We start from the raw sequence: 45105 nt of genomic DNA, 5'->3' as shown, positions 1-45105 counted from the left end.
ACCGGCCGGGATGCGCATCCCGGCCGGTGCATCCAGTAAACCACACTTCTTCCACACAAGCCCGAGGATGACGGAGGGGAGGCAGAGGTTTTCCCGCCCCTTGAACGGTGCGGCATGCTGGGAAGGCGTTGTCTTGCACGCCCTTCTCTTCTTTCGTCATCCTCGGGCTTGACCCGAGGATCCACACGCCACGCCGAAATAAACCCTCCAAACACAAGAGGCCCGGTCTTGCAACCGGGCCTTTGAAATTCAGCCTTCCGCCGAACCTCAGCCGTTCAGCCCCGAGCCCCACGGCCCATGATGGCTGTCGGCGCCGTCCACGCGGTCGAAGCCGTGGGCGCCGAAGAAGTCGCGCTGGGCCTGGATGACGTTCGCCGTGCCGCGGGCGCGGCGGTAGCTGTCGAAATAGCCGAGCGCCGAGGCGAGCGCGGGAGCCGGCAGGCCGTGGAGCGCGGCGGCCGAGACGACGCGGCGCAGAGCGCCATCGGTTTCCTTCACCATGGCGGCGAAGGCCGGGGTGACGATGAGGTTCGCCGCGTCCGGCGCCTTGGTGAAGGCGCTGGTGATCTCGTCGAGGAACTGCGAGCGGATGATGCAGCCGGCGCGCCAGATCTTGGCGATCGTCGGCATCGGCAGGTTCCAGTTATATTCCTTCGAGGCGGCCGCCATCACGGCGAAGCCCTGCGCATAGGCGCCGATCTTGCCGGCGAGCAGCGCGCTTTCGAGGTCCTTGATGAAGGCGGCCCTGTCGGAAACCTGGAGCGGCGGGACGTCCGGCAGGCCGAGGATCTTCTCCGCCGCCTCGCGCTCGGCCTTGAAGGAGGAGATGGAGCGGGCCGCGACGGCGGCCTCGATGCCGGTCGCCGGCACGCCCATGTTCTGCGCCTCGATGGCCGACCATTTTCCCGTGCCCTTCTGGCCGGCCTTGTCGAGGATCACGTCGACGACCGGGCCGCCGCCGATCGGGTCCCTGGCGGCGAGAACCTTCGCGGTGATCTCGATGAGGTAGGATTCAAGGCGCCCCTTGTTCCATTCGGCGAAGACGTCGCCGATCTCGGACGCGCTCATCTTCAGGCCGTCGCGCAGGATGCCGTAGATCTCGGCGATCATCTGCATGTCGGCATATTCGATGCCGTTGTGGATGGTCTTGACGAAGTGACCCGCGCCGTTCTCGCCGAGCCAGGCGACGCAGGGCTCGTCCCTGTACTTGGCGGCGATCGAGGTCAGCACCTTCTCGACGCGCTTCCAGGAGTCTTCCGTGCCGCCGACCATGATGGACGGGCCGTGGCGCGCGCCCTCCTCGCCGCCGGAAACGCCCATGCCGATGAAGGTGAGGCCGCTGTCCTTCAGCGCATCGAAGCGGCGCATCGTGTCGCGGAAGTTCGCGTTGCCGGCGTCGATCATGATGTCGTTCTTTTCGAGATGGGGACGCAGCAGCTCCATCTGCTGGTCGACCGCGGCACCCGCCTGGATCATGATGATGATCGGCCGCGGCGGGCGGATGGCGGCGACGAATTCCTCGATCGTGTCGCAGGGCACGATCCGGTCCTTCAGGTCGCCGGCCTCCTCGTAGAATTCCTTCGTGCGCGCCACCGTGCGGTTGAAGACCGCGATCTTGTTGCCCTTCTCGGCAATGTTGAGCGCGAGGTTCGATCCCATCACGCCGAGACCGATAAGCCCGATTTCCGCCTGTGCCACGTTCATACCTCCGTAGGATGGCGCGGCGGGGGATTCTTGCCGGACCCGTGCCGGAAACGCCGCGCAAAAAGAGAGTGAGGAGTTCAACTCCAGCGGAGGTGTTTTGGCATTCAAATCGATTTACGACAAGCAATTGTTTGTTCGGACAGTGTTTTTAGAACCGCTCGAAATCAGCGCCCCGGCTTGTCGTCGCCGTCGTCGAGCACACGCCAGGCCGCGCCTTCCACGTCGTCGTACTGGCCGCTCTTCAGCGACCAGAGGAAGGCGGCAAGGCCGAGCCCGCCGAGGAAGAGCGCGATGGGGATGAGGAAGATCAGCGTGTTCATGCGGCTTGCACCATGAGCTTGACCGGGCGGGCCTCGTCCGCCGCGCGCACCGCGAAGGCCGGCAGTCTTCCGCGCAGGCGAAGCGAGTTCACCACCACGATGATCGAGGATGTGGACATGGCGATGGCGGCGATCAGCGGCGTCGCGTGGCCGAGGATGGCGATCGGCACGGCGATGACGTTGTAGCCGATGGCGAGCGCGAAATTCTCCCGGATGAGGCGGCCGGCGCGGCGCGCGGTCTCGTAGGCGAAGGGCACGGCTTCGAGGCTTTCGTGCAGGAAGACGAAATCCGCCGCCTGCCGCCCGACATCGGCCGCCGTCGCGGGCGCGATGGAGACATGGGCGGCGGCGAGCGCCGGCGCGTCGTTGATGCCGTCGCCGACCATGAGGACGCGGTGTCCGCCGGCGGCGCGCTCGGCGACGGCCTCCGTCTTTTCCCGCGGCGAAAGCGCGGCGCGCCAGCGGCCGATGCCGAGCAGGCCGGCGATGCGGGAGACGGCGGGGGCGCGGTCGCCGGAGAGGATCGCCATCGCGATACCGTCGCGCCTCAGCGCGGCGACGGCCTCGGCGGCGCCGGTGCGCAGCGCATCCTCGAAGCGGAAGGTTTCCAGCACCACACCGTCGCGCGACAGCACGACCTCCGACAGCCCGTGCTCCTCCTCACCCGCCGGCGCCTTGCCGCAGGCGAAGGCGCGGTTGCCGAGGCGGAGCACGCCCTGCGGCGTGACGGCTTCGAGGCCGCCGCCGGCGACCTCCGTCACCGTTTCGATGACAGGCACCGGGCCCGCATTGGCGCCGGCCAGCGCCACCGAAAGCGGGTGGCGCGAATGGACGGCGAGCGCGGCGGCAAGCGCCAGATGCGCGCGATCGGCCTTCTCCCCGCCGACGAGGCGCGGCTTTCCGAGCGTCAGCGTGCCGGTCTTGTCGAAGACGGCGGTGTCGATCTCGGCAAGGCGCTCCATCGCCGAGCCGTCCTTCACCATGACGCCGCCGGCAAAGAGCCGGCCCGCCGCGACGACCTGCACGACGGGCACGGCAAGGCCGAGCGCGCAGGGGCAGGTGATGATCAGCACGGCGATGGCGACGAGCATGGCATGCTTCCAGTCGCCGTCGTAAAGGCCCCAGCCGAGGAAGGAGACGAGCGCCAGGAGGTGCACGGCCGGCGAATAGACCTGCGCCGCCCGGTCGGCGATACGGCGGTAGCGCGCCCTTCCTCCCTCGGCCGCCTCCATGAGCCCGATGACCTCCGACAGGAACGAGTCGCGCGCGGTCGCAACGGCCTCGACCGTGAGCGAGCCGGTGAGGTTCATCGCGCCGGCTTCGAGCCGCGTGCCGGGGCCTGCGGCGATCGGGTCGCTCTCGCCGTTGACGATGGAGCGGTCGACGTCGCTCGCGCCGGAGAGCACGCGGCAGTCGACGGGGATGCGCTCGCCGGCGGCGATGGAAAGATGCTCGCCGACGGCGATCTCCTCGACGGGCCGGTAGTCGCGCGTGCCGTCCGGCCGCACCACCATGGCGCCGCGCGGCGAAAGGCGCGCGAGCCCGGTGATGGCTGAGCGGGCGCGGTCGCGCATGACGTGGTCGAGCGTGCGGCCGATCAAAAGGAAGAAGAGGAGGCTCACCGTCGCGTCGAACCAGGCGTGCTCGGCGCTGTGCAGCGTCTCCCAGAGCGACACGGCATAGGACAGCGTGATGGCGAGGGCGATCGGCACGTCCATGTTGGTGCGGCCGTGGCGGATCGCGTTCCAGGCCGACCGGTAGAAGAAGCGGCCGGCATAGACCAGCGTCGGGCCGGCGATGAAGGCGGAGATCCAGTGGAAGAGGTCGCGCGTCGCCGCCTCAGCCCCCGACCAGACCGAAACCGACAGCAGCATGATGTTCGTGGCGGCGAAGCCCGAGACGGCGACGGCGCGGATGAGCTGGTTGCGCAGCACGTCGTCACCCTCGGCCGCGAGCGAGAAGAGGTGCGCGTCGTAGCCGGTGGCGCGGATCGCGGCGGCTATCGCCTGCGGATCGGTTCGACGGCCCTCGACCTCTTCCTTCCAGACCACCGAGACGCGGCGGGTGGAGAGGTTGACGCGCGAACGCACCACCTCCGGCAGCGCGTTCAGCGCGCCCTCGACGGTGGTGATGCAGGTGCCGCAATGGACGCCGGGCACGCTGAGGTCGCTCTGGCGCAGCCCCTCGCCGACCGGACGGCTGGCGAGCATCAGTTCCTCCGAGGACGGCAGCGGGTGCTGCATCTCGGCGGCGCCTTCCGTGCCGGGTGCGCAGCAGCTCATTTCGCCCCTCCCGCGACCACCGTGCGGACGGTCTGGTGGAAGACCCGCTCGCCGTCCCGCCTGGTGCTGATGTCGACCACCCACTGGCCGGCCGGCACGGCGCGCTCGGCGACGAAGAGCCCCTGCCCCGCCGGTTCCAGCACGAGCGTGAAATCCTTGCGCTCGTCCACCGGGCGCTTGAAGACTGCCGAGACGTCATCTGCGGCGAGCGGCGCGCCCTTGGCATCGGCGATGCGATAGGCGATGCGGCCGTCCTCGATGGCAAGGCTGCCCTCGATGCCGCTCGCGGCGAGCGCCTTCGCCTCCGCCACCTTGCCGTTGAACTGCTGGCTGGCGACATAGGTGTTCTGCACCACGAGGCCGCTCCAGCTGTGCGAGGCGTTCCAGGCCATGATGAGATTGACGGTGATGATCGTTCCGAAGAACAGCACCATGACGCCCGCCATGTGCCAGCCGGTGAAGACGAAACCCTGCTGCTTGCGCTCCATGCCCATCACTTTGCTCCCGGTGTGTTGAAGTTGGCGGAATAGACGTCGCGCTCGTGGCCCTGCCGGTCCTCGGCGATGATCCGGAAGCCTTCGGCCGCCTCGGCAAGGCGATCCTTCGGCAGCGTGACGAAGACGCGCAGCGCCGTCACCTTGTCCGGATCGACCGGCACGTCGACGCTGCGCCCGTCCGTGCCGTCATGGCCTGCGACCTTCATCGTGGCGCCCGGCATGCCCTCGATGGAGACGGTGATGACGCGCGGCTCGGGGATCATGTTGAGCAGCTTCACGGCATAGCCGTTGCGGATCGAGCCGTCCGATTCGACGACGAACTGCGGGTTGCGGTCGTGGATGACGTTGAGGTCCAGCCGGTCGCGGGAAAGCAGCGCGAAGACGAGCGCCAGCCCCGCCAGCGACCAGACGCCGAAATAGAGCAGCGTGCGCGGGCGGAAGATGATGCGCCAGTCGAAATGCCGGATCTTCCCGTCGAAGCGGCCATCGGCATCGCGCACGCGCTTCGGGTCGATCGCCGTGGTGCCGCCGGCCGTCGCGAGCGCCATGTTGGCCGAATAGTCGGAGAGCGTGGCATAGGCGATCAGCCCCCGTTCCTTGCCGAGCTTGTCCATCACGTTGTCGCAGGCATCGATGCAGAGCGCGCAGGTGATGCATTCCATCTGCTGGCCGTCGCGGATGTCGATGCCCATGGGACAGACGACGACGCAGGCGTTGCAGTCGACGCAGTCCCCGACGCTCTCGCCGGCGGCGATCGCCTTCTTGGCGTGGCGCGTGCGCGGCTCGCCGCGCCAGTCGTTGTAGGTGACGACCAGCGAGCTTTCGTCGAGCATCGCCGCCTGGATGCGCGGCCAGGGACACATGTAGGTGCAGACCTGCTCGCGCATCAGCCCGCCCAGCACATAGGTCGTGGCCGTCAGGATCGCGACGGTCATGTAGGCGACCGGCGGGGCCTGCAGCGTCACGAAATTGACGAGTAGCGTCGGCGCATCGGCGAAGTAGAAGATCCATGCGCCGCCGGTGGCGACCGCGATCATGAGCCAGACCGCGTGCTTGCTGACGCGCTTCCACACCTTGTCGAGCGTCCAGGGACCGGCGTCGAGCTTGATGCGCGCATTGCGGTCGCCCTCGATCGCCCGCTCCACGACGAGGAAGAGGTCGACCCAGACGGTCTGCGGGCAGGCATAGCCGCACCAGGCGCGCCCGACCGCCGAGGTGACGAGGAAGAGCCCGAAGCCCGCCATGACGAGCAGGCCCGCGACGAAGAAGAATTCCTGCGGCCAGATCTCGATGAAGAAGAAATAGAACCGCCGGCCGGCAAGATCGACGAGCACGGCCTGGTCCGGCGCATGCGGGCCGCGATCCCATCTGATCCACGGCGTCAGGTAGTAGATTCCGAGCGTGATGAGCATCACCAGCCACTTGAACTGCCGGAACCGGCCTTCCGCGCGCTTCGGGAAGATCTTCTTGCGCTTCTCGTAGAGCGGCTTGCGCACCTTCGCCGAATTGACGGGCTCCGCCTCGTGGCGCTCGACGGAATTGTAGATCGTGGTGGTATTCTGCTGCATGTGGATCGGCCGCACCTGTCGTTGTGCCGGCACAATGACGCCAACAAGGGCCGCTATCGTTGATCTACGTCAAGTTTTGCGCATCGAATGGCGTGGCGGGTTGCCGCACGGAGAGGACACGATGACAGGCACGATCCTGGCGAAACACTATGGCGACTACCGCGAATTCGCCGTTTCCGAGGCGCTTTGCCCCGCGGTCCGCTGCGCCTGGATGCATCGCGCGCCGGAAAGCGAGCCGGCCGCGCGCATCGCGGTCGTGCCGGACGGCTGCGTCGACCTGCTGTGGACCGAGCACGGCTTCCTCGTCGCCGGGCCGGACCGGACGGCGGCGTTCCCCGCGCTGCGCCCCGGCGAGACGATCCTCGGCCTGCGCTTCCGGCCGGGCGCCGCCCGCCACCTGCTGCGCTGCGACCTCGACGCCCTCACCGGCCGGATCATCGCCCTTGAAGACATTCGGCCGGGCGGCATGAACGCCGGCCACGAACGCCTCCGTGCGGCAAACGGCCCGCTGGAGCGCCTGCGGCTTCTTCAGGAGCTTTTTGCTGCGAAGGCGCGGGACCTGCCGGCGATCCGCCCCGCTGCCACGGCGCTGCACGCGCTGAGCGCGCGCCTGCCTGCGGAAACGATCGCCGCCGAGATCGGCGTGACGGAACGTACCTTGAGGCGAATCAGCGTCGCGGAATTCGGCTACGGCCCGAAGACGCTCGGCCGCGTCCTCAGGCTGCAAAAGCTGCTCGGCCGGATCGCCGGCGGCACGGCTCCCCTCGCCGTGCTTGCGGCCGAGGCGGGTTTTGCCGACCAGGCGCACATGAACCGGGACGTGCTGGCGCTGACCAGCCTGACGCCCGGAGAGATCCTGCGGCAGATCCGCGGCTGATTGTCCGTTTCGTTCAAGACATCGCCGCCGGATCGCGTATGGTCGCCCGAAGAAAGGGAACGACCGATGACGACCATGCCCGCCCGCATCATCCACCGGACCATCCAGCGCGACTGGCGCACGGTCTATGCTTTTGCCGCAAAGCCGGAAAACATGGCGCTCTGGGCCTGCGGCCTCGCATCCGGCTTCACGCGGGACGGCGACGAATGGATCGCCGACGGCGGCCCGGTCGGCAGCGTGCGCGTGCGCTTTGCTCCTCTCAACGAATTCGGCGTCATCGACCATTCCGTGACGATGGAAACCGGCCTCGTCGTGGAAAACGCGCTGCGCATCGTGCCGAACGGCGACGGGGCGGAGGTGATGTTCACGCTGCTGCGGCAGCCCGGCACGGACGACGCGGCCTTCGAGAAGGATGCCGCCCACATCGCGCGCGACCTCGACGCGCTGGCAAGGCTGATGGAAGAACGGGAGACGGCACGATGAGCAGCAAGGGCGCGGACCGCAAGATCGACTATATCGAGTTCAACGTCGCGGACATCGAAAGAAGCAAGGCCTTCTATGGCGGCGCGTTCGGCTGGACCTTCAAGGATTACGGCCCGCAATATTGCGAGTTCCAAGACGGCCGGCTCACCGGCGGCTTCACCACCCTCGCGCCGGTCAACGCCGATGGCGGGCCGCTCGTCATCCTCTTCGCGGACGACCTGGAGGATGCCCTCGCCCGCGTGGAGAAGGCGGGAGGAACGATCGCCAAGCCGATCTTCGACTTCCCCGGCGGCCGGCGCTTCCAGTTCACGGACCCCGACGGCTATGCGCTCGCCGTCTGGTCCGACCGGTAAAATGCCTTCCGTAACGTCAATTTGATCGCCCGGACGATTTTTACCAAAGGAATTCAGGCTTTTTCAATCAGACGCTCATAGTCAGGGCCTGCGATCAAAAGGACGCAGGCTCGTTCCATGTACAAAATCCTAGGCAAGGCATTGGCGGTCGGGGCGCTTTCCACGCTGGCGTCGCTCCTGATCAGCTTCGCCTTCGTTCCCCTGATGGGCGGCAAGGTGGCGGGCGCCGGCCTCGTCATGACGATCGTCTGCCCCATCGCCATCTCGATCCCCGCCTCGTTCGCGCATTTCTACCAGTCGGGGAAGCTGCGCGCGGCGAATGCGGCGCTGGCGGAGACGAAGGACAAGCTCGCCGCCGCCTACGACCGCCTGCAGCAGCAGGCCCGGCGGGACGCGCTTACCGGCGTCCTCAACCGCACCGCCTTCCTGGCCGAGCTCGACGCACGGAGCGATGCCGGCGTTCGTGGCGGCCTGCTCTTCCTCGATCTCGACCACTTCAAGTCGGTGAACGACCGCTTCGGCCACGCGGCGGGCGACGAAGCCCTGAGCCTCGTCGGCGCCCTGCTTTGCGAACTGGCCTCGCAAGACGACCTCGTCGGACGACTGGGCGGCGAGGAATTCGCCGTCTTCCTGCACGAAGCCACGCCGGAACGCATGCTCGACCACTCCCAGACGATCCGGGAGGCGGTCAAGGCCGTCGACCTGCGCACGCCGGCGGGCGTGCGCATCGCGCTCGGCGTCAGCATCGGCGCCTTTCATTGCCCGCCTCGCTTCGATCCGCTGGAAGCGCTCGCGGCTTCCGACCGCAACCTCTACCGCGCGAAGGCGATGGGGCGGAACATGGTGGTCGCCTAAGGAATAGGCCGCGGTTTCCCGCGGCCTTCCTGTCCGGAGCTGCCGCCCCTATTCGCCGCCGCCGAGCGAGTGCACGAAGATCGCGAGCTGCTTGACGGCCGGGTCGCCGAGGCGGGGCAGCCAGGCGGGCATGACGCCGTGCTTGGGCGAGCGGACCTGGGCGGCGATGGCCGCCTCGCCCTCGCCCTTCAGCCAGATGGCGTCGGCAAGGTTCGGGGCGCCCATCTCGCGGTTGCCCTTGGCGTCCTCGCCGTGGCAGGCGGCGCAGTTGTCCGCGAAGATCTGCCTGCCGGGCTCGACCAGGGCGCCATCCGACGGCGTGCCGGTCAGGCTGACGACATAGGCTGCGACCTGCTTGATCTCCTCGGGCTGCAGGATGTCGCCATAGGCGGGCATCTCCCCGATGCGGGTCTCGTCATCGCCCGGATGGCGGATGCCGTGGGCGATGGTCTGGTAGATGTCGTCCACCGTGCCGCCCCAGACCCAGTCGTCGTCGTTGAGGTTCGGAAAGCCGGGGAAGCCGGCCGCGCCCGAGCCGTGGCACTGTGCACAGTTGACCTTGAAGGCCGAGGCGCCGCCCGCAATGGCGAACTGCGAGAGCTGCGGATCGGCCATGATCTCCTGGAGGGACGACCTGGCGATCTGGTCGACGAAGCCGGCCTGCGCTTCCTTGGCGCTGGCCAGCTCGGTCGCGACATTGGCACGGCTCGACCAGCCGAGCATGCCCTTCGTCGCATCCGAGATCATCGGCCAGGCCGGGAAAGCGATCGTGTAGCCGATCGCCCAGAGGATCGTGGCGTAGAACGTCCAGACCCACCAGCGCGGCATCGGGTTGTTCAGCTCCTTGATGCCGTCCCACTCGTGGCCGGTGGTTTCGACGCCCGAGATCTCGTCAATATGCTTCTCGGCCATGATCAGTCCTCCTTGAGAGGGATTTCGGCGGCCCGTTCGGCGGCCTTGCGGGCGCCGGGGCGAAGGGTGAAGAGGACGACGGCCAGGAAGAACAGCGTCATGGCAAGCAGCCCCCAGCTGTCGGCGAAGTGGCGCATGGCGGTATAGGTTTCCATGAGATCCTCCTCAGCGGTAGCCGGCTGCGTCGTCGTAGGTGGAGAAGTCCACCAGCGTGCCGAGCATCTGCAGGTAGGCGACGAGCGCGTCCATTTCGGTGAGCTTGGCCGGATCGCCGTCGAAGTCGCCGAGCTTGGCCTTCGGATAGCGGGCCTCGACGCCGGACGTGTCGGCGTTCGGGTCGGCCTGCGCCTTCAGGTCGGCTTCGGCATTGGCGATCATCTCGTCGCTGTAGGGCACGCCGACGCCGCGGTTGGCGGTCAAGTGCATGGAAACGTTCTTCACCTCCAGCGGCGTCTCCTTAAGGAAGGCGTAGCTCGGCATCACCGATTCCGGCACGACCGAGCGCGGCTCGATCAGGTGCTGGACGTGCCACTCGTTCGAGTAGCGGTCGCCGACGCGGGCAAGGTCTGGCCCCGTGCGCTTCGAGCCCCACTGGAACGGATGGTCGTACATCGATTCCGCGGCGAGCGAATAATGCCCGTAGCGCTCCACCTCGTCGCGGAACGGCCGGATCATCTGGCTGTGACAGACGTAGCAGCCCTCGCGGACGTAGATGTCGCGGCCGGCGAGCTCCAGCGGCGAATAAGGCCGCATGCCCTCCACCTTCTCGATGGTGTTTTCCAGGTAGAAGAGCGGGGCGATCTCGACGATGCCGCCGATGGTGACCACGAAGAGCGAGCCGACGAGCAGAAGCGTCGCGTTGCGCTCGAGGATGGCGTGTTTATCAAGAATGGACATCGTGTCCCCTCCTATTCGGCCGGCTGGAGCGCGGGCGCGGCGCCCGGGATCGGGGCCTCGTCACGCTGGTAGCCGAGGATTGTCATGGTCACGTTGTAGGCCATGATGAGAGCCCCCAGGAGGAACAGCCCGCCGCCGACGGCACGCAGCACGTAGTAGGGGAACATGGCCGCGACGGTTTCGGCGAACGAGTAGACCAGGAAGCCCTGCTCGTCGTATTCGCGCCACATCAGGCCCTGCTGGATGCCGGCGACCCACATGACGGCGGCGTAGACGACGATGCCGAGCGTGGCGAGCCAGAAGTGCCAGTTGACCATGCGGATCGAGTAGAGCCGCTCGCGGTTCCACAGCTTGGGAACGAGGAAGTAGACCGCGCCGAAGGTGATGAGGCCGTTCCAGCCGAGCGCGCCCGAATGCACGTGGCCGATCGTCCAGTCCGTGTAGTGGCTGAGCGAGTTGACCGACTTGATCGACATCATCGGGCCCTCGAAGGTCGCCATGCCGTAGAAGGCGACGGCCATGACCATCATGCGCACGATCGGGTCGGTGCGGATCTTGTCCCAGGCGCCCGAGAGCGTCATCAGGCCGTTGATCATGCCGCCCCACGAGGGCATCCAGAGCATGACCGAGAAGACCATGCCGAGCGTCTGCGCCCAGTCCGGCAGCGCCGTGTAGTGCAGGTGGTGGGGGCCTGCCCAGATGTACATGAAGATCAGCGCCCAGAAGTGGATGATCGACAGGCGGTAGGAATAGACCGGGCGGTTCACCTGCTTTGGGATGAAGTAGTACATCATGCCGAGGAAGCCGGCCGTCAGGAAGAAGCCCACGGCGTTGTGGCCGTACCACCATTGCGTCAGCGCGTCCTGCACGCCGGCGAAGGCCGAATAGCTTTTGACGCCGAGGAAGGAGACCGGGATCGCCAGGTTGTTGACGACGTGCAGCATGGCGATCGTGACGATGAACGACAGGAAGAACCAGTTCGCCACGTAGATGTGCGGTTCCTTGCGCGTCATGATCGTGCCGAGGAAGGCGACGAGGTAGGCCACCCAGACGATCGTCAGCCAGAGGTCGACATACCATTCGGGCTCGGCGTACTCCCTGCCCTGCGTGATGCCGAGCAGGTAGCCGGTGGCGGCCATGACGATGAAGAGCTGGTAGCCCCAGAACACGAACCAGCCGAGATTGCCGCCGAAGAGGCGCGCGCGCGAGGTGCGCTGCACGACGTAGAAGGAGGTCGCGATCAGCGCGTTGCCGCCGAAGGCGAAGATCACCGCCGAGGTGTGCAGCGGGCGCGTGCGGCCGAAGTTCAGCCAGGGCTCGATGTTGAGGTCGGGGAAGGCCAGCTGGAGCGCCACGACGACGCCCACGAGGAAGCCGACGACGCCCCAGAACACCGTCGCGATGACGCCGTACTTGATGACCTCGTCGAAATAGCCGCCGTCGTCCTTCGAGGACGCGGCCGCCGCGGCCGGCGCGAAGGAGATGCGCCGCACCATGAAGAGCGTGCTGCCCAGCAGCACGAAGAAGAGGACCCACATGTGGGCCTCGAAGAGCCTGTCCTGGGCAAAGGCCGCGCCGAGTAGCGCGATGAACGCTCCCACGGCCAGGACAATCGTTTCCGTTGCATATTTCATCGTTGGCATCCCCCAACTCGTCAATTTCCCGCAACGACCGGCTCCCGTACGGAATCGGCCATTACGCTCGACTGAGCCTTCGCAGATGCGTGAGGAAGCATCCTTGACATGGATCAAGGCGGGGACCGGAAGCCGGCGGCATCAAAGGACAGGTTGACGCAGCCGCGCGTCGAAACGCCCGCGGCTCTTCCCAAACGAGGAAGCACGACATGACGGACTACACTGGCATCGCCCGGCTGCTTTCGGATCGCCCGACGGACGCCGTCTCACTCGACTGGCTGAGGAAAGCCCATGACGCCCAGCTGACACTCTGCCAGGCGCTGGAGGAGATCGCCGACAGCCTGCCGGCGAACATCAACCGGCAGAAATGCATCTACGCCGCCAAATCCCTGATCCCGCTCATCAACGGCATCCACCGCTACGAGGAGGAGGCCCTGTTCCCGATGCTGCAAGGCAACGGCTCGGGCGCCGGGGAGCTCGCCGAGGCCATTGCCCGGCTGAAATTCGAGCACGTCGAGGACGAATGCTTCGCGGAGGAGCTGACCGATACGCTGACGCGGCTCGGCAGCGGCGACGGCACCGTGAACGCGGAAGCCGCGGGCTACATGCTCCGCGGCTTCTTCGAATCGATCCGCCGCCACATCGCCTTCGAGCAGCAGTTCATGCTGCGCGGCGCCGGGCTCGCCCCATAGGCTGTCAGGCCGCCATGGGATCGCGCGACTCCAGCATCTCCTGGAGCACGAGGATGGCGCCGAGCACGTTTCCGGCCGCGGACATGCACGGCGTCATGCGGCAGCGGGTCATGGCATTGCCCCGGCGCGAGGAAATGTAGTCGTATTCGACCACCTCCCCGGCAAAGCAGCGATCCAGGTGCCGCTTCACGCGGCTTTCGAAACGCTGCACGCCGATGAACTCGACGACATGGCGCCCCACGAGGTCGATGGGCTTCTCGCTGAAGCGTTCCGCATTCAGCGGGTTAGAATAGAGGTAGCGGTAATCCGTGGTGATGACCGCGACGCGGTCCGGCAGGCTGTCGAGGATCGCCTCGTTGAGCAGCCCGTCCTCGACGATGCGCGGCGCGGCCGCGGGACGCGCGCCGTCCGGCTGGTTGAGCCCGAACGGCCGGGCGGCCTCGTCGGTGCCGAAATAGCGATCCAGCAGGAGCTTGAGATTGTGCGCCTGGCGGAGCACGCAGGCCCTGTCTTCCGATTCTTCCCGGAGAAGATCCACCACGAACTGGAACTGGGAGCGGAGTTCGGAGACGTCGCTCGCCTCCTTCTGCAACACGGCCGTCAGGGCCGGTTCGATTTCCCTGTCCAGCATGGAAATGAGCTTTTCATTTCCGATCTTCACGGCATGCTGGAGCTGCGAATACTTAAACCAGAACAACTCTACAAGAGCTTTCAATTCTTGCTCCCTGAATTGCTGAAACCTACAGCAATCATACAACAACATTACTTAGTCTGTTCAGAAACGGGATATGGCTTTGATTGTCGCCCTCTCAGATCCGCTGCCCAAAGCGCTTACATTAGCAAAATGGTAACAGCGAATGGGAGGATGTCAAACCCATAATTGGCCAGAATATGCACAATTCGGCAAAATGAACGTATTCAGAATTGAAAGGGGAAGAAAGAAACAATAAGCGCTCAAGTAATAAGGCTGCGCTTGATGTTCCAGCGGTCGTGATACCACAGCCACTGGCCGGGATATTCCCGCACCCACTGCTCCACCTTGTCGTTGAGCATCTGCGCCGTCGCCTCGACGTCGACGGAGCCGTTCGCCCTGCGGGGAATCTCCATCGCCGGCTCCAGTTCCAGCCGGTAGCGGTTGCCCGGCAGGCGGATGCAGCGGGCCGGATAGACCTCGCAGTTGAACTGGCGCACGAGCTTTGCAAGGAGTGGGTTGGTCTGCACGTCGCGGCCGAAGAACTTCGTGTGCAGGCCCTTGGTGAACTTCTGGTCGACCAGCACGCCGACCGGGCCGCCCGCCTCCAGCTTCCGCGCGAGCGTGAAGGAGGAGCCGGCATGGGACGGCACGAGCTGGCCCATGCGCGCCCGGCGGAACTCGAACACCTTGTCGGCGACGTAGGGATTGTTCGGCGGGCGGAAGAGCACCGTCACGTCCAGCCCGAAGGCGGCGCCGGCGACCGGCAGAAGCTCGAAATTGCCGGTATGGGCGGTGAAGACGATGAAGGGCCGCGGGTTGTCGCGCAGGTCCACGAAGAGCGGGATGCCGGAGACCTCGATGCGGCCGGGCGTCGTTCTCTCCAGGTCAAAATCGAACAGCTTGTCGAGGAAGACGTATTCGGCGGCAAGCCGGCCCATATTGCCCCAGGCATCGAGCGCGATGGCCTCGATCTCCGCATCGGATTTTTCGGGAAAGGCATTGCGCAGGTTCGTCAGCGTCAGCTTGTGGCGCTTCGTCCTCGGGCCGATCCAGCGGGCCACGCGGTCGGCGAAATTGATCGCACCGTCCGCCGGAAGGAGCTTCAGGATATTGAGCAGGCCGAAGGCGAACTGCGCCTCGAGCCATTGCTTGACGTTCCTGAGCGCCAGGACGAGGCGTGTGACGACCATCCTCACCGGATCAGTCCAGCTTCAGGACGATCTTGCCGAAGATCTGGCGCGATTCCATGCGTTCCAGCGCCGTCGCGATGCCGTCGAAGGTGACTTCCGTGTCGATGACCGGATGCACGAGGCCGCGCGCCATCTTCTGCATGGCGTCCGCCATGTTCTCCATCCGGCACCCGAAGGAGCCGAGGAGCTTCAATTGCTGCTGGAAGAGCATCATCAGGTTCATGTCGGTCGACACGCCCGAGGTGGAACCGCAGGTGACGAGGCGCCCGCCCCGCTTGAGGCAGAGCATGGAGCCCGCCCAGGTGTCCTTGCCGACATGCTCGAAGACGACATCGACGCCCTTCTTCTTCGTGAGCTTGCGCACGACGCCCTCGAAGCGGTCCTCGCGGTAGTTGATGACATGGTCGGCGCCGAGGGCCTTCGCCTTCTCGATCTTGTCGTTCGAGCCGACCGTAGTGATGACGGTGCAGCCGATCTTCTTGGCGAGCTGGATCGCCGCCGTGCCGATGCCGGAGCCGCCGGCATGGACGAGGATCGTCTCGCCGGGTTCGAGCTTCGCGTTGTCGAACAGCATGTGCTCGACCGTCCCGAAGGTGACGGGCGCGAGCGCCGCGCCGACCGCGTCGACGCCGGGCGGTGCGGGCACCAGCAGGCGGGCGGGAAGGTTCACCTTCTCCTGCGCGAAGCCGTCGAGATGGAAACCGTGCACGCCGCCGACATGTTCGCACAGGTTGTCGCGGCCCTCGCGGCAGGGCTTGCAGAGGCCGCAGGTACGCGCGCCGTAGATGGAGACGAGCTGGCCGGGCAGCACGCTGGAGACGCCGGGCCCGAGCGTTTCGACGACGCCGGCCGCCTCCGCGCCGATGACGAGCGGCATCTTGCGCTTGGCAAACGCCATGCCGCGCCAGCCCCAGACGTCGATATGGTTGAGGGCGACGGCCTTGACGCGCAGCGTCACCTCGCCGGGGCCGGGCGCCTCCGGTTCCGGGATGTCGGTGAGTTCGAGCTTGCGGTCGTCGAGAAGCTGCAGGGCACGCATGGGCAAATTCCTATCAGGCGGGTTCCGCCGTCATGACGAGGCTGGCGTTCTGGCCGCCGAAGCCGAAGGAGTTGGAGAGAACCGCGGTGACGCGCGCGTCGCGCTTCACGTTCGGCACGACGTCGAGAAGGATCGTCGGGTCGGGGTTCTGGTAGTTGATGGTCGGCGGCAGGGTCCCGGTCAGCATGGTCTGGATGGAGAACACCGCCTCGACGGCACCCGCCGCCGTCAGCGTGTGCCCGATCATCGACTTGTTCGAGGAGACCGGAATGCCCGCCAGCCTGTCGCCGAAGACGGCCGACATGGAGAGGTACTCCATCTTGTCGTTCTCCGGCGTCGAGGTGCCGTGGGCGTTGATATAGCCGATGCCGCCCTCGTCGATGCCGGCGTCTTCCAGCGCCGCGCGGATCGTCGCGATGGCAGGCCCGCCGTCCGGCGAGGAGCGCGTGCGGTGGAAATGGTCCGCCTTCTCGCCGCAGCCCTTGAGGATGCCGAGCACCTTGGCGCCGCGGGCGACCGCCGATTCCAGCGATTCCAGGACGAGCGTCGCCGCGCCTTCGGCGATCACGAAGCCGTCGCGGTCCTTGCTGAAGGGCTTCGAGGCCCTGGTCGGCGGGTCGTTCTGCGTCGAGAGCGCCGAGAGCAGCGCGAAACGGATCAGCGCCTCGGCCGTCACCGAGCCGTCGGTGCCGACGGTCAGCGCCCGGTCGGTGCGGCCCTGGCGGATCGCCTCGACGCCGAGCTGGATGGCCGTCGCGCCGGAAGCGCAGGCGGTGGACAGCGTCACCGGCAGGCCGCGCGTGCCGTAGCGGTCGGAAAGCCGCTCGGAGATCGAACCGAAGGCCCAGGCCTCGTGCAGCGCCGGACTGGGATTTTCACGCAGCACGGCGAGGAAGCGGTCATAGGCATCGCCCGGGCGCTGCGAGGGCGGGGCGCGGTCGGCGAGCGCGAAACGGTCGCGCCAGTCCGGCTCGATCGGCGGGGCGGCGAGGAAGAGCGGACCGCCGAATTCGCCGGAAAGGCCGGCCTGCGCCAGGGCCTCGTCCGTCGTCTCGCGGGCATAGGCGTAGGAGCGCTCGACCGGGTTTTCGACGGGCACCTCGATGAAATCCACGGTGCCGGAAATGCGGGTGTTGAGCCCGTCGACCGGGAAGCGGGTGATGGCGTGGATGCCGGACACGCCGCCGGTGAGCGCCGTCCAGTTGTCCTTGAGCCCCTGCCCCAGCGAGGTGACGACGCCCATGCCGGTGACGGCGACGATGGGGCGACCGAGATGATCCCTGTATGCGGCTTTCGTCATGACCGGAACCTCACTTCTCTGCGACAAGGATGGCGACGCCCTCGCCGCGCGAATGACCGACCGTGGTGACGACGGCGGCCGCGGCAGGCGCGGTCATCGGCGTCTCGGCGGCCGTATCGAACGGGGCGACCTCGACGCCGGAGCCGAGCGTCAGCGCGGCGAGCGCCAGGCCGAGCGGGAACTGCGCTTCGAGAGACTGGCCGATGACGCCGCTGTAGCCGCGCACCGGGCTGCCGGAAAAGCGCCTGTCGAGCCAGGCCTTCTCGCGGGCGGTCGCATCATGCGCGCCGGACGCCCCGGAAAAGACCACGGTCCCGGCACCGGGCTCGGCGCCCTCGGCAAGACGTTCGAGACGCGCCTCCAGCCGGCCCTCGTCGCGCGCGCCGCGGTCGCCGCCGACCGCGTCGATCGTCGCGTAGATGCGCGCGCCGCGGGCTTCGGCATGCGCGCGGGATTCGAGGATGAGGAAGGCGGCGGCCGAGCCGGTGATGATGCCGCCGCCGGCCTTCTCGTCGCGCGACCAGAGCGGCGTCCAGCCGCCCGTCGCATGGGCGCCAATCGCTTCATAAAGCAGGATGACGTCCTGACGCTCGGCGACGAGCGCGCTGCCGACGAGCGTGTGCGTCGATTGTCCCGCGCGGATGCGGTGGAACGCCGTCTCGACGGCGCTGATGCCGGCGGCCTCCTCGCCCATGAAGGTGCGCGAGGAGCCGGTGACCTTGTGCACGATGGAGATGTTGCCGGCGAGCAGGTTGGAAAGCTGGGCGAGGAAGAGCGTGGGGCGCAGCTCCGTCGTCAGCTTCTCGTTGAGCAGGCGTTCGCGGTCGTTGCGCTTCAGGCCCTCGTCGACGATCAGCGAGTCGACATTGATGTCGCGCTCGCCGCCGCCCGCCGCCACGATCATGTCCATCGTGCCGCAGGCCTCCGCATCGTCCTTGAAGCCGGCATCGTCGAGCGCGAGGCCTGCGGCGAAGACGCCGAGGCGCTGCCAGTTCTCCATCTGGCGCTGGTCGCCGCGCTTGGGGATCTGCTGGTTCCAGTCGATCTCCGGCATCGGATGGACCGGATAGGGCGCGAAGCGCTCCGTCTCGATCTTCAGCTCGGGAGCCTTCGCCGCGCCGAGGATTTCCACATGGGCTTCGGCCCCGACACCGTGACAGGTGACGATGCCGACGCCGGTGATCACCACATCGTTGTTCGCCTTCGCCATCATCACTTCCCTTCAGCCGACGCCGCAAGCGCCTCGAACAAACCCACCTCGCCTGCGCGCCTGCGCACGATTTCCGCAAGCGGCACCTCGGCAAACGGCATGGTGCGCAGCTTCAGCTGCGCGTCGCACACCTTCTTGCCGGCCGACGAAATCCTCGCCTTCGTCACGGCGTAGCCCGATCCGTCATGCTCCAGCACGGCCTCGATGTCGAGCACCGCGTCGGGCTCGACGAAGGTGCGCATCTTGGCCCCGTCGACGCTCATCAGGAAGGGCATGGCGGCAAAATCGGTGGCCGCCAGCACGAGGAAGCCCGAGGCCTGCGCCATGGTCTCGATGAGAAGCACGCCCGGAACGAGCGGCATGCCGGGGAAATGCCCCTCGAAGACGGGGCTTTTCGAGGGCACGACGGAGCGGGCCGAAAGCACGCGGCGCGCGCCGTCGACGGCTTCCACCCGGTCGATCATCTGGAAATATTCTAGCAGCATCGGAATATGCCTCCGGCGGGTTCCGGAAATCGAAAGGCCTGCCGAAGACGGCAGGCCGAAAGCCCCTTGCACCGGGATGGTCCGGGACAAGGCCGCCGGGCGGCGGCCGGGCGCCGTGCGTCAGGCCTTGGCGGCCCGCAGTTCGTCGATCTTCGCGCAGAGGTTCTTCAGGACGAAATACTCCTCCGTCGCGACCTTGCCTTCGTTGACTTCCTGCGTCCACTGTTCCAGCGGGATCTTGATGCCGAATTCCTTGTCGATCGCGAAGACGATGTCGAGGAAGTCCAGGCTGTCGATGCCGAGATCGTCGATGGTGTGGCTGTCCGGCGTGATCGTCTCGCGATCGATCTCGCTGGTTTCAGCAATGATGTCGGCAACCTTGTCGAATGTAGCAGTCACGCCCATACCTCATGAATCTATAGTCGGGCGATCCTATATGGAAATCCGATGCGATTGCCAATGGGGTTGATGAGGGACCAGCATGATCCGCGAGGCTGTGTTGCACGCGCAACAGGGCCGCAACCGCCGGTCAGACCGCAATCGAGTGCCGCCCGCGGCCGCTTGCAAGATGTGCGTCGAAGACCGCGGCGACGGTGCGCGCGAACGGCCGGCCCGTCGCCGTCAGCAGGAACCTTTCCCCCTCGATGCGGCAGAGGCCGTCCCTGTCCAGCGCGGCGAAGCCGCCCGCTTCCGCCCTGACGGCGCCGGCGAAGGCGGGGTGCCGCGCGGCGAGTTCCGCAAAGGAGAAGCCGAAATCGCACATCACCTTCTCGATGACCCAGGCGCGGGCGCGGTCCTCCCCGGTCAGCGCGTAGCCGCGCACCACGGCAAGGCCCCCCTCCTCCACGCGGCGGAGGTATTCGCCGGTCGCCGGCATGTTCTGGAAATAGCCCTGCGGCAGCTGGCCGATGGCGGACGCGCCGAGGCCGATCAGCGCATCGGCCTGGTCGTCCGTATAGCCCTGGAAGTTGCGGCGCAGCGAGCCGTTCCGGGCCGCCATGGCGAGCCTGTCCCCCGGCAGGGCGAAATGGTCGATGCCTATCCCCTCGTAGCCGGCGGCCACCAGCATCTCCGCCGCCATGTTCATCTGGGCGAAACGCGCCACGACGCCGGGCAGCGCCGCCTCGTCGATCATCGTCTGGTGCTTCTTCATCCACGGCACGTGGGCATAGCCGAAGAGCGCGATGCGGTCGGGGCTGAGCGAAACGACCGCGCGGACGGTCTCCGCCAGCGTCTCCATCGTCTGGTACGGCAGGCCGTAGAGGATGTCGCAGTTCACCGAGCGCACGCCCCTCGCCCGCGCCGCCTCCACCACGCCGCGCGTCTGCTCGAAGGTCTGGATGCGGTTGATCGCCTTCTGCACCCTGGGATCGAAATCCTGGATGCCGAGGCTGGCGCGCGTCATGCCGATTGCGGCGAGCGCGTCGTGGCGCGCCTCGTCGAGATCGTTCGGATCCATCTCCACGGAGATTTCCGCATCGGGCGCGAAGTTGAAATTCCGATCGAGACAGGCTCTCAGCGCCGCCATGTCGTTTGGCCGCAGCATGGTCGGCGAGCCGCCGCCGAAATGCAGCGCCGTCACCGGCGCCTCCCGCGCCACCCGGCCGCCGACGGCCGCGATTTCGGCATGCAGGCCCTTCAGATAGGCTTCGACGGGCTCGTAGCGCAGCGTCTGCTTGGTATGACAGGCACAGAACCAGCAGAGCCGGTCGCAATAGGGAACATGCACATAGAGCGACAGGCGATTCTTCCGCCCCAGCGCCGCAAGGCACTCCGCATAGGCCTCCGACCCGATACTTTCGTCGAAATGCGGGGCGGTCGGATAACTTGTATACCGCGGAACCGGCGACGAAAGGCGTTCTACGAGTGCGTCCTGCATGGTCATCTCCCTGGTCGCAGAGGAAATACCTCCGAAACGGGACCTGCCATTTGATTTTGATCAAGTGAAAGCCCGAATGCCTGCGTTACGATTTGACAATAGTCAGGAAGCGCTATTTTGCCGCGAGGCGGCACGCTTTATGTTCATGCCTGCGTGCGATACACGGCATCACCCGCGTCGTTGGCCGCCAGGCGAAAGGAAAGCCGATATGGAAATTCGCCGCCAAGATATCCATAGTTCCGACATTCCGCTCGTCTGCCGGGCCTGCGAAGCCCGCCATGGCGGTGTTTGCGGCGTGCTGACGCCCGAGCAGCTGACCGAACTCAACAAGCACTCCTCCCGCCACCGCCTGCAAAGCGGCGCCGAGGTCATCGGCCAGGGCGAGACGGTGGTGAACTATTCCAACATCATGCGCGGCGTGGTGAAGCTGACCAAGGTGATGGCGGACGGCCGCCAGCAGATCGTCGGCCTGCAATTCGCCCCCGACTTCCTCGGCCGTCCCTTCATCGAGGAAAGCGCGATCACCGCGGAGGCGGCCACCGAAAGCGAAGTCTGCAATTTTCCGCGCAACGTGCTCGACCGGCTGGTCAAGAGGACGCCGGAACTCGAGCACAAGCTGCACCGGCAGGCGCTGAAGGAGCTGGACGAGGCACGCGACTGGATGCTGACGCTCGGCCGCAAGACGGCGCAGGAGAAGGTTGCAAGCTTCCTTTACCTCATCGCCACCCATATCGACCCCGAAAGCGTCGACATGTCGGCCTTCGAGCTGCCGCTGTCGCGCGCCGACATCGCCGACTTCCTCGGGCTGACGATCGAGACCGTCAGCCGGCAGTTCACCAAGCTGCGCAAGGAAAACGTCATCCGCATCGAGAACAACCGGCACGTCACCGTTCCCGACATGGACCGTCTGATGCGCTACGCCGGCAACGACTGAGGCCTGCGAGCGCATTCCCGCGCTTTTGCCGGACCGTCTAGCGGGTGATGACGATGCGCGTGTTGGAGAGCCCGTGGCGGTTCGCCAGCTGATAGAAGGTCGCCGCATCGTTCGGCGAAAGCCGCACGCAGCCATGGGACGCCGGGCGGCCGAGGCGCCTGGTCTCATAGGTCGCGTGCACCGCATAACCTCCCTTGAAGAAGATCGCATAAGGCATCGGCGCGTTGTTGTACTTGCGCGAGCGGTGATTGCGCGAGGCCCATTTCGCCGACCAGCTGCCCGTCGGCGTGCCGTAGCCCTTGCGGCCCGTCGATACCCGCCAGCGGTGCTTCACCACGCCATTGTGAGTAACGACCATGGTTTGCGAAGAAATGTTGATCCGGGCGATCAGATTGGCGGAAAGTGCGGTCTGGGCTTGGAACAATACAAGAAGGAGTGCGATCGCGGTCGCAAACAAGATACGCATGACTTCCCCTCTATTGATTTATGGACAGCTTCAACGTCCTGTCTCACGGCGAGACAGGATATAGACGTTCCAGCCCGCCGCAATATTGCCCGCAGATGAGAAGGAAAACGAAGTTAAGCCGTAAACTTTTATTGAACGCCGGACGAGGCGGGATACTCACGCCCCATGAAAATCCGTCGCCTCGCAAATAGATCGAGAACCAGAAGGATGCCGGCGGCAGCCTTGTCCACGACAGAGGCAGAAAACTGTAGCCCGCCGCTGCGGTTATAGTACGGCCGCGCAAAGCCCCAGGAGCAGCACCGCGGCGGCGAGGGCGGCGCAGGCGGCGGAGAAGATGCGCAGCGACAGGTCGATGTCGGCGACGGTCGCGACGGTGCGGCCGGCCGCGTTCATCATCGGCTCGTCGACGCGCGCGCCGCCATAGATGCGCGGGCCGGCAAGGCCGATGCCGAGCGCACCGGCCATCGCCGCCTCCGGCCAGCCGGAATTGGGCGAGCGGTGCAGGCCCGCATCGCGCAGCGCCGTTCCGATCGCCGCCCGCGCCGCCGCCCTGCCCTTCGCCGCCCGGGCGCCGGCGGCGATGAGAAGGATCGAGAGGCGCGCGGCCGGCCAGTTGGCAAGGTCGTCGAGACGCGCGGAGGCCCAGCCGAAATCGAGGTATTTGGCGTTCTTGTGGCCGATCATCGAATCGGCCGTGTTCAGCATCTTGTAGGTAAAGAGACCCGGCAGGCCGAAGAGCACATACCAGAAGGCCGGGGCGACGACGCCGTCGGAAAAGTTCTCCGCGAGGCTTTCGATGCCGGCGCGGCACACGGCCGGCTCGTCCAGCGTCGCCGGATCGCGGCCGACGATCATCGAGACGGCCCGCCGCCCGCCGTCGAGCCCCTCCTCCTTCAGGCCGGTCGAGACGGCACGCACGTGATCGTGAAGGCTCTTCTGCGCAAGGAAAACGGCGACGATGACGGCCTCCAGGAATGCACCGAAAAGCCCGAAGGGTGCGAGGATCCGGTGCAGCAGGAAGCCGAGGAAGACGCTGGCGGCAAGGAGCACGGCGATACCGGCCGCGCCGTTGAAGCGCTTGGTGTCGGCAGAAAGCCGCCTTTCGTTGAAAAGCCCGTCCATCATGCCGATCGCCCGGCCGAACAGCACGACCGGATGCGGCACATGCCGCCAGATCCTGTCCGGATCGCCGACGAGGCGGTCCAGCACGAGCGCGAGGAAGAGGATGAAGAACGTCTCGGCCATCGCTCAGTTCACCACATCCGCCAGCGCCGCGGCAAGCCGTGCATCGGCGGCGGCGTCCGGCGCAAGCCCGAAGCGCAGCCAGCGGGGATCGTAGTCGAAGGATCGCACGAGGACATGGCGACGGCAAAGCCCCTCGTGAACGGCCGCCGCCCCGGCATGCTCGACGAGCGAGAAGAGGCCGGTGCCGCCGGCGACCGCAAGCCCCGCTCCGCAAAGCACGGCATCGAGCGCCGCCTTGCGTGCCTCGATGGACCGGCGCACAGCGGACGTATCGGACGCCATCAGCCTTGCCGCGATCGTCAGCGCCGGCCCCGACACCGCCCAGGGACCGAGCCAGTCCTCGATGCGATCGAGGACCGCCGTCTCGCCGACCGCGAAACCGAGGCGCAGGCCCGCGAGGCCGAAGAACTTGCCGAAGGAACGGAATACGAGCAGGCCGGGCATTCCCTCGCCCGCAAGCGGGGCGATGCAGTCTTCCGGACGCATGTCGCCGAAGGCCTCGTCGACGACGAGGAGGCCGCCGCGCGCCGAAACGCGGGCGTGGAGATCGCGCAGCCGATCGCGCGGGAAAAGCCGGCCGTCGGGATTGTTCGGATTGACGACGACCACGAGGCCGTGCGCATCGGTCACGCCGTCGAGGCTGGCGATGCCGTCCACCGCGACGCCGGCATTGCCGAGCACGCGGACATATTCGCCATAGGTCGGGGAGAGCACGGCCGCACGGCGCCCCGCGGCAACGAAGCGCGGCAGGAGCTGGATGACCGACTGGGTGCCCGGAACGGGGAGCGGCAGGGCGTTCGGCGTGCCGTAATAGCGGGCGGCAGCGGCGCGGGCCGCATCCTGCCGGTGTCGGTCCGGCAGGCGGTGCCAGGCGGCGGCGTCGACCTCGGGAACGGCGACGGGATTGGGGTTGATGCCGGTGGAAAGGTCCAGCCAGTCCTCCGGCCGGCCGCCGAAACGGGCGGCGGCAGCGGCGATGCCGCCGCCATGGGCGATGCGCGGCGCCGTCATGCCGCCTCCGGCGCAAGGTCGATCAGGTGCATGTAGGAACCGCTGACATTGCCGCGGCAAAGGCCGGCCTCGCCCAGATCCTCCCCCATGGCATCCGTGACGGCGAAGAGGCGGTCGGCCTCCCCCTCCTCGACGACGGTCGAATAGTGGAATTCGTGCGCCGTCATCGGCGCGGCGAAGCCGGAGCCCGCAAGCGGCACGACGCGGCGATAACCGAGGTGACGGCGCCGCTCGGCAAAGCTGGTGACGAGCGGCAGGAGGCCGAGCATGCCGTAACGGGACCCGTCCGCCGCAACCAGAGCCTCCCCCAGAGTCATGTAGCCCCCGCATTCGCCGTAGATGCGCGCGCCGCGCCGCGCGGCCGCCTCCATTCCCATACGGAAACGGCCGGCATTGGCAAGTCTCGCCGCGTGCAGCTCGGGATAGCCGCCGGGCATGTAGACCGCGTCGGCATCTTCGGCAGGCGCCTCGTCGGCAAGGGGCGAGAAGAAGGAAAGGCCTGCCCCCGCCGCACGCCAGCCCAGCAGCAGATGTTCGTAGGTGAAGGCGAAGGCCTGATCGCGGGCGATCGCGATGCGCTGGCCGAGCGGCGGCAGGCGCAGGACGGGAGGCGCAGGCTGCCCGGCGGGGCGGCCCGCAGCCACCGCGACGAGCCGTTCGAGGTCGCAGCGGCCCGCGACGACCTCCGCCGCGTGGGCGATGAACGCCTGGAGCGCGCCGTGCTCGCCGGCCTGCACGAGGCCGAGATGGCGTTCGGGCAGGCTCAGGGCCGGGTCGCTTCGCAGCACGCCGAAAATCTCGATGCCGCCCGCCTCCAGCGCACCGCGCAGCATCGCCTCGTGCCGGGCGCTGCCGACCTTGTTGAGGATGGCGCCCGCGACGCGGATGTCGCTGCGGAAATCCCGGTAGCCTCTCATGAGCGCGGCGACGGACTGCGACATGCGGCTGCAATCGACGACGAGCACGACCGGCAGGCCGAGCATCGCCGCCAGATCGGCCGGCGCGCCGGTGCCGTCGGCGGCCCCGTCGAAGAGTCCCATCATCGCCTCGATGAGCAGGAAATCCCCCTCGCCGGCCTCGATGGCGGCGTTCGCCCGGATGAGCTGCGGGCGCATGGCCCAGGGATCGTAGTTGAGGCAGGCCTTGCGGCTGGCGGCGGCGTGGAACGCCGGATCGATGTAGTCGGGGCCCGCCTTGCCCGGAACGAGGCGCACGCCGGCATCGGCCAGCGCCCGCGCGAGGCCCAGCGTCACCGTCGTCTTGCCGGAGCCGGAGGCGGGCGCGGCGATGAGCAGTCCGCTCATGCCGGATCCTTCAGCGCACGCGCGCCGAACGGGTCGGGCGACAGCTTGCGTCCCGCCGTCAACGCGCCGAGCCAGTCGAGCGAGGAACGCAGGCGCACGACCTCCCCGACGACCACGATGGCGGGAGGCTCGATGCCGGCGGCCTCGGCATCCGCCTGCGCATGCGCGAGCGTCGTTTCCAGCACCTGCTGCCCGTCGGTCGCGGCATTGCAGACGAAGGCGACGGGCTCGTCCGGCGAACGGCCGCCGGCGATGAGATTGGCGGCGATCTGGCCGATATGCTTCATCGCCATGTACATGACGATGACGGGCGAGCCCCTGGCGATGCCTTCCCAATCGATGCGGTCCGGCACGAGGCCGGATGAATCGTGGCCGGTGAGGAAGGTGACCGCGTGGTTGACCTCGCGGTGGGTGACCGGAATGCCGGCATAGGCAAGGCCGCCGATGCCCGCCGTGATACCCGGCACGATGCGGAAGGGAATGCCGTGCTCGATCAGCGTCAGCGCCTCCTCGCCGCCGCGCCCGAAGACGAAGGGATCGCCGCCTTTCAGCCGGAGAACGCGGTGGCCGGCACGGGCCAGCTCGACGAGCCGGAGCGAGATGTCCCGCTGCTTGTGCGACGGCTTTCCGCCGCGTTTTCCGGCAAATTCCAGGACGGCACCCGGCCGCGCCAGCGACAGGCAGTCGGCGTTGACCAGAGCGTCGTGCACGATGACATCGGCCTGCTGCAGCGCATTGGCGGCGTGCAGCGTCAGGAGGCCCGGATCGCCCGGCCCCGCCCCTACGAGCCAGACGCTGCCTCTTTCCATCGGCGGCAGGACGGAGAAGAGGGCTTGCATCAGGCGTGCTCCCGGCTTGAATCGGAATGCGAAGGAGCAAAACCTTGCGCGGAGGAAACGTCTGCAAGCGATTGGAACGACTCTGCGACCGCCACCGTCGCATGGGCGGACTTCGTCTTCTCCACGACCAGCCGCCCGCCCGCCCCCGCCTGCGCCAGAGCGGCCGCTTCGGCAACGCCGTGGCAACCCGCATGGGCAAAGACGAGGTCGGAGGGATTGGCAAGACGGGGCGTCTCGGCTTCGAGCCTTGCGGCCGGGAAGGTCACGAGCGGGACGGAAAAGTGCCGCGCCACCGCATGCATCGCCGGCTCGCCGGCGCGTACATCCAGCGTCGCGACGAAGGCGACGTCCCCGGGACGGGCGACGACCGAAGCGGCGAGACCGACGAGCTCGGCGGGCGGCGTGCCGCGTTCGCAGCCGAGGCCGACGACCAGCGATCGTTGTCCGGTATCCGGTGATGGAGCCTCAGCATGCATGGCAGTCTCTCGCAGATTTCCGCGCGAAAGGGCCCGGCCTTGCCGTTTCCGACGGTTCCGGATGAAGCCCCTTCCTGGTCGGCCGCACCGGACACCGCTCGGCCCGCCTCGCGGGCACCGTCGCTCCGTCTTTAGTACCGGAGGGCGGCAGGCCGGTCAAACCGGATTGCGGCACCGGACGCGCCGGATGCGGCACGCCTCTTCTGGCGGGCCGGCCGGGTTGCCCGATCCCTGTCGCGCGGCGCAGGAACCGCCCGATGTCGACGGCGGGCTTTGCTTTTGCCGCACAGTCTGACAGAAGAGCAACCGACTTCCTCCCGCTGCCTGCTTCCCGAGTCCCGCCTTGGCCGATATCGCCCTTCACGTCCTGATCCTCCTGTTCCTTGCCGCCTTCCTCGCCGGCTTCATCGATTCCATTGCGGGCGGCGGCGGCATGATCACCATTCCGGCCATGCTGCTCGCCGGCATTCCGCCCTTGGAAACGCTCGGCACCAACAAGCTGCAATCGCTCTTCGGCTCGGGCTCGGCGACGCTCGCCTATGCCCGCGCCGGCCATGTCCGGCTCGGCGAGCAATTGCCGATGGCGGCGCTCTCGGCGCTCGGATCGGTGTTCGGCGCGCTGCTGGCGACGGTGGTCCCGGGCGACGTGCTGAAGATCGTGCTGCCCTTCCTGCTGGTGGCGATCGCGGTCTATTTCGGGCTGAAGCCGAATATCGGCGATGTCGACAAGCACCGCCGCATGAGCGTCCTCCTCTTCACCGTCACCATCGTTCCGCTGATCGGCTTCTACGACGGCGTGTTCGGCCCCGGCACCGGATCGTTCTTCATGCTGGCCTTCGTGACGCTCGCGGGCTTCGGCGTCCTCAAGGCGACCGCGCACACGAAGCTCCTGAACTTCGGCTCCAATCTCGGCGCCTTCGTCGTCTTCATCCTCTACGGCGTCGTCCTGTGGAAGGTCGGCCTCGCCATGGGCGCCGGCCAGTTCCTCGGCGCGCAGGCCGGCTCGCGCGTGGCGATGAGGAACGGCGCGAAGGTCATCAAGCCGCTCCTCGTTGTCACCTCCATCGCGCTCGCCATCCGCCTGATGGCCGATCCGGGCCATCCGATCCGGGTGTGGATGGGGTGGTGACGCCGCCCCTCATCCCCCTGCCGGGACCTTCTCCCCGCAAGCGGGGAGAAGGAGGAAAACGGCGAGCCCAGCGTGCCTCTCCCCGGTTGCGGGAAGAGGATGCCGGCAGGCAGGTGAGGGGCAAACGCCCTCCCCTCAGTATTCCACGCCCTGCTGCGCCTTGATGCCCGAGCGGAACGGGTGCTTCAGGAGCTCCATCTCGGTCGCGAGGTCCGCGATCTCGATCAGTTCCTCCTTGGCGTTGCGGCCCGTCAGCACGACATGGGTCATGTAGGGCTTCTCGGTCTTCAGGAAGTCGATCACCTCGCCCACGTCGATATAGTCGTAGCGCAGCGCGATGTTGATCTCGTCGAGCAGCACCATGGAGTTGCGCTCGTCGCGGATCAGTTCCTTCGCCTTTTCCCACGCCTTCTTAGCCATCGCCACGTCGCGGGCGCGGTCCTGCGTCTCCCAGGTGAAGCCTTCGCCGAGCGTGTGGAACTGGCAGAGGTCGGAGAAATGCGCCTCGATGAGGTCGCGCTCGCCCGTCGCCATGGCGCCCTTGATGAACTGCACCACCGCACAGGGCTTCCTGTGCGCGATGTGCCGGAAGATCATGCCGAAGCCGGCGGTCGACTTGCCCTTGCCCTTGCCGGTGTGGACGATGATCAGGCCCTTCTCGTCCGTCTTCGTCGCCATGATCTTCTCGCGCGCCTGCTTCTTCTTCGCCATCTTCTCCGCGTGGCGGGCGAGCTCGGCCTCGTTCATGCCGGCGGTTTCGTCGTGATCGTCTGTCATGTCAGCCTTCCCGTTTCGGCAGGTCGTCCTCGCAGTGCAGCCAGGAGACCCGCTCATTCCAATATCCGTGCTGGGTGATTTCGATGCCCGCCGCGTCGTCGAGCGTGGCGACATAGAGGTCGATGATGCCGGGCCGCTTGTCGGTCTCGTAGCTCATCGGCGAGCCGCAATTGCCGCAGAAGCCGCGCCGCACGCCCGGCGAGGACGCATAGTGCCGCAGTGTGTCTCCCCTGAACGCGACATCCTTGCCGGCAACACAGAAGAAGGTCGTGACCGGCGAGGACGTGGCGCGCCGGCAGCTCTCGCAGTGGCAGTGGCCGGTGCTGACGATGTCGCCGGAAACCGAAAATGTCAGCGACCGGCAAAGGCAACGACCGGTGAGATCCGTCACGATGCCCTCCTCCTGCCGAGCATGTCGAGCTCGTAGCGCGCCGAATTCGAGCGCGGCGTCCAGAGGCCGCGGTCGATCGCCTCGGCGAAGCGTGCCGCCATCTCGGCGAGCGCGGCGGGGTTTTTGTCCCGCAGGAAGTCTCGCACCCGCTCGTCCAGCACATAGGCCCGGTAGGCCGCCTCGAAATGATGGTCCTTCACCGCGCCGGTCGTGGCGGCGAAGGCGAACATGAAATCGACCGTCGCGGCGATCTCGAAGGCGCCCTTGTAGCCGTGGCGTATGACGCCCTCGATCCATTTCGGATTGACGACGCGGGCGCGCACGACGCGGCCGATCTCGTCCTCTAGCGTGCGCACGACGGGTTTTTCCGGCCGCGACAGGTCGTTGTGGTAGACGGCGGGCTGCCGGCCCGACAGGTGCTCCGCGGCGGCCGCCATGCCGCCCTCGAACTGGTAGTATTCGTCGCTGTCGAGCAGGTCGTGCTCGCGGCTGTCCTGGTTCTGGATGACCGCCTGCAAGCTCCTCATGCGCGCCTCCAGCCGCTCGCGCATCGGCACGCCGTCGCTTGTCCCGTCATAGGCGTGCGCGCCCCAGGCGAGCCAGGCTTCGGCAAGGTCGCCGCGCTCGCTCCAGAGCCCCTCGTCCACCATCGTCTGGAGGCCGGCGCCGTAGCCGCCGGACTTCGCGCCGAAGATGCGGAAGCCCGCGGCCCGCGCCGCGTCCGCCTCGGACGCGCCTTTCGCCGCAAGGGCCGCGGCTTCCGCGCGCATGCGGGCGGCGATGGGGTTGTCCGCATCGTCCTCGTCCAGCGCGCCGACGGCGCGCACGGCCCGGTCGAAGAGCGCGATCTGCTCCGGGAAGGCATCGCGGAAGAAGCCGGAAATGCGTAAGGTCACGTCGACGCGCGGGTGGCGCAGCACGGCGGTCGGGATGATCTCGAAGCCGGTGACGCGGCGCGAGGCCATGTCCCAGGTGGGCCTGACGCCGATCAGCGCCATCGCCTGGGCGATGTCGTCGCCGCCGGTGCGCATGTTGGAGGTTCCCCAGGCGGTGATGCCGAAGGACGTCGGCCATTCGCCGTGGTCCTGCGCATAGCGGGCGACGATGAGTTCGGCCGATTTCCGGCCGAGCTCCCAGGCGGCGGGCGTCGGCACGGCGCGGCTGTCGACGGAGTAGAAGTTGCGCCCGGTCGGCAACACGTCCGGCCGCCCGCGCGTCGGCGCGCCGGAGGGGCCCGGCTCGATGAAGCGGCCGTCGAGGCCGCGCATCAGCGCTTCGATCTCCGCCGGGCCGCAGGCGGCGATGGCCGGGCGGATCGTCGTATCGACGGTGTCGAGCACGACGCGGGTAGCGTGCCAGTCCGGCGGGCAGGCAAGCGTGCCCTCCACCAGCCTTGCGGCCAGCAGCTCGATGCGCTCCACCGTATCGCCCTTGCTGCGCCAGGGAGCGCCGGACTGTTCGGCGAGGATCTGCGGACGCGGGCCGGTCCACGGGTCGGAAGGGATGCAATCGAGCGGGTCGAAGGCATTCTCCCGTCTCCCCCCTTGCGGGGAAGATGTCGCCGAAGGTGACAGAGGGGGGTGACTCCCCGACCTCGTCGCCCAGGGATCATCCGCAGAATGTGCCGCACCACCCCGCTCTGTCGGCTCCGCCGACATCTCCCCCGCAAGGGGGGAGACGGGGGAATGCCGCACCGACTCCGCAAAGGACGGCACCCCGCCAAACGCATCCGCCGCGATCGCCCGTTGCAGGCTCGCATCGCCGCCCTCGCCGAGGCCGCGCGGCACGCGGGCGAGCGCGAGGGTGAGGTCCGTGAGGAGCCGCCCCTCGGGCGAGACGCCGAAGACGTGCAGCCCGTCGCGGATCTGCATCTCCTTGAGGTCGCAGAGATAGGCGTCGAGCTTCTGGAGCGCGGCCGTCTCGCCGTCGGAGGGGGCGATGCCGGCATCGCGGTCGAGGCCGATGTCGCGCACGAGGTCGAGGATCTGCTTCGACAGCAGCCTTATGCGCCGCGGATCGCCGCCGGACGCGTCGTAATATTCGTCGACCAGCGCTTCGAGGTCCTTGAGCGGCCCATAGGTTTCCGCCCGCGTGAGCGGCGGCGTCAGGTGGTCGACGATGACGGCGGCGGAGCGGCGCTTGGCCTGCGTGCCCTCGCCCGGATCGTTGACGATGAACGGATAGAGATGCGGCAGCGGGCCGAGCACGGCTTCCGGATAGCAGGCTTCCGAGAGCGCCAGGGCCTTGCCCGGCAGCCATTCGAGATTGCCGTGCTTGCCCATGTGCACGATGGCATGGGCGCCGTAATCGAGGCGCAGATAGGCGTAGAAGGCGAGGTAGCCGTGCGGCGGCACGAGGTCCGGCGAATGGTAGGTGTCCTTCGGATCGATGTTGTAGCCGCGCGCCGGCTGGATGCCGACCAGCGTCCCGCCGAAACGGGCGAGCGGCAGGGCGAAGACGTCGCCCGTGACGAACGGGTCGTCCTCCGGCGCACCCCAGCGGGCCGTCATCTCTTCCTGAACCCTTATGGGAAGGGAGGAGAAGAACGATTTGTAATCGCTCATTGAAAGCGTCTCGCGGATTTCGCGGCCATCGCGCGCGGCATTGGTCGGTCCGGCCATCAGGTGGGCGATCAGCGCATCGCCGTCGGCCGGCAGATCGGCGACCGGGTAGCCTTCCGCCGCCATGGCGCGCAGCACTTCCATGGTCCCGGCGGGCGTGTCGAGGCCGACGCCGTTGCCGAGGCGGCCGTCGCGGTTCGGATAGTTCGCCAAGACGATGGCGATGCGGCGTCCGGCCGGTTCCGCGCGCCGCAGCCGCGCCCAGCCGGCGGCGAGTTTCGCCACGAAACGGATGCGGTCCCCGGCCGGATCGAGCCCGACGATGTTCGTCTCGACGCGCTCGTCGTAGCGCGCGGCCGCCTTGAAGGAGACGGCACGGGAGAGCACGCGGCCGTCGACCTCCGGCAGGGAGACGTTCATGCCGAGATCGCGCGCCGTCAGCCCCTGCCCCGAGGCCTCCCAGGCCTCGCGCGAGGAGCCGGAGAAGACGACCTGCAGGACGGGCGCGCCCGTCTCGTCGAGCACGGTCGGCTTGCGGTTCGCGCCGGGGGCGGAGACGGCGAAACTCGTGGCGTTCAGCACGACCTCCGGCCGGGCCGCCGCGAAGGCGGCGCGAACCGTTTCGATGGACACCGGCTCCTTGAGGCTGGAGACGAACAGCGGCAGCGCGCGCACCCCCTCGGCGGCAAGCGCCTCGATCAGCATCTCGACGGGCCGCGTCTCGCCGCTCTGGACATAGGCGCGGTAGAAGCAGATGGCGGCGGTCGGGGGCGTGGTGCGCGCGATACCCGCTACCGCCAGCTTTTCCCACGTGGCGACGTCGACCACACCCCGTCCCGGCCACCAGATGCCGGCCTTTTCCAGCGGCATCGCCGGCTCCGGCTTCTCGCCGCCGAAGACCAGGGCGTCCGCATAGGCGAGGAACCGCTCCGCGTTCTCCGCACCGCCCTCGTTGAGGTAGGCCCAGAGACGTTGCCGGTCGTCCTCCCCTATGCGGTTGAAGGGGATGAGGCCCTCGTCCGGCCGGTCGTCGCCGGGGAGCGCCACGAGCCTGATGCCGTTCTCGACCGCCGTCGCCAGCAGGGCCTCCAGCACGTAGCGGAAATAGCTGGCGCCGCCGAGGGCGCGGATGACGATCAGCTTCGCATGGCGCGCCGTGCGCTCGATGTAGGTATCGACCGACATCGGATGGGACAGCGCCGCGAGGCTGGCGAGGCGCAGGCGCGTGCCGGTCTTGCGTGCGCGGTGGGCGGCGGCGATGGCGGCAAGTTCCGTATCGGCGGCGGAGAGGAAGAGGACGTCGCCCGGCGTCTGGCCGAGGTCGATCGCTTCCCTGCCGTCGGCGATGGTGCCCTTCTGGGCTAAGAGGAGGTGCATGCGGCGCCTCCCGTCTGTAAGCGTGCGGTGCCGGTGGATCCTCGGGTCGGGCCCGAGGATGACGGCGGGGAGGATAGGCTAAGGGACCTATCGACCGGTGCGGCATGCGGAACCGTCGCCGTTGCCAGCCGTCCCTTCCTTCTTTCGTCATCCTCGGGCCCGACCCGAGGATCCACCGGCACGGCAGGCCGGAAATGGCCGTGCCGCGCCCGAAAAGCCGGAGAGAGGGACCGCCGCACGCTCATGCCGCCGTCACACCGCGGCGGCGATGGCGTCGCGCACGGCCTTCTCGTCCATGTCGTGCAGGCCGATGACGACGAGACGGGTGCCGCGGGCCTCGCCCGGCGCCCAGGCGCGCTCGAAATAGTGGTCGATGCGGCTGCCGACGGCCTGGATGAGCAGGCGCAGCGGCTTGCCGGGCACATCGGCGAACCCCTTGAGGCGCAGCACGTCGTGCGCGGCGATCACGCCCTTGAGGCGCTCGATGAAGGCGGCCAGATCGGCGATGGCGGGAAGATCGACGACGAAGCTGTCGAACTCGTCGTGGTCGTGCTCCTCGCCGTTCTCGTGCTCCAGCTCGTGGTGCGACTTGCGGTTGGCGATGTCGTCCTCCGTGCCGACGCCGAGGCCGAGCAGGACGGCGGCGGCGACCTCGCCGTTCCGCGCCTCGATCATCGAGGGCTTGCGGGCGATGCGGGAGGCGACCTCCTCGCGCACGGTCCTCAGGCCCTCCGCGTCGATCAGGTCGGTCTTGTTGAGCACGATCAGGTCGGCGGCGGTAAGCTGGTCCTCGAAGAGCTCTTCCAGCGGGCTTTCGTGGTCGAGGTTCTCGTCCGTCACGCGCAGCGCATCCACCTTGTCGTGGTCGTCGGCGAAGCGGCCGGCGGCGACGGCCGCGCTGTCGACGACCGTCACCACGCCGTCGACCGTCACCTGCGTCTTGATCTCCGGCCAGTTGAAGGCGGCGACGAGCGGCTGGGGAAGCGCCAGGCCCGAGGTCTCGATGACGATGTGGTCGGGGCGGTTCTCGCGCTCCAGGAGCTTCGACATGGTGGGGATGAAATCGTCGGCGACAGTGCAGCAGATGCAGCCGTTGGTAAGCTCGATGATGTCATCCTCGGTGCAGGCTTCCGCGCCGCAGCCCTTCAGCACGTCGCCGTCGACGCCGAGGTCGCCGAACTCGTTGATGATGAGCGCGATGCGCTTTCCCCCGGCATTCTGCAGGAGGTTGCGGATCATCGTCGTCTTGCCCGCCCCGAGGAAGCCGGTGATGACGGTGGCGGGGATCTTCTGTTGCAGCATGGCTCAACCCTTCATTTTCAGCGGCAGTCCGGCCGCGACGAAATAGACTTCAGGCACGAGGGCGGCGACCTCCTGGTGCAGCCGCCCGGCATGGTCGCGGAACTCGCGCGCCATGCGGTTTTCCGGCACGATGCCGAGGCCGACCTCGTTCGACACGAAGACCAGCCGGCCGGGCGCCGTCCTGATGGCGGCGAGGAGGCCCCCGAATTCGGCGGCGACATCCCGCTCCTCCAGCATCAGGTTGGTGATCCAGAGCGTCAGGCAGTCGACGAGCACCGCCCGGTCCGCGCGCGCCACGTCGCTTATGCGCGCGGCGAGCGCAAGCGGCTCCTCATGCGTTTTCCACCCGTTCCCGCGGTCTTGCCGGTGCCGTGCGATGCGCTGGCGCATCTCGTCATCGAAGGCGCGGCCGGTGGCGATATAATGACGCGAAAGGCCGGTCTCGGCGACCAGCCTTTCGGCGAAAGCGGATTTTCCGGAACGCGCACCGCCCAGAACCAGGACGGCTCCGGGCGATGTCGTCGTCATGTCAGGCCGCCTTGGCGATCTTCTCGTTGGCAAAACCCAGCGAGAGGCCGAGCACGATCCAGAAGAACAGCGTCGTGGCGAGCGCGGCGACGGCGAACTCCGCGCCGAGGACGGCCGGCACGTTGCTGGAGATGTCGCCCGGCTGCGGCGCGCCATAGACCTGCGGCGCGGCGATGAGCACGATGCCGATGATCTTGGCGACGATACCCTGCTTCAGGAACAGGAGGTAGAGGCCGGCGGCCGAGAGGATGACGGTCGCGACCCACCAGACCTGGCGATCGCCGAGGTCCGCGGCCGGGAAGCCCGGAAGCTCCGGCGGCAGGCCGATGGCCGGCAGCATGTGCACGGCGAGCCAGCCGGCCGCTCCCCAGAGCGCGCCGTTCGCGACGGTGATCGGATAGCCGGAGACGAGGCTGAAGCCCGCGAGCAGGAGGCCGAAGCCGGCACCGGTCACGAGGTTTGCGAGCAGCGTGCCGGAGAAGCGGCTCATGCCGAACATGATGCCGCCCTCCTCGTGCTCCTCGCCGTCATGGGCGTGGGCGAGGGAAACGGGCGAGAGATGGGCGGCAACGTCCAGAAGCGCCGCGCCGAGCGAGGAATGGTCCTGCGTCTGGGCCGCGCCCTCGGTGGCGGGCGTGCCGCCTTCGCCTGCCGGCGCGGCCTCCTCGCCGCCCTCGAATTCCTCGGCATGAAGGATGAGCGGCACGACCCGCGCCTCCTGGGCGGCCGTCATGAGCACGCCGGAGAACAGCCCGGCCACCAGTGCGGCCAGGAGATAACGAACGATCATCTCAAGAACTCCTCAGTGGCAGGGAAAGCCGTAGGAGTGACGCGTGTCGTGCGCCGTGTCGTGCAGCACGGCCGAATTCGCAAGGCCCGCGCCGAAGACCAGAAAGGCGCCGATGACGAGCGCGACGATGCCGGCGATGAGGCGGTCGTTCGCGGAAAGGGAAATGGAAGACGTGGTGGAAACAGCCATGACAACCTCCGTGCAGGCGTTGGGGAAGCCCCTCCCCGGGTCGGGCGACATGCCCTCATTGGCTGGCAGGTTTCCTGGCTCGCGGCGTCCGGCGCAAAGCGCCTGCGGGTCCGCCCTCGCCTTCCCGGACCCGGCATCACAAAAGGCGGACGATTCGTAGAGATAGAGGCGTCCAACCCCGGTTTATCGTGATGCTGCCCAGTGGCTTTTCCGGCTGGTTTTCGAGGCGCGGTCCCCGGAGCGCCATTGCCCCGCTTGCGCGCCGCGTCCTCCCAGCGGACGGGCGTCCCTCGCCACTCTACAGTCGCGGGGTCGGCCGTGATTGCAGCGCCCTGGTTGGGTCCGCCGCGTCACATTCCCATTTACTCCCCGATCCGTTTCCGGACCCGGGAACCATCCAATAGTCCGGATGATTATGCTTCCGCCCCCGGGAAGTCAATCGACCGGCAGCGGCACGGCCTGTGCTGAAACCGCCGTCCGGCCGGCGCAGTCTCAGTAGCCGGGAATGATCACCATGCCCCCGCCGCCGTTGTAATAGCCGTCGTCGCGGTAGTACGGACCGTCGTAGTACCCGTCGACCGGGCCTTCCAGCACGTCGTAGTCCCGCTGGTAGCGGCGCTGGCGGTTCTGCCGGGCCTCGGCATATTGCGCGGCCTCGCGCAGCGCACGGAACTGCCGGCGCGAGAGGTAGCCGTCGGCGCGGTAGCCGGACGCACCCTGCCAGGCGGCGATCGCCGAGCGGGTGCGCGGGCCGAAGACGCCGTCGGCGCCGTAGGTGTTGAAGCCGAGCATGCTCAGCCAGCGCTGCGCCTGGACGCGGCTCGACCGGCCGAGATAGGCTTCCCGCGGATCGACCGCCGGCTCCTCCGCCGCCCGGCGTTCGGTCTCGACGGTCGCCGTCGCGGTCTCCTGCCGCGCGGTGCCTGCCAGCGCGGCAAGGCGCTCGCGGGCGTCCGCGACGAAGCGGCCCTTCGGATATTGCGCGATGTAGGCGCGGAACGCATTCTCCGTGCCTTCGAGCACGGCCTTCTGGAACGCCTCCTCCTCGCGCTTGGCCGCATCCGCCTTCCCGGCGGCAAGGTCGTCCTTCTCGCCCTCCTGCGCGTCGCGTCCGGCGGTGGCGGCTGCGCCGGTTTGGGCCCGTTTCTCGGCAGCGGCGGCTTCCGCGGCCCGTTTTTCCGCTTCCTTCGCAAGGCGCGCCGCTTCCGCAGCCTTGGCCTCGGCATCCGCTGCCGCCTTGGCGGCCTCGGCCTTCAGCCGCTCCACCTCGGCGGCCTTCTCTTCCGCAAGCTTGCGCGCAGCGGCGGCCTCCCGCTCGATCCGCGCCTTCTCGGCGGCGGCGGCCTTCTCGGCTTCGGCGCGCCTGGCTTCCGCTTCACGACGCGCGACGGCTTCCTGCTCGGCACGTGCCTTTTCCGCGGCAGCGGCTTCCTCGGCCTTCTTGCGGTCGGCTTCGGCCTTCACGCGCGCGGCCTCCTCCGCCCGCGCCCTTTCCGCCGCGGCCTGCGCCTCCGCCTTCAGGCGCTCGGCTTCGGCCGCCTGCTCCTCGGCAAGCCTGCGGGCGGTCGCTTCCTTCTCCTCGGCTTCCGCCTTCAGGCGGGCAGCCTCTTCGGCACGGGCCTTTTCCGCCGCGGCGGCTTCGGCCCGCGCCTTCTCGTCGGCCTCCGCCTTCAGGCGCGCAGCTTCCGCCTCGGCCTTCGCCTTTTCCGCTTCGGCGGCCTTGCGGGCGTCCTCTTCGGCTTTCCGGGCCTGCGCAGCCTTGCGAGCCTCTTCCTCGGCCCTGGCTTTTTCAGCCGCGGCGGCCTTTTCAGCCTCTTCCGCCTTCCGCGCCTCGGCGGCCTTCTTCGCCTCTTCCTCGGCCTTCGCCTTTTCGGCGGCCGCGGCTTCCTCCACCTTGGCGGCGTCGCCGGAGGCGGCCGTTGCCTGCGTCGTCTTGGCGGCCGCCTGCAATTCGGCGATGCGCAGGCGCGCCATGGAGGCGAAGGTGCCGTTCGGATATTGCTTCAGGTAGCCTTCGTACTGCGCGACGTCGCTGCCCGAGGAAACCTTCTGCCAGAGGGAGAATTCCTCTTCCCAGCGTTTTCCCGCGCTGGTGGCCTCCTTGGCCGTCTGGGCGAAGGCCGCGGCCGGAAGGCCGGCGAGCGACAGCCCGACCAGGCCGGCCAGAACGGATCGTGCGAGAGGTCCAGAACCCATGTATTTACCCTTTCGGATCGCGCGAAGGCGTCAACGCCCGGAAGCCGGACGGATTTCCGTCACTCCTCGCACCGAATTCTGGCGCAACTTTGGTGCGGCAGGCCGGTGGCGAAGGAACCCGATGGCTCTACGTTTCAGCGGGTCGGTTTAATCAGCGCCCCCTAAAAGGCCTTCGAGCCAGCGGCGGTCGAGAACCGCCTCCAGCTCCGCCGCGACACCGTCAAGCGCCTCGTCGACGCTCGCGCGATAATCGAACCCGCCGCCATCGATGCCGAAGTCGGCCAAAAGCCTCGCCCGGTAGGCGCCGCTCGCAAGAAAGCCGTGCAGGTAGGTGCCCATCACCCGGCCATCGGCCGAAAGGGCGCCGTCCGGACGCCCGTCGATGCTGACCGGGGGACGAAGGGCATCCGGCCCCGCGGTGCGGCCGAGATGGATTTCGTATCCTTCCAGCGGCACGTCGTATTGCAGGGAACGGGCCGTGCTGTTGCGCACGGTCTTTTCCGGGGCCATTTCCGTTTCGACCGCAAGGAGGCCGAGGCCCTCCACCTCCCGCTCGCTGCCCTCGATGCCGAGCGGATCCGTCACGCGGCGGCCGAGCATCTGGTATCCGCCGCAGATGCCGATGACGCGGCCGCCGCGCCGCATATGCATGGCGAGGTCCTCGTCCCAGCCGGCGGCGCGCAAATCGCGCAGATCGGCGATGGTGGACTTGGAACCCGGCAGGACGACAAGGCCGGCATCGGCCGGAATCCGCTCGCCCGGCCGCACGAAGACGAGGTCCACCTGCGGCTCCGCCTTCAGGGGATCGAGGTCGTCGAAATTGGCGATGCGCGGCAGGACGGGCACGGCCACCTTCAACGCCCCCCCGCCGCCCTTGGCGAGCCGTTCCAGCACGACCGAATCCTCCGCCGGCAGCCGCGCGGCCTGCCTCAGCCAAGGCACGACGCCGAAGCAGGGCCAGTCCGTGAAGCGGCCGATCTCGGCAATCCCGCCGTCGAACAGCGTGACGTCGCCGCGGAACTTGTTGATGAGGTAGCCGGTCACCATGCGCCGGTCCTCCTCGGGCAGGATGGCATGCGTGCCGACCAGCGAGGCGATGACGCCGCCGCGGTCGATGTCGCCGACGAGCACGACGGGCACGCCCGCCCGCGTCGCAAAGCCCATGTTGGCGATGTCCCCCGCCCTGAGGTTGGTTTCCGCCGGAGAGCCTGCACCCTCGACCACGACGAGATCGGCGCCGGCCGAGACCGTCTCGAAGCTCTCCAGCACGGCGCCCATCAGCGTCGGCTTCAGCGCCTGGTAGTCGCGCCCCTTCGCCTGGCCGAACACCCTGCCCTGCACGATGATCTGGCTGCCGACATCCGACTGCGGCTTCAGGAGGACCGGGTTCATGTGCACGGAGGACGGGACGCGGGCGGCGAGCGACTGCAGCCATTGCGCCCGGCCGATCTCGCCGCCGTCGGCGGAAACGGCGGCGTTGTTCGACATGTTCTGCGGCTTGAAGGGACGCACCTTCAGCCCGCGGTTCGCGGCGATGCGGCAGAGCCCCGCCACCAGTACCGTTTTTCCGACATCGGAGCCGGTGCCCTGGAGCATGATCGTTCTTGTCATGCGCGTCCTCCTACCATCCACGCCCGCCACCGAAAAGCCCTGATTTACCGCAATCCCGCCGCAATTTCCGGCCGCCGGCAGATGCAATTCCGCAACACAGGGCCATGCAATTCGGGCATGGCTGCTCCGCTGTTCATTTTGCGACATTCCACGCCGTGAACGGCCATGGTTTGCGCCGTGATCGCGCCTATATCGGTCTCATCGCACAGCCGAGGCAAGTGGCTTCGGGTTTCAAGGACCAAAGACATGCTGTACATCTTCAGCAAGCCGAACTTCGTTCAGATCGCCTGGAACGGCGAAGCCCCCAGGAGCCAGTCCCGCGAGCGCAACGTCGTCATGGACGCGCCGCTCGGCCCGCTCGGCTTCATCCGCACGCGCAACATCGGCTGATCTTTCGGGCGCGACGTCAGGTCCGCTCGCATGCAACGTCGCCTCTCTCCGGGAGGCGGCGTTTTTTATGGCTTGCCCGGCGCCTGAAACGGCGAAAGCCGCGCATTCCTCGCGGGAATGCGCGGCTTGCCAAGATACGCATGGCGGCTTCCGACAAAACGCGTCGGCGCCCAGGCACCCCGGTACGCAATACCTTTCCGGAGCGGGCGGCGGTGTCCCCCGCCGTGACAAAACCAATAGCCGCACATCCTTACCGGACCGTTATCGGGACCTTAAGCAAAGGTGAATCGCGATTTTTTTTGAAAGATCGTGAAATATTTTTTTGTGCGCCGAAGCGGCGCATTCGGGACAGGATTTGTCCCCTTTCAACGACCATGCCGGATTCCCGCGGATGCGGGGCCGCGGACATTTGCCCCGGTGCGGGCAAACGCCCATTTTTTCCACTGCATGCATGCCGGATTTTCAGCACTCCGCCCGCCGGGAAAAGCCCCGCCAGCGCACTCCGGCCGCGCAGGAGGTTGATTTCTCTATGAGAACCCGTAGGCTTGCTGCCGTGACGCACGAAGATACATCACCGGTGACAGGGTTCCGCCGGCGAAACAGAAAAACCGCTCGGCGTCGTTGCAGCAGGGGGATTGGCTCGCCTCACCTGGCATCGAACCTCCATGGCTGTCGCAAAACTTTCGGGCAGTCGGGATAACGCAGTAACCTGCGCTGCCTTCCGGGTTGAACGCTGCATCTCAAGACTGGGAGGTCTTTACCGTATGAAGAAGCTCCTCGCTTCCGCTTTCCTCGCTGCCGGCCTCTACGGCTTTGCCGGTTCTGCCCAGGCAGAATGCGGCGACGTCTCGATCGCCGAAATGAACTGGGCTTCGGCAGGCGTCGCCGCGCATGTCGACAAGATCATCCTTGAAAACGGCTACGGCTGCACCGTCACGCTGGTGACCGGCGATACCATGCCCACCTTCACCTCCATGAACGAGAAGGGCGAGCCGGACGTCGCGCCCGAAATGTGGGTGAACGCCGTGCGCACGCCGCTCGACGCGGCCATCGCCGAGGGCCGCCTGATCCAGCTTGCCCCTCTCCTTTCGGAAGGCGGGGTCGAAGGCTGGTGGATCCCGAAGTTCCTCGCGGACGAGCATCCGGACATCAAGACCGTGCAGGACGCACTGAAGCATCCGGAACTCTTCCCCGCGCCGGAAGACCCGTCCAAGGGCGCCGTCCACAACTGCCCGTCCGGCTGGAACTGCCAGGTTTCGACGGACAACCTCTACCGCGCGCTCGAGGCGGACAAGTCCGGCTTCGTGCTCGTCGACACGGGCTCGGCCGCGGGCCTCGACGGATCGATCGCCAATGCCTTCGAGAAGAAGAGCGGCTGGCTCGGCTACTACTGGGCGCCGACGGCCATCCTCGGCAAGTACGAGATGACGAAGCTCTCCTTCGGCGTCGAGCACAACAAGGCCGACTGGGACGCCTGCACGGCCGTGCCGGACTGCCCGGACCCCAAGGTCAACTCCTATCCGGTCTCGGACGTCTTCACCGTCGTGACCAAGGCCTTCTCCGAAAAGGCCGGCGTCACCATGGACTACATGAAGACGCGCCAGTGGGACAACGGCACGGTCGGCAAGGTGCTCGCCTGGATGGAGGAGAACCAGGGCACGAACGAGGACGCCGCAAAGCACTTCCTCGAAACCTATCCGGACATGTGGAGCAAATGGGTCGCTCCGGAGGTCGCGGAAAAGGTCAAGGCCGCCCTTTGAACGCATGGCGCCGGCAGCCCTCCCCGGCTGCCGGCCCGCGACGCGACCTGAACCGGGGCTTTGGCAATCCGCCGACGCCCGTCCAGGAAACTGAAGAAGTCGCAAACAGCACAATATCAAGCGGCAGTTCGTGCAATGACGGGCTGCAAGCCGGGAACCGAGAACAAGAATATCCCTGTGTGCGCCGTTTCGCCTGCAATGCAACATAGTTTCATTGCGGCGCGAAACAATAACTTCCGGTAGAAAGAGGGGAAAAGGATGGCAGGCCTATGCGATTTGTTGCCAGGCTTTCTTTGCAGATTTCCAGCCTTCAGTGACGCCAGCATCCGTGCAGCGAGGAAGACCATCGACGACGGCTTCAAGGGCCTCGTCAGAAGTTATGTGAATGCCATCGATGCGATGGTGCAGCCGTTGCAGTGGTTCCTGAACTATCTCGAACGCCTGTTCGTCAGTTCGCCCTGGCCGATCATCCTGATCGCCATGCTGGCCATCGTCTATTTCGGCAGCCGCAACATCAAGATCACCATCGGCACCGCCGCCTCGATGCTCGCGATCGGCCTGCTCGGTCTTTGGAACGACACGATGGTGACGCTCGCCATGGTGACGGTCTGTACCCTGATCGCCATCGTGATCGGCATTCCGATCGGCATCCTCATGGCCCGCTCCGACCGGGTGCAGGCCCTCGTCAACCCGATCCTCGACGTGATGCAGACGATGCCGAGCTTCGTCTACCTCATCCCCGTCGTCATGATCTTCGGCATCGGCAAGGTGCCGGGCCTCATCGCGGTCGTCATCTATGCCGTCCCGCCGATGATCCGCCTCACCAACCTCGGCATCCGGCTCGTCGACAAGGAGGTGCTGGAGGCGGCGGACGCCTTCGGCTCCTCCGGCTGGCAGAAGCTCAAGAACGTGCAGATGCCGCTTGCCTTGCCCACCATCATGGCCGGCATCAACCAGACCATCATGATGTCGCTCGCCATGGTCGTCGTCGCCTCGATGGTCGGCGTCGGCGGGCTCGGCAAGAACGTGCTCCAGGCCATCAACAACCAGTTCTTCACGGTCGGGTTCCTCAACGGGTTCGCGCTCGTGGCCATCGCCATCATTTTCGACCGCACGAGCCAGGCATACGGCAGGCGGCTGCAGAAGCATTCGGAGGTAATTCATGGTTAGTCATGCAATCGAGGTCCGCAATCTCTATAAGATCTTCGGCCCCCGCGGCGCCGATTACGTCGATGCCGTCAAGAACGGCATGGGCAAGGCGGAGCTGAACCAGAAGTACGGCCACGTGCTCGGCCTCAGCGACATCAACATCTCCATGCCGGCGGGCGGCATCATGGTGGTGATGGGCCTGTCCGGCTCCGGCAAGTCGACGCTGATCCGCCACATCAACCGGCTGATCGACCCGACCGCCGGCGAGGTGCTCTACGACGGTGTCGACGTGTGTCGCATGAACGAGAACGATCTCAGGGAATTCCGCCGCCACAAGACGGCGATGGTGTTCCAGAAGTTCGCGCTGCTGCCGCATCGCACGGTCCTGGAAAACACCGTCTACGGCCTGGAAATCCAGGGCGTCCCGGCTGCCGAGCGCGAAAAGCGCGCAAAGCAGTGGATCGCCCGCGTCGGCCTCGAAGGGTTCGAGAACCATTATCCGAACCAGCTTTCCGGCGGCATGCAGCAGCGCGTCGGCCTCGCCCGCGCGCTGACCAACGACGCCGACATCCTGCTGATGGACGAAGCCTATTCGGCGCTCGACCCGCTCATCCGCGTCGACATGCAGACGGTGCTTCTCGATCTCCAGAAGGAGCTCAAGAAGACGGTCGTCTTCATCACGCACGACCTCGACGAGGCGCTGCGCCTCGGCGACAAGATCGCGATCCTGCGCGACGGCATGGTCGTGCAGCAGGGCACCGGCCAGGACATCGTGCTCAACCCGGCGGACGAGTACATCACGGCCTTCGTCAAGGAAGTAAACCGCGGCCGCGTCGTCAATGTCGAGACGATCATGGCGCCGCTCTCGGGCAATCCGGAGGGAATGCCCATCGCCAAGGGCACCGTCCTCGAAAAGGCCGCCCGCGCCATGACCGCCGCCAATCAGACGCTCGCCCATGTCGTCGACGAGGCAGGCAGGCCGATCGGCGCGATCAGCCTCAGCGCCATCATCACCGCCATGGTGACCCCGACGAGCCACGAGGCCAAAGTGGCCTGAAGGCGCTCCGCCGCAAACGAAGGGCGCCTTCCGGGCGCCCTTTCCCTTTGGGCCACAGCATCGTTGCAATCACATAAAGAAATCTTTATATGATGTGGCAAACAGAAGGATATGCCGATGACCGCGACGAACCCGCTTGCCCAGCTTCTTGCCGAAAAGCCCTTCCTGCTTGCCGACGGCGCCACGGGGACCTCGCTCTTCGCCATGGGCCTTGAGGCCGGGGAAGCGCCGGAGCTGTGGAACGAAGCCAGGCCGGAAAACATCACGAAGCTGCACCAGGACTTCGTGGACGCCGGCGCGGACATTATCCTCACCAACACGTTCGGCGGCACGCGCCACCGCCTGAAGCTGCACCATGCCCAGGACCGCGTCTTCGACCTCAACAGGAAGGCGGCCGAAATCGCCCGCGCCGTCGCCGACAAGGCGCCGCGCAAGGTCATCGTCGCCGGCTCCGTCGGCCCGACGGGCGAACTGCTCGTGCCGCTCGGCGCCCTCACCTATGACGACGCCGTGGCCGCCTTCGCCGAGCAGATCGAGGGCCTGAAGGCCGGCGGTGCGGACGTCGCCTGGATCGAGACCATGTCCTCGCCGGAGGAAATCCGCGCCGCGGCCGAAGCCGCCACCAAGGTCGGCATGCCCTTCGTCTACACCGGCTCTTTCGATACCGCCGGCAAGACCATGATGGGACTGCATCCGAAGGACATCCACGCCGTCGCCGGCGACATCGGCACCGGCCCGGTCGCGGTGGGCGC

44 protein-coding genes and 1 riboswitch (1 of these 45 cut by a window edge) are annotated in these 45105 nt (G+C 67.2%); of the genes, 12 read left to right on the top strand and 32 right to left on the bottom strand.

Features of this window, described 5'->3' with window-relative positions:
* Positions 1-267 precede the first annotated feature (267 nt).
* The 5 genes from gnd to ccoG form a co-directional block, all read right to left on the bottom strand.
* The gene (gene gnd, locus ACIIOY_RS21330) at positions 268-1698 is read right to left on the bottom strand and encodes an NADP-dependent phosphogluconate dehydrogenase (RefSeq protein ID WP_411036689.1); all 1431 of its coding nucleotides are present in this window, start codon (positions 1696-1698) and stop codon (positions 268-270) included.
* A gap of 170 nt (positions 1699-1868) precedes the next feature.
* A complete protein-coding gene (gene ccoS / locus ACIIOY_RS21325) occupies positions 1869-2024 on the bottom strand; it encodes a cbb3-type cytochrome oxidase assembly protein CcoS (RefSeq protein WP_411036688.1) in 156 nt (51 codons plus the stop codon).
* Positions 2021-4306, bottom strand: a complete 2286-nt coding sequence (locus ACIIOY_RS21320; protein WP_411036687.1) for a cation-translocating P-type ATPase — start codon at positions 4304-4306, stop codon at positions 2021-2023. Before ACIIOY_RS21320 ends, ccoS begins: the two co-directional genes overlap by 4 nt.
* Complete coding sequence (locus ACIIOY_RS21315; RefSeq protein ID WP_411036686.1) at positions 4303-4800, bottom strand: FixH family protein; 498 nt, start codon at positions 4798-4800, stop codon at positions 4303-4305. Before ACIIOY_RS21315 ends, ACIIOY_RS21320 begins: the two co-directional genes overlap by 4 nt.
* On the bottom strand, positions 4800-6371 hold the full coding sequence (gene ccoG, locus ACIIOY_RS21310; RefSeq protein ID WP_411036685.1) for a cytochrome c oxidase accessory protein CcoG: 1572 nt from the start codon (positions 6369-6371) through the stop codon (positions 4800-4802). Before ccoG ends, ACIIOY_RS21315 begins: the two co-directional genes overlap by 1 nt.
* Positions 6372-6492: 121 nt before the next feature.
* Between ccoG and ACIIOY_RS21305 the strand changes: the two genes are divergently transcribed.
* The 4 genes from ACIIOY_RS21305 to ACIIOY_RS21290 all read left to right on the top strand — a co-directional run bounded on the left by ACIIOY_RS21305 (position 6493) and on the right by ACIIOY_RS21290 (position 8939).
* Complete coding sequence (locus ACIIOY_RS21305; protein ID WP_411036684.1) at positions 6493-7248, top strand: helix-turn-helix domain-containing protein; 756 nt, start codon at positions 6493-6495, stop codon at positions 7246-7248.
* A gap of 66 nt (positions 7249-7314) precedes the next feature.
* The gene (locus ACIIOY_RS21300; RefSeq protein ID WP_411036683.1) at positions 7315-7731 is read left to right on the top strand and encodes an SRPBCC family protein; all 417 of its coding nucleotides are present in this window, start codon (positions 7315-7317) and stop codon (positions 7729-7731) included.
* Entirely contained in the window at positions 7728-8084 is a 357-nt protein-coding gene (locus ACIIOY_RS21295; RefSeq protein WP_411036682.1) for a VOC family protein, read from the top strand. Before ACIIOY_RS21300 ends, ACIIOY_RS21295 begins: the two co-directional genes overlap by 4 nt.
* A 117-nt stretch (positions 8085-8201) precedes the next feature.
* On the top strand, positions 8202-8939 hold the full coding sequence (locus ACIIOY_RS21290; protein WP_411036681.1) for a GGDEF domain-containing protein: 738 nt from the start codon (positions 8202-8204) through the stop codon (positions 8937-8939).
* Positions 8940-8987: 48 nt separating this feature from the next.
* On the opposite strand, the gene ccoP is transcribed toward ACIIOY_RS21290, so the two are convergent.
* From ccoP to ccoN, 4 genes are read right to left on the bottom strand one after another with little or no spacing between them, the layout of a single operon-like run.
* Complete coding sequence (ccoP, locus tag ACIIOY_RS21285; protein ID WP_411036680.1) at positions 8988-9851, bottom strand: cytochrome-c oxidase, cbb3-type subunit III; 864 nt, start codon at positions 9849-9851, stop codon at positions 8988-8990.
* A 2-nt stretch (positions 9852-9853) separates the two neighbouring features.
* Positions 9854-10006 (bottom strand): cbb3-type cytochrome c oxidase subunit 3, encoded by a 153-nt coding sequence (locus ACIIOY_RS21280; protein ID WP_160784500.1) that lies wholly within the window; start codon positions 10004-10006, stop codon positions 9854-9856.
* 10 nt (positions 10007-10016) lie between these two features.
* Complete coding sequence (gene ccoO, locus ACIIOY_RS21275) at positions 10017-10748, bottom strand: cytochrome-c oxidase, cbb3-type subunit II (RefSeq protein ID WP_411036679.1); 732 nt, start codon at positions 10746-10748, stop codon at positions 10017-10019.
* 11 nt (positions 10749-10759) lie between these two features.
* Positions 10760-12382, bottom strand: coding sequence for a cytochrome-c oxidase, cbb3-type subunit I (gene ccoN, locus ACIIOY_RS21270; protein ID WP_411036678.1), 1623 nt, complete (start codon positions 12380-12382; stop codon positions 10760-10762).
* Between the two features lie 209 nt (positions 12383-12591).
* Between ccoN and ACIIOY_RS21265 the strand changes: the two genes are divergently transcribed.
* Positions 12592-13074, top strand: coding sequence for a hemerythrin domain-containing protein (locus ACIIOY_RS21265; protein WP_411036677.1), 483 nt, complete (start codon positions 12592-12594; stop codon positions 13072-13074).
* A 4-nt stretch (positions 13075-13078) separates the two neighbouring features.
* On the opposite strand, the gene ACIIOY_RS21260 is transcribed toward ACIIOY_RS21265, so the two are convergent.
* The 8 genes from ACIIOY_RS21260 to hemN form a co-directional block, all read right to left on the bottom strand.
* A complete protein-coding gene (locus ACIIOY_RS21260; protein ID WP_411036676.1) occupies positions 13079-13789 on the bottom strand; it encodes a PAS domain-containing protein in 711 nt (236 codons plus the stop codon).
* A gap of 239 nt (positions 13790-14028) precedes the next feature.
* Positions 14029-14958 carry a lipid A biosynthesis lauroyl acyltransferase gene (locus ACIIOY_RS21255; RefSeq protein ID WP_411036675.1) on the bottom strand — a complete coding sequence of 310 codons (930 nt, stop codon included), beginning with the start codon at positions 14956-14958 and terminating at the stop codon, positions 14029-14031.
* A 10-nt stretch (positions 14959-14968) separates the two neighbouring features.
* Complete coding sequence (locus ACIIOY_RS21250; RefSeq protein ID WP_411036674.1) at positions 14969-15997, bottom strand: zinc-binding dehydrogenase; 1029 nt, start codon at positions 15995-15997, stop codon at positions 14969-14971.
* Between the two features lie 13 nt (positions 15998-16010).
* A complete protein-coding gene (locus ACIIOY_RS21245) occupies positions 16011-17297 on the bottom strand; it encodes a beta-ketoacyl-ACP synthase (RefSeq protein ID WP_411036673.1) in 1287 nt (428 codons plus the stop codon).
* Between the two features lie 10 nt (positions 17298-17307).
* Positions 17308-18507, bottom strand: coding sequence for a beta-ketoacyl-ACP synthase (locus tag ACIIOY_RS21240; protein ID WP_411036672.1), 1200 nt, complete (start codon positions 18505-18507; stop codon positions 17308-17310).
* A gap of 2 nt (positions 18508-18509) precedes the next feature.
* On the bottom strand, positions 18510-18992 hold the full coding sequence (locus ACIIOY_RS21235; RefSeq protein WP_411036671.1) for a 3-hydroxyacyl-ACP dehydratase FabZ family protein: 483 nt from the start codon (positions 18990-18992) through the stop codon (positions 18510-18512).
* 120 nt (positions 18993-19112) lie between these two features.
* Entirely contained in the window at positions 19113-19397 is a 285-nt protein-coding gene (locus ACIIOY_RS21230) for an acyl carrier protein (RefSeq protein ID WP_256115503.1), read from the bottom strand.
* Between the two features lie 124 nt (positions 19398-19521).
* Positions 19522-20871: an oxygen-independent coproporphyrinogen III oxidase gene (gene hemN / locus ACIIOY_RS21225; RefSeq protein WP_411036670.1), complete on the bottom strand. Its 1350-nt coding sequence runs from the start codon at positions 20869-20871 to the stop codon at positions 19522-19524.
* Between the two features lie 208 nt (positions 20872-21079).
* On the opposite strand from hemN, the gene ACIIOY_RS21220 reads away from it, so the two are divergent.
* Positions 21080-21805, top strand: a complete 726-nt coding sequence (locus ACIIOY_RS21220; protein ID WP_411036669.1) for a Crp/Fnr family transcriptional regulator — start codon at positions 21080-21082, stop codon at positions 21803-21805.
* Between the two features lie 37 nt (positions 21806-21842).
* On the opposite strand, the gene ACIIOY_RS21215 is transcribed toward ACIIOY_RS21220, so the two are convergent.
* The 6 genes from ACIIOY_RS21215 to ACIIOY_RS21190 form a co-directional block, all read right to left on the bottom strand.
* Positions 21843-22271, bottom strand: a complete 429-nt coding sequence (locus ACIIOY_RS21215) for a L,D-transpeptidase (protein WP_411036668.1) — start codon at positions 22269-22271, stop codon at positions 21843-21845.
* A 264-nt stretch (positions 22272-22535) separates the two neighbouring features.
* Positions 22536-23516, bottom strand: coding sequence for an adenosylcobinamide-phosphate synthase CbiB (gene cbiB / locus ACIIOY_RS21210; protein ID WP_411036667.1), 981 nt, complete (start codon positions 23514-23516; stop codon positions 22536-22538).
* Positions 23517-23519: 3 nt separating this feature from the next.
* The gene (gene cobD, locus ACIIOY_RS21205; RefSeq protein WP_411036666.1) at positions 23520-24527 is read right to left on the bottom strand and encodes a threonine-phosphate decarboxylase CobD; all 1008 of its coding nucleotides are present in this window, start codon (positions 24525-24527) and stop codon (positions 23520-23522) included.
* Positions 24524-25831 carry a cobyrinic acid a,c-diamide synthase CobB gene (locus tag ACIIOY_RS21200; protein WP_411036665.1) on the bottom strand — a complete coding sequence of 436 codons (1308 nt, stop codon included), beginning with the start codon at positions 25829-25831 and terminating at the stop codon, positions 24524-24526. Before ACIIOY_RS21200 ends, cobD begins: the two co-directional genes overlap by 4 nt.
* Positions 25828-26670, bottom strand: a complete 843-nt coding sequence (cobA, locus tag ACIIOY_RS21195) for a uroporphyrinogen-III C-methyltransferase (RefSeq protein WP_411036664.1) — start codon at positions 26668-26670, stop codon at positions 25828-25830. Before cobA ends, ACIIOY_RS21200 begins: the two co-directional genes overlap by 4 nt.
* Positions 26670-27146 (bottom strand): cobalamin biosynthesis protein, encoded by a 477-nt coding sequence (locus tag ACIIOY_RS21190; RefSeq protein WP_411036663.1) that lies wholly within the window; start codon positions 27144-27146, stop codon positions 26670-26672. The genes cobA and ACIIOY_RS21190 overlap by 1 nt, the downstream gene beginning before the upstream one ends.
* Positions 27147-27489: 343 nt before the next feature.
* On the opposite strand from ACIIOY_RS21190, the gene ACIIOY_RS21185 reads away from it, so the two are divergent.
* A complete protein-coding gene (locus ACIIOY_RS21185) occupies positions 27490-28275 on the top strand; it encodes a TSUP family transporter (RefSeq protein WP_411036662.1) in 786 nt (261 codons plus the stop codon).
* Between the two features lie 135 nt (positions 28276-28410).
* On the opposite strand, the gene cobO is transcribed toward ACIIOY_RS21185, so the two are convergent.
* The 9 genes from cobO to ACIIOY_RS21140 form a co-directional block, all read right to left on the bottom strand.
* Positions 28411-29052: a cob(I)yrinic acid a,c-diamide adenosyltransferase gene (gene cobO, locus ACIIOY_RS21180; RefSeq protein ID WP_411036661.1), complete on the bottom strand. Its 642-nt coding sequence runs from the start codon at positions 29050-29052 to the stop codon at positions 28411-28413.
* Position 29053: 1 nt separating this feature from the next.
* A complete protein-coding gene (locus tag ACIIOY_RS21175) occupies positions 29054-29443 on the bottom strand; it encodes a GFA family protein (RefSeq protein WP_411036660.1) in 390 nt (129 codons plus the stop codon).
* Positions 29440-33381 (bottom strand): cobaltochelatase subunit CobN, encoded by a 3942-nt coding sequence (cobN, locus tag ACIIOY_RS21170; RefSeq protein WP_411036659.1) that lies wholly within the window; start codon positions 33379-33381, stop codon positions 29440-29442. Before cobN ends, ACIIOY_RS21175 begins: the two co-directional genes overlap by 4 nt.
* Before the next feature lie 252 nt (positions 33382-33633).
* Complete coding sequence (gene cobW, locus ACIIOY_RS21165; RefSeq protein WP_411036658.1) at positions 33634-34683, bottom strand: cobalamin biosynthesis protein CobW; 1050 nt, start codon at positions 34681-34683, stop codon at positions 33634-33636.
* Positions 34684-34686: 3 nt separating this feature from the next.
* Entirely contained in the window at positions 34687-35211 is a 525-nt protein-coding gene (gene cobU / locus ACIIOY_RS21160) for a bifunctional adenosylcobinamide kinase/adenosylcobinamide-phosphate guanylyltransferase (protein ID WP_411036657.1), read from the bottom strand.
* Position 35212: 1 nt separating this feature from the next.
* The gene (locus ACIIOY_RS21155) at positions 35213-36001 is read right to left on the bottom strand and encodes a CbtA family protein (RefSeq protein ID WP_411036656.1); all 789 of its coding nucleotides are present in this window, start codon (positions 35999-36001) and stop codon (positions 35213-35215) included.
* A gap of 12 nt (positions 36002-36013) precedes the next feature.
* Positions 36014-36190, bottom strand: a complete 177-nt coding sequence (locus tag ACIIOY_RS21150; protein WP_411036655.1) for a CbtB domain-containing protein — start codon at positions 36188-36190, stop codon at positions 36014-36016.
* Positions 36191-36237: 47 nt separating this feature from the next.
* A riboswitch (cobalamin riboswitch) is annotated at positions 36238-36603 on the bottom strand.
* A 79-nt stretch (positions 36604-36682) separates the two neighbouring features.
* Positions 36683-38386, bottom strand: coding sequence for a peptidoglycan-binding domain-containing protein (locus ACIIOY_RS21145; protein WP_411036654.1), 1704 nt, complete (start codon positions 38384-38386; stop codon positions 36683-36685).
* Between the two features lie 147 nt (positions 38387-38533).
* Positions 38534-39997, bottom strand: coding sequence for a cobyric acid synthase (locus ACIIOY_RS21140; RefSeq protein WP_411036653.1), 1464 nt, complete (start codon positions 39995-39997; stop codon positions 38534-38536).
* Between the two features lie 246 nt (positions 39998-40243).
* Here ACIIOY_RS21140 and ACIIOY_RS21135 point away from each other — a divergent pair, with 246 nt between their 5' ends.
* From ACIIOY_RS21135 to bmt, 5 genes are all read left to right on the top strand, one after another.
* On the top strand, positions 40244-40387 hold the full coding sequence (locus tag ACIIOY_RS21135) for a hypothetical protein (protein ID WP_411036652.1): 144 nt from the start codon (positions 40244-40246) through the stop codon (positions 40385-40387).
* A 764-nt stretch (positions 40388-41151) separates the two neighbouring features.
* Complete coding sequence (locus ACIIOY_RS21130; RefSeq protein WP_411036651.1) at positions 41152-42147, top strand: ABC transporter substrate-binding protein; 996 nt, start codon at positions 41152-41154, stop codon at positions 42145-42147.
* Positions 42148-42405: 258 nt separating this feature from the next.
* Positions 42406-43317 (top strand): ABC transporter permease, encoded by a 912-nt coding sequence (locus ACIIOY_RS21125; protein WP_411036650.1) that lies wholly within the window; start codon positions 42406-42408, stop codon positions 43315-43317.
* A complete protein-coding gene (locus ACIIOY_RS21120) occupies positions 43310-44353 on the top strand; it encodes a quaternary amine ABC transporter ATP-binding protein (protein ID WP_411036649.1) in 1044 nt (347 codons plus the stop codon). The genes ACIIOY_RS21125 and ACIIOY_RS21120 overlap by 8 nt, the downstream gene beginning before the upstream one ends.
* 117 nt (positions 44354-44470) lie before the next feature.
* Positions 44471-45105 carry the 5' portion of a betaine--homocysteine S-methyltransferase gene (gene bmt / locus ACIIOY_RS21115; RefSeq protein ID WP_411036648.1) on the top strand. Its footprint extends 382 nt past the window's final position, so the window shows 635 of its 1017 coding nt (coding positions 1-635); its start codon is at positions 44471-44473; its stop codon lies beyond the right edge, outside the window.

The sequence above is a fragment of the Shinella agrisoli genome (assembly GCF_046557955.1).
Classification (GTDB): domain Bacteria; phylum Pseudomonadota; class Alphaproteobacteria; order Rhizobiales; family Rhizobiaceae; genus Shinella.
This window is presented reverse-complemented; position numbering and strand designations above follow the sequence as displayed.

Excerpts from the sequence above, each read along its gene's own strand:
- ccoS (WP_411036688.1), bottom strand. The coding sequence starts at position 2,024 with ATGAACACGCTGATCTTCCTCATCCCCATCGCGCTCTTCCTCGGCGGG.
- ACIIOY_RS21320 (WP_411036687.1), bottom strand. The coding sequence starts at position 4,306 with ATGAGCTGCTGCGCACCCGGCACGGAAGGCGCCGCCGAGATGCAGCAC.
- ACIIOY_RS21315 (WP_411036686.1), bottom strand. The coding sequence starts at position 4,800 with ATGGGCATGGAGCGCAAGCAGCAGGGTTTCGTCTTCACCGGCTGGCAC.
- ccoG (WP_411036685.1), bottom strand. The coding sequence starts at position 6,371 with ATGCAGCAGAATACCACCACGATCTACAATTCCGTCGAGCGCCACGAG.
- ACIIOY_RS21305 (WP_411036684.1), top strand. The coding sequence starts at position 6,493 with ATGACAGGCACGATCCTGGCGAAACACTATGGCGACTACCGCGAATTC.
- ACIIOY_RS21300 (WP_411036683.1), top strand. The coding sequence starts at position 7,315 with ATGACGACCATGCCCGCCCGCATCATCCACCGGACCATCCAGCGCGAC.
- ACIIOY_RS21295 (WP_411036682.1), top strand. The coding sequence starts at position 7,728 with ATGAGCAGCAAGGGCGCGGACCGCAAGATCGACTATATCGAGTTCAAC.
- ACIIOY_RS21290 (WP_411036681.1), top strand. The coding sequence starts at position 8,202 with ATGTACAAAATCCTAGGCAAGGCATTGGCGGTCGGGGCGCTTTCCACG.
- ccoP (WP_411036680.1), bottom strand. The coding sequence starts at position 9,851 with ATGGCCGAGAAGCATATTGACGAGATCTCGGGCGTCGAAACCACCGGC.
- ACIIOY_RS21280 (WP_160784500.1), bottom strand. The coding sequence starts at position 10,006 with ATGGAAACCTATACCGCCATGCGCCACTTCGCCGACAGCTGGGGGCTG.
- ccoO (WP_411036679.1), bottom strand. The coding sequence starts at position 10,748 with ATGTCCATTCTTGATAAACACGCCATCCTCGAGCGCAACGCGACGCTT.
- ccoN (WP_411036678.1), bottom strand. The coding sequence starts at position 12,382 with ATGAAATATGCAACGGAAACGATTGTCCTGGCCGTGGGAGCGTTCATC.
- ACIIOY_RS21265 (WP_411036677.1), top strand. The coding sequence starts at position 12,592 with ATGACGGACTACACTGGCATCGCCCGGCTGCTTTCGGATCGCCCGACG.
- ACIIOY_RS21255 (WP_411036675.1), bottom strand. The coding sequence starts at position 14,958 with ATGGTCGTCACACGCCTCGTCCTGGCGCTCAGGAACGTCAAGCAATGG.
- ACIIOY_RS21250 (WP_411036674.1), bottom strand. The coding sequence starts at position 15,997 with ATGCGTGCCCTGCAGCTTCTCGACGACCGCAAGCTCGAACTCACCGAC.
- ACIIOY_RS21245 (WP_411036673.1), bottom strand. The coding sequence starts at position 17,297 with ATGACGAAAGCCGCATACAGGGATCATCTCGGTCGCCCCATCGTCGCC.
- ACIIOY_RS21240 (WP_411036672.1), bottom strand. The coding sequence starts at position 18,507 with ATGGCGAAGGCGAACAACGATGTGGTGATCACCGGCGTCGGCATCGTC.
- ACIIOY_RS21235 (WP_411036671.1), bottom strand. The coding sequence starts at position 18,992 with ATGCTGCTAGAATATTTCCAGATGATCGACCGGGTGGAAGCCGTCGAC.
- ACIIOY_RS21230 (WP_256115503.1), bottom strand. The coding sequence starts at position 19,397 with ATGGGCGTGACTGCTACATTCGACAAGGTTGCCGACATCATTGCTGAA.
- hemN (WP_411036670.1), bottom strand. The coding sequence starts at position 20,871 with ATGCAGGACGCACTCGTAGAACGCCTTTCGTCGCCGGTTCCGCGGTAT.
- ACIIOY_RS21220 (WP_411036669.1), top strand. The coding sequence starts at position 21,080 with ATGGAAATTCGCCGCCAAGATATCCATAGTTCCGACATTCCGCTCGTC.
- ACIIOY_RS21215 (WP_411036668.1), bottom strand. The coding sequence starts at position 22,271 with ATGCGTATCTTGTTTGCGACCGCGATCGCACTCCTTCTTGTATTGTTC.
- cbiB (WP_411036667.1), bottom strand. The coding sequence starts at position 23,516 with ATGGCCGAGACGTTCTTCATCCTCTTCCTCGCGCTCGTGCTGGACCGC.
- cobD (WP_411036666.1), bottom strand. The coding sequence starts at position 24,527 with ATGACGGCGCCGCGCATCGCCCATGGCGGCGGCATCGCCGCTGCCGCC.
- ACIIOY_RS21200 (WP_411036665.1), bottom strand. The coding sequence starts at position 25,831 with ATGAGCGGACTGCTCATCGCCGCGCCCGCCTCCGGCTCCGGCAAGACG.
- cobA (WP_411036664.1), bottom strand. The coding sequence starts at position 26,670 with ATGCAAGCCCTCTTCTCCGTCCTGCCGCCGATGGAAAGAGGCAGCGTC.
- ACIIOY_RS21190 (WP_411036663.1), bottom strand. The coding sequence starts at position 27,146 with ATGCATGCTGAGGCTCCATCACCGGATACCGGACAACGATCGCTGGTC.
- cobO (WP_411036661.1), bottom strand. The coding sequence starts at position 29,052 with ATGACAGACGATCACGACGAAACCGCCGGCATGAACGAGGCCGAGCTC.
- cobN (WP_411036659.1), bottom strand. The coding sequence starts at position 33,381 with ATGCACCTCCTCTTAGCCCAGAAGGGCACCATCGCCGACGGCAGGGAA.
- cobW (WP_411036658.1), bottom strand. The coding sequence starts at position 34,683 with ATGCTGCAACAGAAGATCCCCGCCACCGTCATCACCGGCTTCCTCGGG.
- cobU (WP_411036657.1), bottom strand. The coding sequence starts at position 35,211 with ATGACGACGACATCGCCCGGAGCCGTCCTGGTTCTGGGCGGTGCGCGT.
- ACIIOY_RS21155 (WP_411036656.1), bottom strand. The coding sequence starts at position 36,001 with ATGATCGTTCGTTATCTCCTGGCCGCACTGGTGGCCGGGCTGTTCTCC.
- ACIIOY_RS21150 (WP_411036655.1), bottom strand. The coding sequence starts at position 36,190 with ATGGCTGTTTCCACCACGTCTTCCATTTCCCTTTCCGCGAACGACCGC.
- ACIIOY_RS21145 (WP_411036654.1), bottom strand. The coding sequence starts at position 38,386 with ATGGGTTCTGGACCTCTCGCACGATCCGTTCTGGCCGGCCTGGTCGGG.
- ACIIOY_RS21140 (WP_411036653.1), bottom strand. The coding sequence starts at position 39,997 with ATGACAAGAACGATCATGCTCCAGGGCACCGGCTCCGATGTCGGAAAA.
- ACIIOY_RS21135 (WP_411036652.1), top strand. The coding sequence starts at position 40,244 with ATGCTGTACATCTTCAGCAAGCCGAACTTCGTTCAGATCGCCTGGAAC.
- ACIIOY_RS21130 (WP_411036651.1), top strand. The coding sequence starts at position 41,152 with ATGAAGAAGCTCCTCGCTTCCGCTTTCCTCGCTGCCGGCCTCTACGGC.
- ACIIOY_RS21125 (WP_411036650.1), top strand. The coding sequence starts at position 42,406 with ATGGCAGGCCTATGCGATTTGTTGCCAGGCTTTCTTTGCAGATTTCCA.
- ACIIOY_RS21120 (WP_411036649.1), top strand. The coding sequence starts at position 43,310 with ATGGTTAGTCATGCAATCGAGGTCCGCAATCTCTATAAGATCTTCGGC.